The organism is Bacillus sp. B1-WWTP-T-0.5-Post-4 (assembly GCF_009183795.1).
Taxonomy (GTDB): domain Bacteria; phylum Bacillota; class Bacilli; order Bacillales; family Bacillaceae_G; genus Bacillus_A; species Bacillus_A cereus.
Genome location: NZ_WEIJ01000001.1, coordinates 748,553 through 806,223 on the forward strand (window position 1 = coordinate 748,553; position 57,671 = coordinate 806,223).

Below are 57,671 nucleotides of genomic sequence, written 5' to 3' on the forward strand. Positions count from 1 at the left end.
AACACTTGATTAAAGCGAGTATGAATTTTAGATGAATCTTCATGTACAACTTTCAGTAAACCTTCAATGTAAGTTGAATTTAGCTTCCCTAATTGACGATAATGTAAAATATTTGGAATAATTTCATGGTGATTCATAAGCTTATCTAGTACATCAGCTGACGTAGAATAACCTGTTTTCGTCTTTTTAATAACCGGTAAGTTTAAGTTCTCAAACAGAATAACACCAAGCTGCTTCGGTGAATTAATATTAAATTCTGTTCCCGCAAGCTTATAAATTTCCTGTTCCATTTCCTTTAATCTACCCGCAAGTTCTTCTCCCATATTACGAAGACGCTCTGTATCAACTTTTACACCCTTTACTTCCATATCAGCTAATACACGTGCAAGCGGCAATTCTAACTCTGTAAACAGTTCATATTGCTCATTCTTCTTTAACTCTTCAACGAATGTTTGCTTTACATCATATAATACATGCACTTTACGAGCCACATGCTCCGCGACTACCTTTAACTCTGGAACAGCACGCTTCGCACCTTTTCCGTAAACTTCTTCATCTGATTTCACAGCATGCGTTTCTTTCATTTTCGCTACAGTACGGAAATCTTTATCTGTATCAGCCGGGTCAAGTAAATAAGCAGCGATTAATAGATCAAAGTCAATCCCTTGCATATCTATCCCATTCCACTTCAGTGCAACAATTGCACGCTTCGCATCAAATGTATGCTTTCTCATCTCTCCATCTGCAAGCCACTCTTTAAAAGCATCTGACTTAAGAGCAATGTCTGTCTGAATAAAGTAACATCCATTTTCATTTTGAATACCGAAACCTTGAATGTCTGCTTTATGATAGTTATCTTCTTGTACTTCAACGATAAGCGCACTATCTTGCTGAAGCATTTCTTCTGTAACTTCTTCCACAATATCAAATGTAATATCATCTAATTCAGCTGGAGCTGTTTCTTCTGGCGTAACGCCTAATTTATTTAAAAGAGATGTAAATCCTAAACTCTCGAACATTGGAATGACATCACTTGCTTCATATCCTTTATACGCCATATCATCCACATGAACTGTAATCGGCGCATCTGTAATAATAGTTGCAAGATCCTTACTCATAAGAGCTTGTTCTTTATTTTCTTCCAGTTTTTCTTTTAATTTCTTCCCACTTACTTGATCTAGATTTTCATACACTTCTTCAACCGTTCCAAACTGTGTTAACAATTTAATCGCCGTTTTTTCACCAACTCCTGGTACACCCGGAATATTATCTGATTGGTCTCCCATTAAACCTTTCATATCGATAATTTGCTTTGGTGATAAGCTGTATTTTTCAAATAAAGCTTCTTTCGTATATTCATCCACTTCTGTAATCCCTTTTCGCGGAATACATACAAGCGTGTTATCAGAAACAAGTTGAAGTAAATCTTTATCTCCTGAAATAACTTTTACACTCGCCCCTTGCTCACTCGCTTCTTTCGCTAACGTTCCCATGATGTCATCCGCTTCATAATTTTCTAATTCATAACGCGGTACATTGAACGCATCCAGCATCTCACGAATAAACGGGAACTGCTCTGATAATTCAGGTGGAGTCTTTTGACGTCCTCCTTTATACTCACTATACGTTTTATGACGGAACGTTGTTTTGCCTGCATCAAACGCCACTAACATATGAGTTGGCTTTTCTTCCTCTAATATTCTCATTAACATCATTGTAAAACCGTAAATTGCGTTCGTATGTATACCTTTGTCGTTATTTAAAAGCGGTAGTGCAAAGAAAGCACGATACGCGATATTATTACCATCTACTAATACGACCTTTTTTTCCAAAATTGAAACCTCCCCATACAAATTTGAAATGATTTTTTTCACAGAAAAAAACCGTTCCTTTCCTCTCTCTATATTAACATGACTAATAGAGAGAAGAAAAATAACGGCTATTTTCTTTCATATATAAAACAGACTTATATTGGCATAAAGGGAAGTGACGAGAACAGCTTAACTATTCTCGTCCAAAATTACTCCTTGGATGAAGGGGTTTTCATGTATTATATTAACAGAGCTTTATTAATATTTAATTAAGCCATTGTTAATATATTGTAAACATCCTTCATCCTATTTTTCAGTTGCTGATTTCGGTAAAACAACTGTAAACGTTGTCCCTTCTCCAACTTCACTATCTACTGTAATCGTACCTTGATGCGCCTCAACTAAATGCTTTACGATCGACAATCCAAGGCCGGTACCACCAGTATTTCTACTTCTTGCTTTATCCACCCGGTAGAAACGTTCAAAAATACGCGGAATTTCCTCTTTACTAATACCAATTCCAGTATCCGATACTTTTATATAAGCATTATATTTATCTTCCGCTAACTCTACTGAAACAACGCCTCCAGCCGGTGTATATACGATTGCGTTATTAATTAAATTAATAAAGATTTGTTTCAAACGACTTGGATCTCCAATAACAGAGGCACGTTTTAATACATTAACTTGTAAAGAGATTTCTTTTTCTCCTGCTTTATTATCAAGTACCATATGAATATCTTCAAGCAGCCCCTTCATATCAACGGTTCCCATATTTAATTTAAATCCTTGTTGTTCGATCTTCGACAAATCTAATAAATCTTCAATTAATCCTTGCATGCGCTCACTTTCTTTTAAAATAATGTGCAAGAAATGTTCGCAGAATTTTTTATTATCCATCGCTCCGTCTAAGAGTGTTTCTGAAAAACCTTTAATAGAAGTAATCGGTGTCTTTAATTCATGAGAAACATTCGCTAAAAAGTCTTTTCTCATTTGTTCTAATTTCTTTAACTCTGTTATGTCATGGAATACGAGAACAATCCCTTTCCATTCATGGTTTGTCCCGATAATCGGCGCTCCATATACTTCGAAATGCTTCCGTTCAATTCCAAGTGGCAATAACATTTGTTTACGCACTTTCACTTCTGTCATAAAGATTTCTTCTACAAGCTCAATAATTTCTGTATGATGAAACGATTCATAATATAAGCGATCTAAATATTCTTCATCTGTTACGTGGAAAGTTTCCTTATAAGAGCGGTTTACAAGGTTTATATATCCTCGGCTATCAATTAAAATCATTCCGCTTCCCATATTTTCAATTAACGTATGCAGACGATCTTGCTGCATTTCTTGTTCAAGTGTCATCTCTTGTAAATTTCGAGCTAAAATATTAATCGCTTTACTCAGCATCCCTGTTTCATCCGAATGACTTTCGTATGCACGTGCTTTATAATTGCCCTTTGCCAATTCAATTGCAACTTTCGTAACCGATTCAATTGGCCTAATATATTGCCCTGTAATTTTCATACCTAAAAATACAACTACGAGACAAGCAATGACAAATCCGATAATTAATAATCCCCACGTTTTTTGATGTACGTCTCTTAAAGGATCAATTATACTTTTCACCAAAATGTATCCTTGTTTTCCTTCTACATCTTGAACGAACACCGCATGATAAAATTCATTCTTTCGATCCGTTTCTTTCGTAATCACTTTACTTCGTTGTTTTGCCACTTCCGAAGAAAGTTCTTTAATCGTCTCTGGACTAAATGCCAATTCTTGTCCTTTTCTATATTGAACTTTCTTTTTTTCATCCAAAAATACGATAGAAGCTGGTATTTTTTCTTCTAACTTTTCAAATACGTATGGGTTTTTTAAGACATTATCAAAACCTTGCTCTTCTGCTAACGTCGCAACATACTCTGTCTCTTTTACCATTCTCTCTTTAGCATGATCTATATAGTAGTTTTCAAACACAGTTTCTAGTAATAAACCTAGTCCAACTAAAATAAATACAATAAGAGAAACAAATGTAAAAAGAAGCCTGGAACGAAATTTATTCATTCCCTTTTGGCTCCTCTAATTTATATCCTAAACCACGTATCGTTTTAATGTACGTCGGTTTTTTCGTATTTTGTTCAATTTTATCGCGCAAATGGCTAATATGAACATCAACAATTCGTGTATCACCAGCAAAATCGTAATTCCATACAGCACTTAGTAATTGATCACGTGTCAACACGCGACTTTTATTTTTCGCAAGATACACAAGTAGTTCAAATTCTTTTGGTGTTAATTCAAGCTTTCTTCCTTGGAAATAAGCCTCATAAAACTCCGGTAAAATTTTAAGTTCTGCAATTGTGATGCTATCTTCATCTGGCGCTTCTGCAACTTGTTCTTCTTGTTGTAATTTCGTACGGCGCAAAATCGCCTTCACACGAGCAACAACTTCTCTTGGACTAAATGGCTTTGTCATATAATCATCTGCCCCAAGTTCAAGGCCTAGCACCTTATCAAACTCATCATCTTTTGCCGTTAACATTAAAATCGGCGTCATAACGCGCTGCAATCGTAATTCTTTACACACTTCCATACCATCCATTTTCGGAAGCATTAAATCTAATATAATTAAATCTGGGCGTTCTGTTGTCGCTTTTTGAAGCGCCATTTCTCCATCCATCGCTGTTATAACTTCAAACCCAGCTTGTTGTAAATTAAATTCGATTAAAGTTAAGATAAATTCCTCATCATCAACTACTAAAATACGATTGTTCATTCTTTTCCTCCAAGTTATAGACTTGAAACCTTCTTCATCCTAGTATTTTCCCCGTTATTCTCATCATACTAGAAAACAAGGTCCCTCTCAATATAATTGTCTATTCATGGAGATCGTTTGTGTAGAATTGAGAAAATAGAAGTAATTACGATTCATCTGCAACTACACAGGATTTTGCCAAACTTTATAGATTGCCCTCTCTTCTTTAAAGCTCACTTCCGTATGAACTATAAAATCTTGATTTTGTGCTAGGAAAAACGAAAGAGCATACGCTATTTTATAATCTGGTGTTTCATATCCATCAAATACTCTCCCGTACATTTCATTCGCAACCCCGTCTGCCCACACTTCAGCTTCTCTTACCGTTTCAAAGATCACGTCTTCTCTTTTCCACCTTACCTAAAAAACCACTCCTTTAATTGACTTCAATTACCGATAATTATATCATTAATCTTAATATATAAATTAATAATATACGGAGGTCTATTATGCGACTAATACTATCCATTCTATCTTTAGCAGTCACATGTATCCTTGCTTTTAACGCTCCGAGCTGGGATACGATTAAAACGGGGTGCTCAGAATTTGCTGAAGGGTTCAAAGAAGGGTTCTTCAACTAAAAATAGCGCTAGCATCCTTATGAAAGGTATGCTAGCGCTATTCATATTTTCATCTTTTTAAAAATTATCTAATGCTTTTTCCATAATAGAAACTGATTTAAAAGGTGGCGTTACTGTTAATGAACCTTTCACAACAGTTTCTCCTTTTTCATCATGAGCAGATACAAGCATATCAATTGTATGTTCCTCCTCAGAAACAGCCACAACTTCAAAGTGGATTTGTAACGTTTCATAATGGTGAACATGTTTCACGAATGTAAGGTCCTTTCTCGTAATATGACTTCCTGGACCCGGTAAATATTTCGTAACCGCCGTTGTAATCATTCCCGTTAGCATAATGCTTGGTACAATCGGCTTTTCATACGGAGTTTGGGATGCGTAATCATGCTGAATATATAATGGATTGGCATCATTCGTTAACCCTAAGTACAATAACAAATCTTTATCCTCAATTTTTTCAGTGATAGATAATTTCTCTCCTACTGTAATTTCATCCATTTTACGACCAATTTGAACTTTTTTCTTTAACATGTTACAACCCCCTCCGATTTTTTCACCTTATTATCCTACTAAAAGCGATACCTTATCCGAAATTTACTATGATGAGGGCAATGTATAGTATAAATCTACAGTTTCATTATAGGATATTACAAATGATAGCGTTTTCATATTATTTCAAAAAAACAATTCGGTAAATAGTAGAAAAAGATTCGGAATCCCGAATCTTTTTCACTACTATTCAATTATTAAACAAGAACTTTCATTACATTACGTACAGATTCTACAGAGCGATCTAACGCTTCTTTTTCATCTGCAAGAAGTTCTAATTCAATAATTTTTTCAATTCCGTTACCACCTAGAATTACTGGTACCCCTAAGTAAAGGTCACTATAACCATACTCACCTTCAAGGTACGCAATAGCTGGTAATATACGGCGTTGATCTTTTAAGATTGCTTCTGTCATTTCAACTAAAGAAGCTGCTGGTGCGTAATATGCACTACCGTTTCCTAATAAGCCTACAATCTCACCGCCACCTTTACGTGTACGTTCTACGATTGCTTCTAAACGCTCTTTCGGAATTAACGTTTCTAACGGAATACCGCCTGCATAAGAATAACGCACAAGAGGTACCATGTCGTCACCGTGTCCGCCAAGAACAAATCCTGTAATGTCTTTTACAGAAAGATTTAATTCTTGTGCGATGAATGTACGGAAACGAGCTGTATCTAATACACCCGATTGGCCGATTACACGCTCTTTCGGGAATCCTGCTTCTTTAAATACAGAATATGTCATTGCATCAACTGGATTTGTTAACACAACAATAATTGCATTTGGTGAATGTTTTGCAATGTCGCGCGTAATACTTTTCATAATTTTAGAGTTTGTTGCTACTAAGTCATCACGGCTCATACCAGGCTTACGTGCAATACCTGCTGTAATAACGACAACGTCAGAATCAGCAGTATCTGCGTAATCAGATGTTCCAATAATGTTAGCATCAAAACCTTGTACTGGGCTCGCTTCTAACATATCTAACGCTTTCCCTTTTGTTGGATTTTCCAGTTGTGGAATGTCCACTAATACAACATCTGCAAGTTCTTTTTGTGCTAATAAGAATGCCGTTGTTGCTCCTGTAAATCCTGCACCGATGACTGAAACCTTCTTGCGTTTGATTGTCATAATTTACCCCCCGCTTTAATTATGCGTTTTTGATTATCGCTACATCCATGTTTTTAATAAGTTCATTAGCGAACTCAGAACATTTCACTTCTGTTGCACCTTCCATTAAGCGTGCGAAATCATAAGTTACTACTTTTGAAGCAATTGTTTTCTCAACAGAAGCAGTTACTAATTTCGCAGCTTCGTTCCATCCTAAGTGTTCTAATAATAATACACCTGAAAGAAGAACAGAAGATGGATTTACTTTATCTAAACCTGCATATTTTGGAGCTGTACCGTGTGTAGCTTCAAAGATAGCATGTCCAGTCACATAGTTAATGTTTGCACCAGGTGCAATACCAATTCCACCTACTTGTGCAGCAAGTGCATCAGAGATATAGTCACCATTTAAGTTCATTGTTGCAACAACATCGAACTCACGTGGACGAGTTAAAATTTGTTGTAAGAAGATGTCTGCAATAGAATCTTTTACGATGATTTTTCCAGCCACTTCAGCGTCTGCCATCGCTTTATTCGCTGCATCTTTACCATCTTTTTCAACGATACGATCGTATTCAGCCCAAGTAAATACTTTGTCGCCAAATTCTTGTTCCGCTACTTCGTAACCCCAGTTTTTGAAAGCACCTTCTGTAAATTTCATAATGTTTCCTTTATGAACTAATGTAACAGAAGAGCGTTTTTCGTTAATTGCATATTGAATTGCAGCACGAACAAGACGCTTTGTCCCTTCTTCTGAAATTGGCTTAATACCAATACCAGATGTTTCTGGGAAGCGGATTTTATTAACACCCATTGCTTCTTTTAAGAAAGCAAGAACTTTTTCTGCTTCTGGAGATCCTTGCGCATATTCAATTCCAGCATAAATGTCTTCTGTATTTTCACGGAAAATAACCATATCAGTATCTTCCGGACGTTTTACAGGTGAAGGAACACCTTCAAAATAACGAACTGGACGTAGACATACATATAAATCTAATTCTTGACGAAGTGCTACGTTTAGAGAACGAATACCACCGCCAACTGGAGTTGTAAGTGGACCTTTAATCGCGATTAAATATTCACGAATTAAGTTTAAAGTTTCTTCTGGTAACCACTCGCCTGTTTGGTTGAATGCTTTTTCCCCTGCAAGCACTTCTTTCCAAACGATTTTCTTCTCACCATCATAAGCTTTTTCAACTGCTGCTTCTAGTACGCGAGATGCAGCTGCCCAAATATCAGGACCAATTCCATCTCCCTCGATAAATGGAATAATCGGATTGTTTGGTACATTCATAACACCATTAGTTACAGTAATTTTTTCACCTGTCGTCAATGTGATAACCCCCATGTTTGAAATTTCATATGTATGAAACTGAGGGAATAACCCCTCAGTTCAAACCGTTAGTCAAATTAAAATATTCTAATCATTACATCTTTCCGAAAAAATCAGACTTTTGAAAGCGTATTTTCACTATCAAAATAGTGTTATTCGCTTATCGTTGTGCAATTGGAACATACACTTGATGCGTTGGTCCATTATAATCAGCACGCGGACGAATTAAACGGTTGTTTTCATATTGTTCTAGAATATGAGCTAACCAGCCTGACATACGGCTAATTGCAAAAATAGGTGTAAATAAGTCATGGTCAATTCCTAAACAATGGTATACAGAAGCTGAATAGAAATCAACATTTGGTGGAAGACCTTTTTCTTTTGTTACAATGTCTTCAATTTTGATAGACATATTATACCATTTCTCTTCTCCTAAAAGCACGCATAATCTCTTAGACATTTCACGTAAGTGTTTTGCACGTGGATCACCCTGCTCATACACACGGTGGCCAAAGCCCATGATTTTCACTTTATTTTGAAGAGCATTATGAATATATGACTCTACATTTTCTTCTTCACCAATCTCAGTTAACATCTTCATTACATTTTCATTTGCCCCACCGTGAAGAGGACCTTTTAATGCACCGATTGCTGCTGTAATACCAGAATATACATCTGAAAGTGTAGCTACGCAAACACGTGCAGTAAATGTAGAAGCGTTTAACTCATGATCTGCATGAAGTACAAGCGCCTTATCAAAAGCTTCAATTTCAACTTCATTTGGCTCGCGATCATTTAACATGTACAAGAAGTTTGCAGCTAATGATAAATCCTTTCTTGGCTCAACAATATCTAAACCTTTACGGATTCTCGCGTAAGCAGCAACTAAAGTTCCTACTTGCGCCTGTAATTTAACCGCTTTCAAATAATTGGACTTTTCGTCCATAATTTCAGCGCTCTCATCGTATAATGATAGCATGGAAATTGCAGTTCGTAAAACAGACATCGGATGTGCAATTTTTAAATCTACTTGTTTCAAATATGTTAAAATCTCACCTGGAACTTTATAGTATTCTGATACAATTTCATTAAATTCTGCTAGTTCTTTTTCATTAGGAAGCTTGCGGTGCCATAATAAGTACACTACTTCTTCAAACGTAGCATTCTCAGCTAAATTATCAATATTATACCCAACATAAGTTAATGTATCATCAATAATAGAGCTCACAGATGATGTTGTTGCTACTACCCCTTCTAAACCTCGAATAACAGTCATGACATTCTCTCCTTTTCCTGAAAATTCTCCCAACCTTGCTCCTTATATCTATTTGCTCCCCTTATGAATTATGAACGCCCGTTCACTCTTTAGGCAAGCAAAATGCACGATCATGCAAATTTGTTGCGATGTTCCCCTCTTATTGTCCATTGTTTACATGGAAAGCATGAGCGTGAATGTCTCCCCGAATCCTCACGCTCAAAACAACAAGTTAGTGAGGAAAATACATTCCGAAGAGTTTTATGATAAAAACAACATAAAACAATATCATTATAAAATTGTTTTATGTTGTTTTTATTTTATCTGGTGTAAAGTCTCTGCTGTTATGTAACTTTTCAAAGTTTCTAATCCTATTATAAACAATTATCTGACTTTTGTGAACAGAAAGAATTCAAAAATTTTATATTACTATAAAATTCCTTATTTAAACATTTGCATAATACTCATAACCGCATAGGCAATTCCAGCCCCAATTAACGGACCAACAGCAACCCCATTAAATAGCGCAACCGCTATAATTGTCCCAAAAACAAGCGCAGTTGTAATGTGAGGATCCGTTGTCAACAATTGTACGCCGCCTTTCGCTAACAAAGCGACCGCTACACCTGAAGCTAAAGCAATCCACGCATAATAAGATTTTGCCGCTTCTCCAAGTTGTTTAAAACCTATTTCCCCCGTCGCAATCGGTACGAGCACCGCTATTGTAATGACCGTTACACCTAGGTTAATTCCTTTCGTTTGTAAATAAGGAAAGACCTTATCTCCTAAAAACGTAAACTTCAATAAAAATAACACACCAATAGCCACAGTAAGCGATTGGTTTTTAGCAATAAGTCCTATAATAAGTAGTATGAATAAAAATAACGTTGACTGACTAATCATGTTTGCACTTCCTTTCTGAAAATAATGAACTCATTTCCAAACAAAAATACCTTTAAACCTATCGTTATACATGCTATATCGATGCCTATTCAACATGAATCACTTCATTTTTTATGTATTTTAAAATGACAAACTGAGACTTTCACCATCAAAATTTAAGCGTGTATACATTTTAAAAAACGGGCGTCTCTTCTTTCTTTTCTAATTAGAAACAGGTAAAATAAAAAGAAGAGAAAATGAAGTTTTTACCATATAGTAGAAGCATCAACACCAAGCTTTCACAGTCACTCACATACTGAAAAAGCAGGAAAAATCCATCATTCCACTATAACATAAAGTGAAACTTTAATCAGTGGGGCATTTTCCACTGATTATTAGTTGAACCAATCGGGCTTTTACGGGCAGTTTATCTCCATCTAACTCCTTTGATCCAGCCGCACTTCGGGTAGGAGATTTACTGCCCGTTAATGCGGGGTAAAGTGAAACTTTAATCAGTGGGGTACACTCGTTATAAGTTGAACGAATTAGGATAATCCAAATTGGAATGGGAGGTATACATCTTTGAACCGAAACTTACTATATATGATATTGCGACTCATATTTGTCATTGTAGCAACGGTAGCTGGGTTCTATGTATTACTATACATGTCAGGGCTTATCTATCCTTTTATTATCGCTTTTGCATTTGCTTATTTGATTAATCCTGTCGTCAATTTCCTTAATCAAAAACTACAATTTCCTCGCGCACTAGCAGTACTCGTTAGCTTAATTCTCGTATTTGGAGCTATCGTTGGACTTGTTACATATCTTGTGACTGAAGCAATATCTGCCACAACATACTTACTACAACTTGTTACAGTAAAGTTTCCAGATATCGTTACATTCGCTCAGCAATTTGCACTTAATCATATTATGCCTCTCTACGATGATTTAATCTCTAAATTTAATCATCTTGGAGAACCACAGCGCTATACAATTACACAAAACATTCAAAACTTAGGAACAGAGGCAACAACACAAATGAAAGAACTTTTAACCGCTATTATAAGCGGGTTAACGAATTTCATTAGTGCACTGCCAACAACTTTAACTGTCCTTGTATTCATTTTATTAGCCACTTTCTTCATTAGTTACGATTGGCACCGTCTTGCTCAGAAAGCAAGAAAATTGCTACCGAATCGTGTACATGGCTATGGAAAAACTATTTTTGTCGACTTAAGAAAAGCTTTGTTTGGTTTTGTGAAAGCACAACTTACACTCGTATCTATGACAACTGTCATTGTACTAATTGGGCTTTTAATATTACGCGTACCATACGCCATTACTATCGCGATTATTACAGGAGTTGTAGATTTACTACCATATTTAGGAACAGGCGCAGTCTTTGTTCCATGGGTTATATACGTATTTTTCACTGGCGATACCGCATTCGCCATTGGTCTTCTCATTTTATACATCGTCGTGATTGTCCAAAGACAAATTATGGAGCCGAAAGTACTTTCATCTAACATCGGTCTCGATCCATTAGCAACACTCGTCGCTCTATTTGTCGGCTTTAAACTTTTTGGGTTTTTAGGATTAATCATCGGTCCAGTCACCTTAGTACTACTCAATACATTACACAAAGCTAATGTCTTCCATGACTTGTGGAAATATATTAAAGGTTCACCTTCAAAATAACAGTTTCTAATTCATACACAACAAAAAACTTACATGTAATCAGTGGGAAATTCCTACTGATTATTCCTTGTACTTATTTTTCATGCTCATTACATAAAACAAGAGAATTGCACTCAAAAAAGATAATTCTCTTGTTTTTTTGCATGAAAAACGCATATTCCGTGGTGTTTTTACATATTTATTCTATTTATTTTATAATTATCATTTACATTTATTACTTTTTATGTAAATGAATAAATATACAAAATAGCATGAAATAAGACTTCAACTAACAATCTCCGCCTTTTTATATGAATTTTTTACACCAATCGTTCCTCTATATAAGAAAGCAAAACTTTAATTTAGCAGTGTTTCCCTCCATCTTATTCATCTAAATTAATAGCACTAAAAAATCACAAGTTTAATCGAAGTACACACAAGAGTTCAAACGAAAATTATATAGCAAATATAATAAGCGAACGTTTTGTTCATCCCCACTCATCATTCGCCCCACATCAGACACTTACGAGCAGCCCAGCTTCGAGATAGAAATTCCACCCCACAAATAGCGCGGTAAAGCAAAGCTTCAATCAGAAAATCCCTCTCCTCTTACAAGACAAAAAATAGCACTTAGATTTCTACAATCTAAGTGCTATTTCTGAATAATAATAGTAGAATTCTTTCTAAATTTCCATTCCATCCACTTCATAACAAGCGGCTTCAATAAAGCTCTCGTAATAGGGATCACGCAGATAAACCCTAGCATATCTGTCACATACCCAGGAAGCACTAAGAGAATACCTCCTACAAATACAAAAATACCATCTAGTACCGCCTCACCTGGCATTTCCCCTCTATTCAACTTAGATTGAATCTCTCCAAGCACTTTAAACCCTTGTCTTTTCGCCAAATACACACCTACAACACCTGTAAATACAATCATAGCGAACGTAGACCATAAACCTATTACATGACTTGATCCAATTAAGACCGTAATCTCAATCGCCGGTATTAAAATAAACAAGAATAGTAACCACTTCATAGTTCTACACCTCTCTCACATCTCACTTTTAACGCCCTCACAATGCCTATATACATCATATGAAATATAGATACCCTTTCATATTAAAACCCATAACAAACAGCTTTTAAAAGCAATTCTAGGCGCTTTAAGCTAATTCTATCTCGTTTTTGTGTAAAAAAAAGAGAAGGACTCCGATCCTTCTCTCCGTATTACTTATAGCACTTCCGCATGTCCATTATAAACAATTCCGCGTGCTGCATCAACTGTTACTTCTTGGCCATTTTTTAAAGTTGCTGTTACGCCGTTTACACCAACGATAACAGGAATACCGATTGATACACCTACAACAGCTGCATGGCTTGTTAAGCCACCTTCTTCTACAACTAAAGCTGCAGCTTTTTCGATTGCAGGAATCATATCTTTATCAGTGCTTGTTGTAACAAGGATATCACCTTCGTTTACGTTCGCTACAGCTTCAGCAGCTGTTTTCGCTACAACTACTTTACCTTTTGCAGCTTTACGACCGATTCCTTGTCCTTTAGCAATTTCTTCACCAACAACGTGGATTTTCATTAAGTTTGTTGTACCAGTTTCAGCAACTGGAACACCAGCAGTAATCACTACAGTATCTCCAAGTCCGATTAGACCTGCATCCATACCTGTTTGAATTGCTGTATCTAACATTTCATCAGTTGAAGCTGCGCGCTTCTCAGCCATAAATGCTTGTACACCCCAAACAAGTGCAAGACGACGTCCTACTTGCTCGTCAGATGTTACAGCTACGATTGGAGATTTTGGACGGTATTTAGAGATCATTTTCGCAGTATATCCACTTTCTGTTGGAGCTACGATTGCAGCTACATCAAGAGCAAGTGCTGTATGTGCAACAGATTGGCTAATTGCATCTGTAATTGTTGGAGTGAACTCTTTAATACGTTTTTTGAACATATCTTCATATTGCAATGATTTTTCAACGCGTACCGCAATGTTAGCCATCATTGTTACTGCTTCTACTGGGTATTGCCCAGCAGCTGTTTCACCTGAAAGCATGATTGCATCTGTACCATCGAAGATTGCGTTAGCTACGTCACTTGCTTCCGCACGAGTTGGACGTGGGTTACGTTGCATAGAATCTAACATTTGTGTTGCAGTAATAACTGGTTTACCTAACACGTTACATTTTTTAATTAGACGTTTTTGTACTAACGGTACTTCTTCCGGTGGAATTTCTACACCCATGTCACCACGAGCTACCATTAAACCGTCAGAAACTTCTAAGATTGAATCGATATTGTCGATACCTTCTTGGTTTTCGATTTTTGGTACGATTTGGATGTATTGAGCGTTATGCTCTTCTAATAATTCACGGATTTCTAATACGTCAGACGCTTTACGTACGAATGAAGCTGCAATGAAATCAACTTTTTGCTCGATACCGAAGATGATATCTTTTACGTCTTTTTCAGTGATACCAGGAAGCTTAATGCTTACGTTTGGTACGTTAACACCTTTTTTATTTTTTACAGTTCCGCTGTTAAGAACTTTTGTACGGATGTTTCCATCAGCTTTTTCGATTACTTCTAGTTCGATAAGACCGTCATCGATTAGAATACGAGAACCTGGGTCTACATCGTCATAAAGACCAGCATAAGATACAGAGAACTTCTCTGCAGTACCTAATACTTGCTCAGTAGAAAGAACTACTTCTGCACCTGTTACAAGCTCAGCTTGTCCGTCTACAAAGTCGTGAGTACGGATTTCTGGACCTTTTGTATCAAGTAAGATACCAACTGTTTTACCAGTCTTCTTTGAAGCTTCACGAATGTTTTTAATACGAGCTCCGTGCTCTTCATGGCTACCATGAGAGAAGTTTAAACGAGCAACGTTCATACCTGCTTCGATTAATTGCTCTAATTTTTCAATACTTTCACTAGCAGGACCTATAGTACATACAATTTTAGTTTTACGCATATTGCACCTCCGAAAATTATGAAACCGTTCCCAAATATCTGACATTACGCCGATTAGATGGATAATTCTTTAGATAATTGATACATATCTTTATCGATTGTATGCTTTTGAGCTAACGCTTCGATAATGTCATGATCAACAAGTTTGTTATCTTGAATACCTACACAACGTCCGCCTTTACCAGCAATTAACAATTCAACTGCTCTTGCGCCAAGACGACTTGCTAATACACGGTCTTGTGCACTTGGTGATCCGCCACGTTGTACGTGACCTAATACAGTTACACGAGTATCAAAGTTTGTTGCTTCTTCAATGTGCTTACCGATGTCAATTGCACTTCCAACACCTTCAGCTACAACGATAATACTGTGTTTTTTACCACGTTCACTACCGCGCTTCAGACGAGCGATAACATCATCCATGTCATACTCTTCTTCTGGAATTAAGATTGTTTCTGCACCATCAGCTAAACCAGCCCATAATGCGATATCACCAGCGTGACGTCCCATTACTTCGATAACATATGTACGTTCATGAGATGTAGCTGTGTCACGGATTTTATCAATTGCATCAATAACAGTGTTTAAAGCTGTATCGAAACCAATTGTGAAGTCTGTTCCAGGGATATCATTGTCGATTGTACCTGGTACACCAACACATGGGAATCCTTGTTCAGTTAATTTTTTAGCGCCTTGGTAAGAACCATCTCCACCAATAACAACAAGTCCTTCGATACCATGTTTCTTTAATTGCTCGATACCTTTTAGTCGTACTTCTGGGTCTTTAAACTCAGGACATCTTGCTGTATATAATTTCGTACCACCGCGGTGGATAATATCGCCAACAGAACCAAGTTCTAATTTTTCAATGTGACCAGAAATTAATCCAGCGTATCCATGGTAAATACCATATACTTCAATATCATGGAAAATCGCTTTACGAACAACTGCACGAATGGCAGCATTCATACCAGGTGAATCTCCACCACTTGTTAATACACCAATACGTTTCATTTGTACTCACCTCATAAAGATTATTTGCCTTATAATAAAATAACACGAAAAAATATAAAAACACAATGGAGAAGATGTGTCTTTTCATAATAAAAACGTGCATTCGCGAAGAGGAACGCACGCTTTTATTATTTTATCCCAATGGAAGCGTTTGAAAACGAAACTTGCCCAATTTTCATATATTTTTCATAACGTTTTTCGATTAATTCATCTTTCGAAATTCCGTTTAATTGTTCAAAAGTTTTTCTAATCATTAAGTCTATATTTTCTGACTGTTTTAAAAGATTACGGTGAGCTCCACCTTTTGCCTCTGGAATAATTTCATCAATTACACCTAATTCTTTCAAATCTGCTGCTGTAATTTTCATTGCCTCTGCAGCTTCCTTTGCTTTTCCTGCATCTTTCCAAAGAATTGCCGCTGCACCCTCTGGTGTAATAACAGAATAAGTGGAATTTTCTAGCATATGAATGTAATCTCCAACTCCAAGGCCTAGCGCACCACCACTACCACCTTCGCCGATAACGATACAAATAACAGGTACCGTTAAACCTGCCATTTCAAATAAATTGCGGGCGATAGCTTCACTTTGACCACGTTCTTCAGCAGCTTTACCAGGATAAGCTCCTTTCGTATCAATAAAACAAATAATAGGACGATTGAACTTTTCCGCCTGCTTCATTAAACGTAATGCTTTTCGATATCCTTCTGGATGAGGCATTCCAAAGTTACGGCGAATATTTTCTTTCGTATCTTTTCCGCGCTGATGCCCAATTACAGTTACAGGCATCCCTTTATATTTCGCAATGCCGCCGACAATCGCTGCATCATCGCCAAATAGACGATCTCCATGACATTCGAAAAAATCAGTAAATAAGTGCTCAATATAATCGAGCGTTGTCGGTCGTTCAGCATGACGAGCAATTTGAACACGGTCCCATACTTTCAGATTGCCGTATATATCTTCCTCTAAATTTTCTAGCTTTTCTTCCAAAATACGAATCTCCTCACTGAAGTCCATCTGGCTGTTTTTCGTATAGTCTTTCAGTTCACGAATCTTATTTCTTAGCTCAACAACTGGTTTTTCAAATTCTAGCTCTGCCATACAGCCATTTCCCCTCCTTGATGAACTTCTAAAATCTTGCGAAGTGATTCTCTCATATCATCACGATGCACCACCGCATCTAATTGACCATGATCTAGTAAGAATTCTGCCGTTTGGAAATCTTCTGGTAGTTTCTCACGCACCGTTTGTTCAATTACACGTCTACCAGCAAATCCGATAAGTGCACCTGGTTCTGCAAGATTATAATCACCAAGTGAAGCGAAACTCGCTGAAACCCCGCCCGTCGTTGGGTGAGTCATAACAGAAATAAATAATCCTCCTGCATTACTATGCTTTTTCAAAGCTACGCTTGTTTTTGCCATTTGCATTAAACTTAATATACCTTCTTGCATACGGGCACCACCCGAAGCAGTAAAGATAATAAATGGAACTTGTAAGTCGTACGCCTTTTCAACCGCACGGGCGATTTTTTCTCCTACTACAGAGCCCATGCTCCCCATTCGAAAACGAGAATCCATTACTGCAACAACAACAAGCATGTCATCAATTGTTCCTTCACCAGTTACAACCGCTTCGTTCAATTCAGTCTTCTTACGATCGCTCTCTAGTTTCTCTTCATAACCTGGAAACTCGAGTGGATTTAACGAAACCATTTCTTTGTCATACTCACGGAATGACCCTTCGTCCAATATACTATCAAGACGTTCCCATGCATTCATAGGATGATGATATCCACAATTCACACATACTTTTAAATTTTTTAGAAGTTCTTTCGTATACATGATTTTTTTACATTCCGGACATTTTGTCATAACGCCATCTGGTACATCTTTTCGTACTTGTTCTGAAGGTATTGCAGCGTACTTTTTCTTTTTCACGAATAAATCTCTTAGCACAATTTGACCCCCTTCGTTGAGAGCTAAGGTTAGCGTAAGAAGAAAATGGGGCTAACACCAAAGTTTGATGTTAGCCTTATCTTCTCAATCTGTCTAATAACCTCACTCTTTACGTTTAACTTTAACCGCTACGCGGTAGAATGTTTGTCATAACGTGTCATGGTCATTTCGACAAATTTTATACATTACGAGTGAAACTGTATATTCTCTACTAATTCATCGTAAATTTTTAGTGCATCATTTTCTTGTTTTTCTTCCAAAGTAGCATAAAGCTTTCTATACATATCGATAGAATCTCTTGAAACTTTACAAGAAAGAGTTGCTACGTAATCATTTACGATCATCCAAATGCGATATAGTAAATAATTATCGACTTGTTCAATAAGTGTTTTAAAGAACGTTTGATGAAGCGTTGGGATTGAGCTTTCATTTTCTTCAAGTACTTGGTGTAATCTACTTAGTACTTTAGAAAACGTTTCTTTCGGTAAATTACATACAATTCGAATCATATCTTTCTCAAGCAATCGTTTTGTTTGTAATAAATCACGAATTGTTTTCTCATCTTGCAGTAAAAACGGAGCAATTAATTGTACAAGACCGTTATCATAAAAGTTTCGAATAAACGTCCCTTCACCACGTCTCGTTTCAATCAATCCTACCAGTTCTAAAGCACGCAATGCTTCTCTTACAGAGGAACGTCCTACGTTTAAGCGTGAACTTAACTCGCGCTCAGACGGCAAACGATCCCCCGCTACCAATCCATCCTCTTCCATAATGGAACGGATTTTTTTTACAATTTCGAGATATACTTTTGTATTTGATGATGTCAATGGAAATTCCTCGCTTATTCTTTACCAATCAGCGCTAATTGTTTTGTTTTTTCAGCGATCTCATTTGGATCTACTTGACGGCGAGCTACTCCTGTCTCCATTGCTGCTTTTGCAACGTAAGCCGCTACTTGAGGCGCTACACGCGCGTCAAATGGTGCTGGAATGATATAGTCTGCATTTAACTCATCTTCTGCTACAAGCTCAGCAATAGCCTGTACAGCTGCCATCTTCATTTCTTCGTTAATTTGTGTCGCATGTACGTCAAGTGCACCGCGGAAAATACCAGGGAACGCCAGTACATTATTTACTTGGTTCGGGAAGTCAGAACGACCTGTTCCAACCACAGCTGCGCCCGCTGCTTTTGCCAATTCTGGCATAATTTCTGGAACTGGATTTGCCATTGCAAAAATAATCGCATTGTCATTCATTGTACGAACCATCTCTTCTGTTAATGCACCTTCTGCAGATACACCAATAAATACGTCCGCACCTTGTACAACATCAGCTAAAGAACCTTCTATACGATTCTTATTTGTATATTTTGCAACTTCATCCTTCACCGGATTCATACCTGTAGGACGACCATCATAGATTGCCCCTTTACGGTCACACATAATAATGTCGCGTACACCATAGCGATATAAAAGTTTAATAATTGCAATACCTGCTGCACCTGCGCCATTTGCGACAACTTTAATGTCAGACATTTTCTTTCCAACTAATTTCAGTGCATTTACAAGACCTGCTACGGTTACGATAGCTGTTCCGTGTTGATCATCATGGAAGATAGGAATATTTGTTTCTTTTTTCAAACGCTCTTCAATAATGAAGCAGTTTGGTGCTGCGATATCTTCTAAGTTAACGCCGCCAAAAGTTGGCTCCATTAATTTTACAGTTTCAACAATTTTATCTACATCGTTTGTATTTAAGGCAATCGGGAATGCATCTACACCAGCAAAGCTCTTGAATAATACAGCTTTACCTTCCATTACTGGAAGAGATGCTTCAGGTCCAATGTTACCAAGACCAAGTACAGCCGTTCCGTCTGTCACAACTGCTACCATATTTCCCTTCATCGTATATTCATATACCTTACTTTTATCGTCATAAATTTCTTTACAAGGTTCTGCAACCCCTGGAGAATATGCAAGACTTAAATCTTTTGCATTTTCTACTTTTACTTTTGATACAGTTTCTAATTTTCCTTGATGCACTTTATGCATGTGAAGTGCTTCTTCACGAAGTGTTGACAAACTATCCACTCTCCTCAAATTATTCTTGCTGATATCAATTTCTCCAAGTGGTCTGACCACGAACACTACTACTATAATAATCGAAGTGTAGGGAAATTGTCCATTATATTTTCACAACTACATTTTCTTCCCCGACAATTTCACGAAGTGCTCCTAAACATTCTTCACTTGGATGAATCGATAAACTCCGAGATAATTGTACCATTTTATGTTCCTTTTCATAATAAATTAGTACTTTCGCAAAACCTGAATAGTCGAACAATATTTTCGTAACCTGATTTAAAAGCTTTTTCTCATACTGAGACGGCAATTTCACGTAAACAGATGCGTCTTTCTTTTCTTCATAAACATCCATTTCCTCTAGCGGATATAGCCCATTTACAATCCATTGCAGCTTATGATTTCTTAGCTCAATCATGCCGTCAACTAAAACAATTGCTCCTTCTTGTAACTTGTCCGAGAAATGTATATACGTTTCCGGGAAGAGGACTGCTTCCATTTCATCATTTTGATCACAGAATGTAATAAATGCCATCTTTTGAAACTTTTTCGTACGAATCACTCTCACACTTGTTATATACACAATAGCTCTTTGTACTTTTTTCTTGTGTCGCATCGCCTGAGCGAGAGATGGAATTTCTAATTCTTTTGCTAACTTTACATACTGCGCTGTCGGATAACTTGATAAATAAAAGCCAAGTGCTTCTTTCTCTTTATTTAGTTGTTCAATAAAAGATAGCTCTTCTCCTTGTACGTATTTTGATTTTGGAACAGCATCTCCTAAATCACGTGCGAGATTCGCGTACTCTAATGCCCCTTTAATACTTTTCCATAAATTCGTTCTCGAAACACCAAAATCATCAAAACATCCCGACCAGACGAAAGCTTCTAAATTGCGCTCCGTTACAAACTTTGACGGCAAACGGAGACAAAATTCAAACAAATCTTCGAACATTTTTTTCTCTCGTTCTTCTAATAATGCCGTCACTGTAGCCATTCCAATATTTCGAATCGAAAGTAAACTGTAACGTATCGCATTCCCCTCTATTTGGAAGTTGTAACCACTTTTTTGAAGAGACGGCGGCAAAACATGAAAACCTTTTCGCTTCGTTTCTCGTATATACTGTACAATTTTATCTTCATTTCCAATTGCACTTGATAATAGTGCCGTCATAAATTCCAGCGTATAGTTCGCTTTTAAGTAGGCAAGTTGATATCCGATCATACTGTAAGCTACAGCGTGACTTCGGTTAAAACCGTAATTCGCAAATCTTACAATTAAATCATAAATTTTCTCTGCGGATGTCTCATCATAACCATTTCGCAAACATCCTTGGACGAAATGCTTACGTTCCTGATCTAAAATATCACGATTTTTTTTACTCACCGCACGGCGCAGTAAATCTGCTTCTCCGAGCGAAAAACCAGCTAACTTCGATGCAATTTGCATAATTTGTTCTTGGTATACAATGACGCCGTATGTTCTTTCTAAAATTGGCTTTAAATCCGGATGTAAATATTCAATTTTTCTTTTTCCATGTTTCGATTCAATAAAAGTCGGTATCTGTTCCATCGGTCCTGGTCTGTATAACGAGTTAACAGCTACGATATCTTCAAACTCATTCGGTTTTAACCCGCGAAGTACATTTCGCATACCACCCGACTCAAGCTGGAATACACCTGTTGTATCCCCTCTCCCTAATAATTGGAACGTCTTTTCATCTTGAAGAGGTAAGTTTCTTATATCGATTTCTTTCCCTGTTTTGTTCGCGATAAATTTTATAATATTTTCAAGTAACGTTAAATTACGTAATCCTAAAAAGTCCATCTTAAGCAAACCAAGTTCTTCTAGCGCATCGGCTGGATATTGCGTAACATAAACATCGTTATGTCCTTCTTGAATTGCTACACTTCCTGTTAGCGGTTCTTGACTCATAATAACACCAGCCGCATGAATAGACGTATGACGTGGTAAACCTTCTACACGTTTTGCGATTTCAAATACACGCTCATGCAGAAGATTCCCTTGTATAAACTCACGAAGTGATTGTGATTCTTCATATGCATCTTTTAACGTTATACCAAGCTTTGATGGGATAAGTTTTGAAAATATATCAATATCTCGCGGCGGAAGCCCCATTACGCGGGCAATGTCTCTAATTGCCGCTTTTGCTGCAAGCGTACCAAACGTTACAATTTGCGCAACACGGAGCTGACCGTATTTATCTTTCACATAGCGAATCATCTCATCACGTCTTACGTCTGGAAAATCAATATCAATATCGGGAAGCGTCACACGTTCAGGATTTAAAAACCTTTCAAATAATAGATCGTATTCAATTGGATCAATATCTGTAATTTCTAATACGTATGAAACGAGTGAACCAGCTGCCGATCCACGACCTGGTCCTGTTAGAATATGATTTTCATGTGCATACTTCATAAAATCCCATACGATGAGGAAATAATCACTAAATCCCATACGAGAAATAACATTTAATTCATGATCCAAACGCTTTATATGCACTTCTTTCGGTTCACCATATCGTTTCCGCAAACCTTCTTCACAAACACGACGCAAATATATATCACTCGTTTCATTAGACGGAACAGGAAATTTCGGAAGTTGATTTACATGGAACGGTATTTCTACTTGGCAACGCTCTGCAATTTTTATTGTATTTTGGATTGCTTCCGGCGCGTGGGAAAATAGTGCTTCCATTTCATCCGATGACTTTAAATAATACTGATCTGTTTTCAGCCTCGGCCTATCTGGATCAGTCATTTTCGTTCCACTTTCAACAGATAGTAAACATTCGTGAACAAGCGCGTCACTTTGATTGATATAGCGCACATCGTTTGTTGCAACGACCGGAATATTAACCCTACTAATAAATTCAGGTAGTTTCTCTTGTAAAAGCAACTCATCTTGAATCGCATGATGCTGCAAACTCATATAAAAATGGCCAAACATATTTTGATACGTGCGAGCTACTTCTTCAGCCTGACTCTCATTGTCTTCTAGTAATAATTGCTCAATTTCGCCATCTTTACCTGGTGAAATTGCAATTAATCCTTTCGCATAATGCGCAAGCCACTTCTTAGGAATACCTTCTTTGGACTTTGTCATAATACTGCTAGAAATCTTTAATAAATTTTGGTAGCCTATTTCATTCTCAGCAAGTAATACAAGCGGATAAGACCTTTCTTCTTCTTCACTAAAAATAGAAGCGGTTAATCCAATAACAGGCTGTATACCATGTTTCTTACATGCTTTATAAAACGGAATAACGCCATACATAACATTTTCATCCGTAATAGCCAGCGATGAAAAACCGAGTTCTTTCGCCCTGACTACAAGCTCATCAATTTTACAAGCACTTTTTAATAAACTAAAAACGGTTTGACATTGTAAATGCACAAACTTCACTGTTGTACCCTCTCTTTACCTATTTGACTACTTTTATTATAGGTGATGAGGAAAGCGGAAATCAAAACATACTTCTTATACTTTGTCCATATATATGAAGAAGAAAGGGGAATGACGATGGATGTAAGAGAACATACTTTTTTCTCTCTGCTTATTATTAGTTATTTTATTGCCTTTGGGGTTATACTTGGCGGTTCATTAATTGGTGGATTTGGTGCGTTTCTTATCGGAAAACCAGCTCTAACTTACATTAATCAATTCGCCCAAAATTTAAGAATTTGGGCACTCGTTGCAGCAATCGGCGGAACATTCGATACCTTTTATAGCTTTGAAAGAAGTTTCTTTGGCGGAGATATGAAAGATATCGTAAAGCAAATTCTCCTTATTTTTTTCGCAACTGGTGGTATGCAAACAGGTCTCATTATTATTAAATGGCTAACGCAGGAACATGTATGAGAGTACCAAGTGCCAATACAGCAAAAAGATGGTACTTAGTATTAGCTGGGGCTGCTGTTGGAGGCGTGTTGAGCTGGTTTATTTTTTTGTACATATACGGTGTTTTTCAAGAAGAACAAGCTAGTAAAATAGCAGAACAAAGAGAAATTATAGAAAAACAAGAAGCAAAGCTCCACGTCCTTCTCGAAGATCAAGAAAAATTGAACACTGAAAATAAACGGCTCTTAACCATTCAAGAGATTAAAATAAAACTTATCAATCGAGAAAAATACGATTTAGACAATCTCACACTCGAAAATATGACTACATCTATCCATAATGACCTCCAACATCTTTTAACGAAAAACATTCAAAGTATCGCAAAAAATAAAGACCTACTTAAAAAGGTAATCGAAAATAAAACGTACAAACATTACGATCGGCTATACCGTTTTAAAGTCGATACAATATCTTTTGATACAGTGCTTGAAATTAGCATTACTATAGAGAAAGAAAAATAAAGAAGGAGGGCTTTAGCGCCGCTCCTTCTTTTCGTTCTAACATATAGTCTCTTATTTACAAATCTCACGTAAATCAGCAAAAAGACGATCCGCTTCTTCCCAAGAAGATGCCTTCGCACCAGAAGCCATCGGATGCCCCCCGCCGTTATATTGCATTGCTAATTTGTTTATAACTGGTCCTTTTGAACGAAGACGAACACGAATTACGTCGTCTTCCTCTAAAAATAGAACCCACGCCTTTAATCCATCAATATTGCCAAGCGCTCCAACAACACCAGATGCTTCAGAAGGAAGTACATCAAACTCTTCTAATACTTCTTTCGTTAATTTAATGTAAGCTGCTCCTTCTTCTACCATCGTAAAGTTTTGTAAAATATAACCGTTTAAACGAGCAATTTTTTCTTTTGTCTTATACATCTCATTGTATAAATCTGTGAATTTCACACCCATGTCAACAAGCTCACTTACGTAACGAAGTGTTTTTGCTGTCGTATTCGGGAATAAGAAACGACCTGTATCTCCAACAATTCCTGCTAAAATAAGGCGGGCTGCTTCTTTTGTTATTTTTAATCCTTTATCTTTTCCATAGTTATAAAACTCATAAATCATTTCACTTGTAGAACTCGCTGTCGTATCTACCCACGTAATATCTCCATATGGATCTTCATTTGGATGATGATCAATTTTAATTAACATCTTCCCTTTTGTATAGCGTTGATCGTCAACACGTTCTTGATTCGCAGTATCACAAACAATAACAAGCGCATTTTCGTATACACTATCTTCAATATCATCCATTACTCGTAAGTATGCTAGTGACGGTTCATTGTACCCAACCGTATAAATATTTTTCTCTGGAAACGATTCTTGTAGAATTGTACCAAGACCACCCTGTGAACCTAACGCATCTGGATCCGGACGCACGTGGCGATGAATAATAATTGTATCAAACTCTTTAATTGCTCCTAAAATTTGCTCATGCATATGTATAATCTCCTTTTTAATCAACTTCTTCACTTTATCCTCCATTATAACGGAAAGTATTTCATACATGCGAACAATTGCTTTATAATAAAAGTTAGAAAGTTTAGATATTTCTTTTTCTTTTCTATTATTTTTCACAAAGCGATGGGAGTGTTCATTATGCCAGTATTAGTCTTCTGTATTATCGTCTCATTTATGTTGTACCTCTTTTACAAAACAAAATACTTTCGTACAAACCGCCCAATGGAGAAAGGTTGGCTCTCAGGAAAATCCGCAATGGCACTCGGTTCATTCGTTTTATTTTTCGGGATAAACCAATTCTTTTTAGAACTTTCAACCGCTCGTATTATCGTTGGTGTTTTATTCGTTCTATTTGGTAGTGCAAGTGTATTTAACGGGTTTCGCCAATACAAACATTTCTTGCCATTAGCAGTTAAAGAAGCTGAAGTCTATGAAGCAACGTAAAAAAGCATCAATATTGTGATGCTTTTTTACGTCCCTTAACTTTCAAAATCATATACGCAACAAACGCAGATGGTATATTAAATGGGTTCCCTTGTACGTGAAAATGTAATTGTTCTTCTCCAAAAGACATTTTTTCATATAGCTCTCGCTGAGATAATCCTGTCTTTTCCTTTTTTTCATGTAAACCTTGTAAATATAAATATTGAATCGGTATCATTACAAGAAAGTAAAATAGTGCGATACTACCAAAAAAGAGTACGGCTGACGACATAATGCATACCACCTCTCACGATTCCATTTTCTTACAATATAATCATAACACAATATACAACTGAATTGAATTATTATTCCGTCTTTTCTCACATTACTTTTCCACTCCATCCCATACATATTTCACTAAAACTCCCATCTAAAATCATGCCTTTCAAATTTAAAACAACAAAAAAAGATGGAACAAATCAAAACGATTTGTTCCATCTTTTTATTTATCGATTAACTGAACCATAAGTAATGCTTTTCCAACAACATTACCTTCATGATGCACCTCTACATCGACCTTACCAAATTTACGTCCAATTTCTAATACTTTCGGATGAACAGATACAACATTATCAATTTGAACCGGCTTTACGAAATAAATCGTTAAGTTTTCAACAATTAAATCGCTTTTCTTTTGCGCACGAATGACGCGATTTGTCGCTTCTGTCACAATTGTTGCAAATACACCGTACGATAACGTCCCGATTGAGTTCGTCATTTGCGGCGTCACCGAAAATTGATATAGATGCTCATTCTTCGCTTCTTTTGGTGTCATAAATTGATTCGTTACAATATCATCAATGGTTTCTCCAACTTGTGGCTGACGTTGAATCATTTGCAGTGCCTGAAGTACATCTTGACGGCTAATAATACCTTGCAGTTTGTTTCCTTCCTCAACGACAGGAAGTAATTCAATTCCTTCCCACACCATCATACGTGCCGCAGCTGCGACAGACATTTTACCGTTCACTGTAATTGGGTGTTTTGTCATTACTTTATCAATTGGTGTTTCTTTCGCTACTCCGATCATATCTTTTGAAGTTACGATTCCTAGTACTTTGTTACTTTCATCGACAATTGGATATCTTCCGTGCATTGTCTCTTCGTTATATGCATGCCATTGCTGTACTGTATCACTCGGCTTTAAATATAACGTTTCTTCAATTGGCGTTAAAATATCTTCAACGAGTACAATTTCTTTCTTAATAAGTTGGTCATAAATTGCACGATTAATTAACGTTGCGACCGTAAATGTATCGTAGCTACTTGAAATGATCGGCAGCTTTAATTCGTCTGCTAATTTCTTCACATGATCTTCCGTATCAAAGCCGCCCGTAATTAATACAGCGGCTCCAGTTTCTAGCGCTAATTCATGTGCATTGGTACGGTTACCAATAATGAGTAAATTCCCAGCTTCTGTATAGCGCATCATCGCTTCTAACTTCATAGCTCCGATTACGAATTTATTTAATGTTTTATGTAGTCCTTCTCTGCCCCCAAGTACTTGACCGTCGACAATGTTAACGACTTCTGCATATGTCAGTTTTTCGATATTCTCTTTCTTCTTTTGTTCAATTCGAATTGTTCCGACACGTTCAATTGTACTAACATATCCTTTATTTTCTGCATCTTTAATTGCACGGTAAGCGGTCCCTTCACTTACACTCAAATCTTTCGCAATTTGTCTTACAGAAATTTTATGGCCTACTGGCAGGCTATTAATATGTTCTAAAATTTGGTTATGCTTGGTAGCCAAATGGTTTCACCATACTTTCTTTTCCCTAAATTCTTCATGTGTTGTACTTTCAGTATACTATATTTTCAAAACTGTTACACTCTCTCTTTGCATACCTGTACTATTTTTTTTATAACAAAATGACTCTTACATTCCACCAGTCATTCTATTACAACAATGTAATGCTATTGTCATCTCATTCGATAGTTCGTCCACTTAATTGCCTATACAATTAAGACAAGAAATAAAACAAAGGAGCGAACACATGATGAAAAAATTTTTAGAGGTTGTAGGTGCTGTATTTTTAGCTTTCGTAGATGGGAAAAAAGTTGCAATGGAATTGAATGAAACACCTGAACAACCACGTACCAAAAGAAAAGAATCACCAAAACAAATACAAGCATTAAAAGCTGTCCTACACACGTAAAAAACCCTTCACTTTTCTTTTCAAATGAAGGGTTTCTTTTCTATAGTGTAATACTTTCTCCAGCTTCTAATACTTTCCCTGTACAATTTTGTAGCTTTTCTACAAATTGATATGGATCTTGTTCAATAACTGGGAACGTATTGTAATGCATCGGTACAACAGTTTTCGCATTAATCCATTTTGCCGCTAGTACAGCATCTTCTGGTCCCATTGTGAAATTATCACCAATTGGTAAAAATGCTAGATCAACTTTATTTAATTCCCCAATTAACTTCATATCAGAGAATAGTGCAGTATCTCCTGCGTGGTATACAGTTTTCTCTTCTGCTGTAAATAAAATACCTGCTGGCATACCTGTATATGTAATCGTCTTATTTTCTTCATCAATATAACTAGAGCCGTGGAATGCTTGTGTAAGCTTCACTTTTCCGAAGTCAAATTCATGTGAACCACCAATATGCATCGGGTGTGTATTTACACCTTGCCAACTTAAAAATGTTGCTAGTTCAAATGGCGCTACAACAACTGCATTATTTTTCTTCGCAAGTTCTACTGTATCTCCAACATGATCACCGTGTCCATGCGATAAAAGAATTGCATCCACTTTTACATCTTCAGCTTTTAAATCTGTTTTCGGATTACCTGTTAAAAACGGGTCAATTAAAATAACTTTTCCATTCGCCTCAATTTTCACAACTGAATGTCCATGATAAGATACTTTCATTATTACATTCCTCCCCTATTCACATTCTCACTTTTTATTCTACATGATTTTTCAATTCCCTGTCTTTTCTAACATCTATTTACTTGTCATAACGCTTTCTTCCGAGTTAAAGTTATATTTGTAATTAAATATCTCGGGGGTGCCAATCGATGAATGCTAGATTAGAAAATTTAATGCAATGGCTAAAAGAAAAAAACGTAGAAGCTGCGTTCTTAACTTCTACACCGAACGTCTTCTACATGACAAACTTCCACTGTGAACCACACGAAAGATTACTTGGTATGTTTGTATTCCAAGAAAAAGAACCTATTTTAATTTGCCCTAAAATGGAAGAAGGTCAAGCACGTAACGCTGGCTGGGCACATGAAATTATCGGATTTACTGATACTGACAGACCATGGGATATGATTGCAAAAGCAATTAAAGACCGCGGCATCAATGCAAATGCAGTTGCAATTGAAAAAGAACATTTAAACGTAGAGCGCTACGAAGAATTAACGAAATTATTCCCAAATGCAGCTTTCAAATCAGCTGAGGAGAAAGTTCGCGAACTTCGTTTAATTAAAGATGAAAAAGAACTTTCTATTTTACGCGAAGCAGCTAAAATGGCGGACTATGCTGTTGAAGTTGGTGTAAATGCAATTAAAGAAAACCGCAGCGAGCTAGAAGTATTAGCAATTATTGAACACGAATTAAAAACAAAAGGCATACATAAAATGTCATTTGATACGATGGTATTAGCAGGTGCGAACTCAGCTCTTCCACACGGTATTCCTGGCGCAAACAAAATGAAACGCGGCGATTTCGTACTATTTGATTTAGGCGTAATCATTGATGGTTATTGCTCTGATATTACACGTACAGTAGCATTCGGTGAGATTTCTGAAGAGCAAACTCGTATTTACAACACTGTACTTGCTGGACAACTACAAGCAGTTGAAGCATGTAAACCAGGTGTTACACTTGGCGCAATCGATAATGCTGCTCGTTCTGTTATCACAGATGCAGGTTACGGAGACTTCTTCCCGCACCGACTTGGTCATGGACTTGGAATTAGCGTACACGAATATCCAGATGTAAAAGCTGGTAACGAGTCTCCATTAAAAGAAGGTATGGTCTTCACAATCGAACCTGGTATTTACGTACCAAACGTAGGTGGCGTTCGTATTGAAGATGATATTTACATCACAAAAGACGGATCAGAAATTTTAACGAAATTCCCGAAAGAGTTACAATTTGTAAAATAATAAAAAAGGCAGCGGGAGTGCTGCCTTTTTCTATTTCCCTACTATTTCAAATTTCTCTACAATCATTTTTGCTGGATAACTTTCAAGTATTTGAGAAAACCATACTTTTATTTTATCCCCTGTTTTTAACTGTTTATATGTGTCTTTGTCCTTAAAGCTCAAGACTATATGTGCTGGATGCTCTTTATTCATTTGTTGTTCTATATAATGTTGCAACTCTACTTTTGTTTCAAACGTTTTATCATCGGCAAAAAACACCGTGTCATTTCTTAATATGATATACCCTTCTTTAGGTACTTCTTTTACCGTTACTTGCTCTACTTGTTTTGTATCACACGCTGATAATACGACTAGAAATACACTTAAAAACATAACAATTTTCATATGCCTATTCATTTTTAACTCCTTACTCTAGGCTATTTCAAATTTAGCACCATCTTCTCCTCATACTTATCATCCCATTTAATCACAATCTCTATTGGTTCATCTTTAGAGATAGGCGCGCAACTTACACAAGAAGACTTCATTTCAACCTTTGCTCCTCTATGAACTTCTGACGTTTGTGTCATTGTACTAAAGGCTCCATTAATAGCAATCTCTAAGTTTTTAAATTCTGTCTTTCCATCCCCGCCCTTATATTGAAACGTAAACATCCCATCTTCACTGTCATCCTTAATATGCCCTTTATATTGTCCAGTCCAACTTTTGCTCTCGCTAGAAAAAGTAACATACGAAATGGAACAGCTTCCTAAAAAGAAAATACTAATGAAAAAGAATAATGCTCTCTTCATAATGCCCCCTCCATTCAAATGCACTTATTTATTGTCTATTTCTTCCTCTTATTATATTATAAAAATACAGAATTTTCTAAAATAGGAGGTTTATATGTTACAACAACAGTTAGAAGAAATTCGTAATAATAATTACATACTGGACAACACAATTAACATTGATTCTTTAAGTTCCAATATGCTTGAGCACATCGGTGTTACCGATAGCTATTTAAGAGACAAACTTATTTACTCTACTTTTTATCATCTCATCAAAAAAGACTACATTTCACATACACACTTACAGAAATTATTATTAGAAAGCATTAGTGAAAAATATTTATTGTATAAGATTCATTCGGATGACGAAGATGCCGTATTTACCCGAGCATTTACAACATTATTAATTGCCCTCATTATAGATGCAGATACAAATCATAATTTCTTATCACAGAATGATATTTTAACTGTAAAAGATCAATTAATTCTATATATGAACAACGAGCATGATTTCCGTGGATATGTCCAAGACCACGGCTGGGCACATAGTATCGCTCATGCTTCCGATACATTTGAGGCGCTTGTGAATAGTCCTAAACTGGAAACTTTATATTACGAAGAAATATTACAAACTTTATTAAACAAAGTTTGTGTTCATTCTATTTACTACAAATATGAAGAAGATGAACGTATCGTTTATCCGATTGTCGCAATGCTGCAAAATCACCTAAAGGAAGAAGTACTCATATTAGCCCTTCATGATTTAGTAGCTCAATTACAAGTAAAAAAATCCACGCTACATATTGAATCATACGAATTTTTATACGGAAATATAAAATCTTTCTTACGTAGCTTATTTTTCAGACTACGTACACTTTCCATATGTAAAGAAACCGAATGTGAAATTGAAAAATTGCTACCAGGGCTTCGCCAATATTACTAAAAAAGAAGGCCACTCAAAAAGTGCCTTCTTCTATTTCACTAATATTTAATTGAAATTTCACGATCCAAACCGAGAAAAGGTGGACAAGAAGCGCAAACGCCATACATGCTCCGCTTAAAAAAGTTAGTATAGGATGCGAATACACGTGCCCCAATCCATAGGATACCGCCACGAAAAACATTGTTATGTAAATATAAATTGCTCCATGTATTTGCCTCATATAAACCTCCTTTTCCCATATTATAACATAAATTTTCTGATTATTCACATTAATTACTTGTAATCAATATTTCTCAACTGTTACACCTCTTACAGTAGCCTTAATATACGGTGACCCTTGTAAACTTTGTAAATCCTCTGTTTTTCCTGTTACGAATACACCTTATATTGGTAAGTTTTTTGGTTTTGTGTTTTTTATTTCTTTATCCCGCATTAACGGGCAGTAAGACCCCACATCAAAACTCAGCGGAAGCAAAGAAGTTAGGTTGGGGTCGAACTGCCCGTAAAAGCCCGATTGGTGAGGGCTGATAATCAGTGGGGGATGCCCCCCACTGATTAAAGTTTCACTTTATAGTTTATCCTAAAATATTCTCGATATCCCTCCTTATTTTCACTTAAAGATATCCAAATATAGCTTTTATCAATTTTTTCATAATAAAAAGCACATCCATTTTGATGCGCTTTTCTCTGAAATACTATTCTATTATTTCATCGCTTCCTTCACAACATCTTGAATCATAACAACTTCTGTTTTCATATCAATAGACGGTGCTTCTTCATCGATACATTCATACCAAAACGCTAAGTGCTTTTTATCGATTTCATAATGAGAATTTTCGACAAGAGCCCCGCCTTCTCCTTGCACAGAATACCAATATAAGTACTCTTCTCCATCTCTTATTTCCCGGAAAATTGTCTCAACATACATCTTTTCGTCGTTTAATGTCAAAAGTACTTCTTTCATATTGTCATTAAGAAGTTGCATCCATTCATCTACTCGATGACTCTTACCAGGCTTAACTTTAAATCTCGTTAATTCTACATTCATTTTTCTTCCCCCGTTTTCTTACGTACAAACAAACTATATTCTATTGGATGATAAAAACTTAATTTACTAGCTAATTTTCGCGAAGGAATATTGTCTACATAACAATCCCAGCTCGGTATAATATCATTTTGCATGCAATGTTCAATGAACCGTGTTGCAACAGCTTGAGCTAATCCTTTCCCTTGATACGCTTCATGTGTTGCAATATCTATTTCAGCATAACCATTCCCGCTAAATATTGAGACACATTCAGCTACAATTATCCCATCTTGTTCTATACAAAATCCAAAACCACTATTCAAAAACGTTTCTTTTGATCCCCAATATTCTTTATAGTACTCCTCTTTAAATTCACTGCTTCGCTCTATATCTCTTCTATCAATACGCTTCACTTCATATGTATTTTTGTTAAAATCTCGTTTTCTCTCCTCAAAGGTTACCCTTTGAAATTTCATTCGCGGGATGTTCCGAAGTGTATTACTAAAACGCTCTTCTAACATCATTTCCCACTCTTCACTTGAAGTAAAGAGTGTAAATCTCTTCTCTGTTTTTTCAATAGCCGTTTTTAAATATGAAAATAACTCTTCGTTATAATTTTGATCATCAGTATCACCAAATAAATAATAGATACCGTTAGCTGTAATAATTAATCCTGCTGTTAATTGCCCGTTTACAAAAACCTCACCATCTACCACTTGATCACATACCGCATAAGCAAATGTCATCGTTCTTGTATTACCTTCTAAAACCGGAAGAACTTTTCTATACTCGGCTACAGATAATTTTTTCATAATTGCTCCACTATAATCGTATCAGCCTCTATATGTTCAAAACAAAGATTTACCGTTCTCTTTAATGCTCTCGTTCTATGAATCGTACATGCTGGAATTAAAATAGAATCATTTGGCTTTAAAACCGCCGTTTCTCCATCTTCAAAATCAATAAGTAACTCTCCCTCTAGCACAATAAATAATTCATCCGAATTAGAATGATAGTGCCAATCATATTCACCAGTAAATACAGCGATTCGTAAGCAATGACTGTTTATATTTGAAACGACGAAGTTTTTATGTTGATCTTTAATATCCTTTGTTAATTCTATTAAGTTCACAGTCTCCATCTTTCGTCCCATCCTTTCATTAGTCGTTCTTCTAAAAAACTAACTTAATCTCCACCACCTCCGCAATCTCCTCCACCATCACTTGAGCTACTACAGTCATTGCTACTGTAGTCACCGAATCCACCTGATGAGCTTGAAGCGTATGAAGATTTTTTGCTTCTTTTTCTATCTTTTTTACTTTCATGACTAGGCCATACTTTATCAAATAATATAAAGAATAAGATTCCTTCTACCATAACAAGTAGAACGCCTAAGGTACTTTCAATAACATTGGGGGTTATCCCCAAACTTTTAAATATCCCACATAAATACAAGCAAAAAATCACATACAAGAACATACAAATATACCGAAATGTTTTCTCTATCGTAATGACTACTTTTTGTGAAAAAGGTATGTTCTGTTCCTGTTTTTTCTTTATATACCTTTGTCTCTTTGCCTGTTTTTTCTTCCTCTTTTTGTTCCCCATCGAATCCCCTCTTTTTATTATATAATTCTAAATTATCATAATAAAAATTTTTTTACACCAATAAATAACAATTATTCACATGTTATTTCTCCATATAAAAAAGACCCTCCTCACGAAAAGGAAGGTCTCAAATGTATTTCTATTATGATAAAGCAGGAGCTTTTTCAAGAAGCTCTTTTGCATCAGCGTATTGTAAGCCGTGAGCTTCCGCAACTGCTTCGAATGTTACATAACCATCTAATGTGTTAATACCTTTTAATAATGCAGTGTTGCCTAAGCAAGCTTCTTTGTAGCCCTTGTTAGCAATTTGTACTGCATATGGTACTGTTACGTTTGTTAATGCAAGAGTTGACGTACGTGGAACTGCACCTGGCATATTAGCAACTGCATAATGAACAACGCCATGTTTTTCGTAAGTTGGGTTGTCATGAGTTGTAATACGATCAGTTGTTTCGAAAATACCACCTTGGTCAATCGCGATATCTACAACGACAGAACCTGGTTCCATTGATTGAATCATTTCTTCAGTTACAAGTTTTGGCGCTTTTGCACCCGGAATTAATACCGCTCCAATAACAAGGTCAGATTCTTTAACAGCTTCTGCAATGTTGTATGGATTAGACATTAATGTTTTTACTTGGTTACCGAAAATATCATCTAATTGACGAAGACGTTCTGCACTTAAGTCAATGATTGTTACATCTGCACCTAAACCTACTGCAATCTTAGCTGCGTTTGTACCAGCTTGACCACCGCCGATGATTGTTACTTTGCCGCGTTTTACCCCTGGAACGCCTGCAAGTAAAATACCTTTACCGCCTTTGTTTTTCTCAAGGAATTGTGCACCGATTTGTGCAGACATACGACCAGCCACTTCACTCATAGGTGCAAGTAATGGTAAAGAACGATTGTCTAATTGTACTGTTTCGTATGCGATTGATGCAACTTTGTTATCGATTAATGCTTTCGTTAATTCTGGTTCTGGAGCTAAGTGTAAGTATGTGAATAAGATTAAGCCTTCACGGAAATAGCCGTATTCACTTGCTACTGGCTCTTTTACCTTCATAACCATATCTTGATTCCATGCTTCTTCAGCAGTTTCTACAAGTTTCGCACCCGCTTGTACGTATTCTTCATCTGTAAAGCCAGATCCTAAACCTGCTCCTTTTTGAACAAAAACTTCGTGACCATTTTGTACTAAATGTACTGCTCCCGCTGGCGTCATTGCCACACGGTTTTCATTGTTCTTAATTTCTGTTGGAATACCGATACGCATGATTAGTTCCCCCTTGAGTTATGAAATGACCCCTGAATCATTTTTTAAAGCGCTTTCTACGCTCTTATATTTTAACATAATATCTCAATATTTGACAAAAAAATAACACGAGTTTTCCGATAGATTTAATTTTATATTAAAGGACAGTATTATCCGCACCTCTCAGCACAATGGATAAACTGTCCAATTATTCGAAACTTCATCTTATTTTATTCTATCGATGTCTATGAATAACATCCACTGCACCAGTCACTTCAATAATTGTACCGGTAATCATATCGGAATCGTCCTCACATAAAAACGAAATGGTTCTTGCAATATCTTCACCTGTTCCAGATCTACCAATCGGTGTGTTATGCTCTTTCAGCTGACGTGCTTCTTGAATAGTTGCCTCTTTCATATCGCCTATAATATCACCAGGACATACCATGTTCGCAGTAATACCATACTCCGCTTCTTCATAAGCAACTGTTTTCGTTAATGAAACAAGTCCTACTTTCGCTGCGGCAAAAGCTGAACGATAAATCCATCCCGGTGCACTATCCGCCCCTTGAAATCCGTAATTAATAATACGGCCAAAGTTCTGTTTTCTCATGACCGGAACGACAAGTTTTAATAAATGAAATACCGCTGTTAAATTTCCCTGAATCATTTCATTCCATTCATCTTCTTCATAATCAACTAACTTTTTTCGTTCAAATACATATGGACCAGCATTATTAATTAAAAAGTCAATTTTGCCAAAACGGCTCATCGCTTCTTCTACTATTTTATGTAAATCTTCCTTTTTCGTGACATCAGCTTGCACGAATTGTAGACGCTCTTCCACATCTTTATATGTTTCTTTCATCGTTTCCATAGCCGTGATATCGCTATGGTACGTTACTGTTACTGAATAGCCTTTAGCCAATAACTTTTCTGTTACTTGCTTTCCTAAACCTTTCGTACCGGCTGTAATGAGCGCATGTCTCACAAAACTGCCCCCTTTTAAATTGCTATACTTCATATGTAACAAGTTCTCGCTCCAATTACAACTAAAATGAATTGAAACAGAGTTTTCAAAATTCTGTAACGTTTCTGGCAAGCACGTTACCAAAATTTGTTTTATAATTAAGTTGTAAACAGTTATAAAACAGATTGGGAGGAATTTACTATGAATAATACATATACAAATATTTTAATCGCGGTGGATGGTTCTAAAGAAGCAGAAAAAGCCTTTAAAAAAGCAATTCAAGTCGCAAAACGCAACAATGCAACATTAACAATCGCTCATATCGTTGATGTAAAAGCATACTCAGCCGTAGAAGCCTATAGCCGTGCAATTGCGGAACGTGCAAATCTATTTGCAGAAGACTTATTAGAAGACTACAAAAAAACTGCGCTTGAAGCTGGTCTTGAAAAAATTGAAACTGTATTAGAATTCGGTAATCCTAAATCAAAAATTTCAAAAGAAATCGCTCCAAACCATAAAGTAGATTTAATTATGTGTGGTGCGACTGGTTTAAATGCTGTTGAGCGTTTCCTAATTGGTAGCGTCTCTGAACATATTATTCGCTATGCGAAATGCGATGTCCTTGTTGTTCGTGGTGATGAAGAGCAAGGTGAGCTTTAATTTATAGATAAAACACCAAGTCCACATAGGCTTGGTGTTTTTCATTTTATAAACTTCACTATAAACACAAGACACGCTACGACAACAACGGTAATTGCCAACACATAAGGCGGAAGAAACTTCAAAGACCATAATGCCATCATAATCGTCGCGATCGTTAAGTACGTTTGCTTTGCACCTTCTATCATTTTTTTACGAAATAAGAAAACATACAAATAACCAATTGGCGGCGTAATAAAGCAAAGAACGTATATGATTTTTGATTTTAAATACCACTTTTGTTCTCCAAGTTTCTTTATATCCCCTTCTATTCTCTTATGCTCTTGTTCTTTCGCTTCTTCTACAAGCGGATTTTCCTCTTCTCCTCGCTTTTCTTTCATATAAGGAAGAAAGTGCATAAAAAAATAGTATGCGAATACGAATGCTCCAAATCCAATATTTACTCTTTCTAATGGAATATGTTCACTAAAAAAAGCAGCAGTAAGCACTAAAGACAAACAGTATGTCATCATCCAAAAGGAACGTTTTCTCTTTTTCCGTTCCATTTCTTTTTTGCCTTGTATATCTTTTCTTTTCGAAAGCCATATAGAAATAAAACAATCTACTACAAATAGAGCAAAAGTAAATATCGCAACGTGTACTGTTTCTAAATCCTCAAATGAAAAGATATTTGGGAATGCAACATGTAATACAATGAATGTGTACAAAATTAGTCCTATAAAATAAATACGTCTCATTTTCCATCCCTTTCTTATTTCCTAACATTACGTTAACATACATTTTTTAGAAATAGACGGACAAAATATATATATGTGTAAAAAAGGAGGATGCTATATGGATGATTCTGAACGCATTATTTTAGATGTGAACGGCAAAGAAATTGAAATGCTAGATACGATTCGCACTCATTTTAAAGAGAAGCACGGCGTTGAACTAAGTAATGGTGCATTACTTCGTGATTTGATGGATATAGAGTATATTCGAATTACGGAAGATCGACATAAGTATAATTAAAAGAAAACGACTGCAGGCGAATGCCATCAGTCGTTTTCTTTCTTTCTTTATTTAAGCTCTTGATGTTTCCCGCCCATACCACCAGACTCATTGCTATCTTGGTGTACAGTTAGTTTATTTGTTTTCGCATCTTTTAAAACTCTATATGTATATGATTCATTTGGTTCATCTTTAAACTGTACATTCATACCATACGAATCCATTTTGCTATAAAAGGCCGGTTTTATATATAAAATATCACTTTCTTTATATCCTTTATCTTGCAAATGCCACATCGTTGCGATAACCGCTTCTTCTCGCTTTTCTTTTTCACCAACATACATATATTTGTCCAAAAGAAACACTTTAGCATTTGCAATTAAGCTAATTAACAGTACAATGATCAACACTATTTTTTTCATAGACTTCCCCTAAATTGTTATTTTTTACTACATTGTAACTTAAATGCTAGTAAAAAATAAAGTACGCCAGACTTTAATAGACTGGCGCACTTCCAAACTCAATTCTTAATAACTTCTTTCGTTAAGCCCTTCGCCTTCTCCAAAGCGTTTTTGATTTGTTCAAATCCTGTTCCACCCGAACTATTACGACGCTTTACAGCCGCATATGGTGAAAGAACTTCATACAAATCTTCTTCAAATAAAGAGCTCATTTCTTTATATGTTTCAAGCGAGACATCTAATAAATAAATTCCTTTTTGTGTGCAATGTAGCACTAACTTTCCAACAATTTCATGAGCTTGACGGAATGGTAGTCCTTTGTTCGCTAAATAGTCAGCAATTTCTGTTGCGTTGGAGAAATCTTGCGTCACAGCTTGCCCCATTTTTTCTTTGTTTACAGTCATCGTCTCTAGCATGCCTGCCATAATATGAAGGCATCCTTCTACTGTTTTTACTGTATCAAACATTCCTTCTTTATCTTCTTGCAAGTCTTTATTGTAAGCGAGCGGTAATCCTTTCATTACTGTAAGTAAACTGAATAAATTACCGTATACTCTGCCTGTTTTACCACGGATTAGTTCCGCCATATCCGGATTTTTCTTTTGCGGCATAATGCTGCTTCCAGTTGCGTATTGATCGCTCATTTCAATAAATTGAAACTCTTGGCTACTCCATAAAATAAGTTCTTCACAAAAGCGCGATAAGTGCATCATAAGCATAGATGAGTTACTTAAAAACTCCAGGATAAAATCACGATCACTTACTGCATCTAAACTATTTTCATAGATTCCATTAAATCCAAGAAGCTCCGCACTATACTCTCGGTCGATCGGGAATGTCGTTCCAGCTAACGCTCCTGCTCCTAATGGGGAGATATTAATACGCTTTAACGAATCTTCATAACGATTTACATCACGCTCTAACATCCAAAAGTAAGCGAGAATATGATGAGCAAATGAAATCGGCTGAGCACGTTGCAAATGCGTATAGCCAGGCATAATTGTCTCAATGTTATTTTCTGCTTGATGAACAAGAACAGTTTGCAATTGTTTTATAGCTTTTATAATATGTTCTACCTTTTCTTTTAAATACAAATGCATATCTGTCGCTACTTGATCATTACGACTTCGGCCAGTGTGAAGTTTTCCTCCTACTTCGCCAATTTGTTCAATTAGCATCTTTTCGATGTTTAAATGAATATCTTCTGCTTCTACTGAAAATTGTAGCTTATTCTCTTTTGTTTCTTTCAATAAATATTGAAGACCTATCTTTATTTTCTCTGCTTCTTCTTTCGTAACGATGCCTTGCTTTGCTAGCATCGTTACGTGTGCAATACTCCCATTTATATCTTGATTTACTAATTGTTGATCGAAGGAGATGGATGCTCCGAACTCTTCAACCCATGCTTCCGCTTCTTCTGTAAAACGTCCGCCCCAAAGTTTGCTCACGCTTCCACCTTCTTTTGATTCACTTGGCTGTATACTTTCGTCGGTAAACCAAATAATGAAATGAATCCAACTGCTGCATCATGATTAAATTCATCTTGAGCAGTATATGTTGCTAATTTTTCATCGTATAAAGAGTATTCAGATTTACGTCCTTCTACAATCGCATGACCTTTAAATAATTTCACACGCACTGTACCTGTTACATTCTTTTGCGTTTCTTGTAAAAATGCATGAAGCGCTTGTTTTAAAGGTGAGAACCATAAACCGTTATAAATAAGTTCTGTTATTTTCTGTTCAATCACTGGTTTAAAATGCGCTACTTCTTTTACGTGTGTTAAATCTTCCAACTCTTTATGCGCAGTGATTAACGTCATTGCTGCTGGGCATTCGTATACTTCACGAGATTTAATACCGACAAGACGATTTTCTACGTGATCAATACGTCCAACGCCGTGTTTTCCAGCAAGCGCATTTAACGTTTTAATTAATTCTGCAAGTGAATATGCAGTGCCATTTAAAGTAGTCGGTACGCCTGCTTCAAATCCGATTTCTACAAACTCTGGTTTATTCGGTGTATCTTCTAATGCCAATGTCATCTCATATGCATCTTCTGGCGGCGCTGCCCATGGATCTTCTAAAATTCCACATTCGTTGCTGCGTCCCCATAAGTTTTGATCGATTGAAAACGGGCTATCTAAATTAATCGGAATTGGTACATCGTTTTCTTTTGCATATGCAATTTCTTCTTCACGTGACCATTTCCATTCACGTACAGGCGCAATCACTTCTAAGTAAGGATTTAATGCTTGGATAGAAACTTCAAAACGAACTTGGTCATTTCCTTTCCCTGTACATCCGTGTGCAACTGCAGTTGCGCCTTCTTGTTCTGCGATTTCTACTAATTTCTTCGCAATAAGCGGACGAGATAATGCAGAGACAAGAGGGTATTTCCCTTCGTATAATGTGTGTGCTTGCATCGCCATCAATGCATATTCATTCGCGAATTCTTCTTGAACATCAATCATATATGATTTAATTGCACCTACTGAAAGTGCCTTTTCTTTTACAAATGCTAAGTCTTTACCTTCCCCTAAGTCTAAACAAAGCGCGATAATATCATAATTCTTCTCTTGTAACCATTTAATTGCAACGGAAGTATCAAGACCTCCGGAATATGCTAATACAACTTTTTTCTTCTCCATTTTGCATCCCCCTAAAGAATAAATATTCATTTTCTTTTATAATAATTCACACTTTACCACCTTTCACAAAATGTATCAAGAGTCATTTTTAAATTTTTTCAAACAATTTCGTCGAACTTCTTTCTGTTTTTCTGTACAATATAAGCAGGACAACGGGGGTGAACTTATGGAAAAGTATTTCTTATACGATGATCATCTAGGAATTGAAATTCCTCATTTACAAGAAGATTGGGAAGATATCCCCGAAAAAATGCAGCATGCTATTTTACTAAGATGGGAACAAGTTCGCGGAAAGATTCCTGATCGAATAAAAGAACTCGAGCACTCTATTAATGCAAAACAGCATCATTTAAATAACGAAGAAGACTTCGAAATTTCTTGCAAATTGAATTCAGAAATTGCCGATCTCGCTTCCATCATTAATGACCTTTGGCTTTGGTATCGACTCACTCAAAATGTATCTGAGGGGAAAGCACACCAATGAAAAAAGCATGCCCCTCAATTACTTTGGGTCATGCTTTTTTGTCGTAACATGGTTTACAATATATTTCTTGTGCTGTTTTTGCCAAACACACATCAAAAGGGCCAACTAATATACTTCTTTCTTGCGGCAACTTTACAAAAGCAACAAGCTCTTCTTCATATTGAATTTTTTTCTGACATGAAATACATATTAATTCTTTTCTTTTGAACATTTCTTTTAGCATACCTTCACTCTCCCCTTCATCTATCTATATTAATATACTCTCATAATAGTTAAGACTTGTAAAAAAATGACACATTCCGAATCGAATGATTCATATACTATGTACAAAAGGAGGTCTACAGCTTATGCGTGCTTTCGTTATTATCGCTTTAACTTTTTTAAGTGTGATTAGTTGGGATGCGTTTTTCAAAGATAAAAGTGATGAAAAGAATACAACGGAATAAAACCTTTTTTTCTTACTTATTGGACAAACCGTTATAAACTGTCCAATCCTCCGAAATAACTTAGGCTTTTCTACAAAAATATTTAAACATAACATTTTTTGTAGATTCCCTCCGTTTATTGTCGGTTTCCATCCGCATACATTTTTTAAAAGTATGATATAATAGTATAAATCTTGAAGGAAGGGATTTTGATATCATGATCGCTCGAAGGAGCATGTGGCATCGTATTGACGAATCATACACGTAGCGTATTTTTCAGCTCAGATACTTTAGTCTAGCGAAAAAAATACGAGAGTGGGGAAATTATGATTGCCCGAAGGATAATTTGGCAAAAAAAAGACTCTTCTTACACATAGCGTTTTGTTTAGGACTTAATTGTTACTAACTAAACAAAACAAAGAAGAGCAGGATTGCTAAATGAAGAATCCTACTCCACGTTTTGTTTAGTCGTTTTAAGACTTAAACTAAAACGAAGGTAGGGAGAATTGATGGACGAGAGGATTATTCGTTATTTCTTCAGCGACATATAGCGTAGTTAGTTTTTTCGTAAACTAACTGAAAGCTACATGTGAGCTCGTAGTTAGTTTACAACACAAAAAGGACTACTAACTACGGAAAGAAGGAATAACGATGAGGAACATCCAAAGTCGGCAAATTATTAAAGAAATTTTTATGGTTTTAATCGGTTCATTTATTTTAGCAGCAGCGCTATATCACATTCACTTCCAAAACCACTTAACAGAAGGTGGCTTTGTAGGAATTGCACTATTCATTCAAAACTTTTATGATATTTCACCATCTATTTCAACTGTATTAATGGATATCCCAATTATTTTACTGTGTGCTTCATTTTTAGGTAGAAAAATGGTTGGCTATTCATTCCTAGGTTCAATTTCATTCGGAGTATTTTATTCCTTTATGGAAAATTATTCTCCATTTACGGTAGATTTATCAAATAACTTATTTATAGCTGCAGTAGTTGGCGGTGCGTTAGCTGGTATTGGACTCGGTTTTATATTGCGATTTGGCGGTGCAACCGGTGGAGACGATATTTTAACAATTGTATTAAGTAAACGAACTCGTTTTACAATTGGGCAAATTTTCTTCGTCTTTGACGCGATTGTTCTTGCGCTTTCATTATATTATTTAAATTGGACAGAAATTGCTTTTACTATTCTTTCGATTGCCGTACAGGCAAAAACATTGGATTTAATTTATTATCCAAAAACAGAAAAAACAGCAGAAAAGCAGCCAGTATCTGTTCCAATGTCTAAAAAACATGCAACAAATTAAAAAAGCGAAAGGCTTCGGCCTCTCGCTTTTTTTATGCTCTTTTTTCTTTCTCGACTATATGGCGCACTTGATAAAATCTATTTGCAAATTCAGTAACGTTTCTTGTTAAACGATAATTCACTGTAGATCCAATTGCCATTCCAATTACCGGTATACCTTGGAATAATTTACGACGAAGAGCATAAATCGAAAATGTCTTCAAAATTTGTTTTAACACAACCTCAGTAGAAGCTGTTTGTAGCACTGCTTCGTCTCCTTCGTAAAAGAACGAATCTTCTTGCTCCAGCTCTTGCAATAAATTGTACCATGCATATTGCTGAAGTCTTCCTGGTAGTAATGACGCATGAAACACCTTTAAGGCAAGCATCATTTCATACGGCTTGTTCACATCATGTCCAAATGATGTTGCAATAAGTTGGACTGCCTTCACATTTAACGCGATCATAACCGGAAAATCCGCCGTTAATAATAATAAACCTCCAGCACCTGTTGCCCCACCTTGTACAAATGAATATAGACGATGACGTGCTGTTTGCTGCTCTGCTATGTATGTTAATTGATCAATAGATAATGCTTTCAAATCTTCAAGCTGTTCAATCGATTCATCAAATAACCTTGATGTTCCTAAAATCCGATTACGTGCATCTAACTGTGCTTGTGAACTTTGAATAAATGCATGCAAATGAAAGAGCCATCCATCTGCTTTCGTGAAGAATTCTTTTCGCTTTTTCTCAGGTAATTTCGCAACTGTAGCATGTAACCATTTATCAAACACTTTTTGAAAATCGGTCGCTTCTTGCTCAACTAATTGCGCTTCCCATTCTTTTATATTGTCTAAAATGGCTTGTTCTCGCTTCGATCGCATCGTAACAACCACCTCGTTCGATTTTTTTCTATTGTAACATATTTCTGCTTATTCTTTACAAATATGCTTGTCTATCTTTATTCACATACCATTTTTGAATGGCATAAAATATTAACAAAAAGGATGAGATAAATCACATGAATCTATCCGATATAAAAAAAGAATATAATGCGGTATTCAGCTTAGGACAAAACTGCTGGCCCGCTTGGGCATTATATCAATTAGAATTATCACCATTTTTTGGCGTTATTGATTTTATGCTAAGTCCCTCATTAGAAAAAGTGAATGTATTATTACAAAATCGATTTGACCGCTTTTTAAATTTCGAAAATTTATCCTTCATCTCATTTTGGGATGATGATGCAAAATTAAGATTAAGGGACAACCTTTATGAAATTGACTCCTGTCATGACTTTAAAACAGATGTAAATACACCAACTTCTTGGCCTTCTTATACAGAAATTAAGTTAAACTATGAACATCGTATTAATCGTTTTCTAGCTACAATTGAAACGGCAGAATCCATATTATTTATTCGAACTGGAGGAACATATGAAGAAGCATGTTCCCTAGAACAAAGTTTATCTCAAATCGTTACACATACATTCTCTGTCCTGTTACTAATTCCTGCCGATATACCAACTATCACCCAAGAAGATTGGGGATTACAACGTATTTGCGTTATGAAATGTCCTATTATGGATGTATACCAATACAATGAAGCATTTTGGAAAGACTTATTTGATGGAATTACAATTAGACCGCACACTTAAATACACGATACTTTTATCACACCATACATTATAATCGTCCTTATACAAAACAAATAAGGAGTGATTCTATATGTATCCACGTGCAAAAGCTTTCGGTCTTGCTGTACATCAAGATCGCCTTCTCGTACAAGAATATTATACAGAAGGCGAAATATATTATCGTCCTCTTGGCGGTTCAATTGAACTTGGTGAAAAATCAGCACATACTGTTATTCGGGAGTTTAAAGAAGAGCTTCATACGGAGATAGAAATCACCAATTATTTAGGGTGTTTAGAAAATGTCTTTCATCTCGATGGAGACATTGGTCATGAAATCATTCAACTATATTCTTTGCGTTTATTAGACACGTCACTATATGAAATGAAAATATTAAATATACAAGATGAAGAAACAGTAGCGTATGCGAAATGGATTCCTATTACGGCATTCATTCAGAAAGAAAAAATATTATATCCAGATGGAGTTTTAAAATACATCCAAAAGAAAAAAGACGAAATCCTATAGGATCTCGTCTTTCTTTTCATATATTAACCAATATCTCCAAGACGTAGTACGTCACGAGCAATCATAACTTCTTCGTCAGTTGGAATTACGATAATTTTTACTGGAGAGTGTGGGAAGCTGATGAATGCTTCTTCACCGAATACGTTATTACGTTTTGCATCGAAGTATACGCCCATGTACTCAAGGCCTTCTAATACACGCTCACGAATAATCGCACTGTTTTCACCTACACCAGCTGTGAAGATGATTGCGTCTACACCTTTCATACGAGCAGTGTAAGAACCGATGTATTTGTGGATACGGCTTACGAATACATCAAGTGCTACTTTCGCACGGTGGTCGCCTTCTTCTTCTTTCGCAATGATGTCACGTAGGTCACTAGAGTAACCAGTAAGACCTAACATACCACTCTTCTTGTTTAATACGTTAACTACTTCTTCTACTGTTTGGCCTGTTTTTTCCATGATGTATGGAATTAACGCAGGGTCAAGGTTACCAGAACGTGTACCCATTGTTACACCAGCAAGTGGTGTGAAGCCCATAGAAGTATCGATAGATTTACCGCCTTCTACTGCTGCGATACTTGCACCGTTACCTAAGTGACAAGAAAGTAAGCTTAAGCTTTCAATTGGACGACCTAATAATTCAGCCGCACGCTCAGTTACATATTTATGAGAAGTTCCGTGGAAACCGTATTTACGGATGCCGAATTTTTCATAGTACTCATATGGTAAGCTGTATAGGAATGCAGATTCCGGCATTGTTTGGTGGAATGCTGTATCGAATACTGCTACTGCTGGTACGTTTGGTAATACTTCTTGGAATGCTTTAATACCAACAACGTTTGCTGGGTTATGAAGTGGTGCTAAATCGCTTAATTCTTCGATATCAGCTAATACTTCATCAGTAATTAAAACAGAGTCAGCAAATTTTTCGCCGCCGTGAACAACACGGTGACCGATACCGCCAATCTCATCTAGAGATTTAACGATTCCGTTTTCAGTTAACTTTTTAAGAAGCATATTAACTGCTACTGCGTGATCTGGAATGTTTGTAATTTCTTTTTGTTTTTCGCCATCTACAGTAATAGTGAAGATACTATCTTCTAAACCGATACGTTCTACTAAACCTTTTGTTAATACTGTTTCACTTGGCATTTCAAATAATTGGAATTTTAAGGAAGAGCTTCCTGCGTTAATCGCGATGATTTTTGACATCTAGTCTTTCGCCCCTTTTTCTCTTGGTAGTTGTGTGGATGTTTCCACAAACCGCTCGATTTTATCTGATCAAATTCACTAAATATGAAAACGTTTCATCATTAGCAAATTTTATACTCACGATTTTAATTTAAACATCGTCCGACATATATTTCAAGTGAAAAAATTGTAACACCAAGAAAAAATATATATTACAGATTTCAAAAAAATTCAGTTAAATCTTGTATATATTTAAAAATATGACATATTATATAAAACTGTACTACATAAATCACTAATGCTGTTACATATACCTAGCTTTATTTATGTGTTGCAAACCAAGTATTTAATTGATCCATAATGTCTTCCATCGCCTTCATGTTAGAGAATTTAGGCAACTCCACTAATAACGCCTGTTTTGGCATTGTTACATTAGCGCCTTTCTTTTGGAGAACAAATATACTTTTTGCATTTTTCTCGTTTTTAAACATGGAAACAGGAAGCTGTAATAACCCTTGAATAAAGCATGTTTCTTTAATAAATGCATGTAATTTCGGTGCTTGGTCACTTTCAAAAATGAAGTTTGGTACTAAGAAGAATAAGTAACCGCCCTCTTTCGTATGTTTCACACTTTGTTCAATAAATAAGTGATGGGCATACGACATTCCTTCATCTGCTTTTAATTTATATTCACTTGCACCGATTTCGTTTGGATAATAACCAACTGGCAAGTCTGAAACGACTGCATCAACTGGATCGATATAAAGTGGTGCTAGTCCATCTTGATGGAAGAATTCGATTGCATGCTTTTGTAAATTTGCATTTACTAAAGCAAGTTTAATTAGCACTTCATCCACTTCTACACCAAATCCACTCATTGTTAGTCCTTCTTTAGCGCTATTAAACACTGTAGTCATTAAGTTACCTGTTCCAATTGCAGGATCTAAAACTGTAATTTCATTTTGACCTTGCATAAATTTATGGAATAAGTAACTCATGAACATCCCAACTGCATCAGGTGTCATTTCGTGATTCGCTTGTACGCCTTCTTTCATTCCTTTTAAGATGGCTAACTGAAATGCTTTACGAATTTCTTCACCTTTATATGTTTCTTCATTAAACGTACTATATTCACGATTCAGCCTTTCAATTGCTGATTCGGATAATTCCTCTTGTAAAATCGCTCCCTCAAACAAGTTATCACCTGTTTCTACAAGCGCCTCTAAATATGTTACATCTAATTCTTTACGTAAAACTACCGCAGAAGAATCAAAAATAGAAAATAATGTTTCTACTGTCTGACTCACGTACATTCCTCCTTCTCTCTTTTACACATAACTTATATCATACCACAAAGTGATTTTTTCCAAAAAGAAAAAGCGACCTCCTGTAAAGAGCTCCCCTTTAGTTATATATGATATAACGTTTTTTCTCATATATCGATGCTGTTACAGAGCAATATATGAGAAAAAACGACCTCTTTATAAGAGGTCATTCTCTTCACATTACTTCGCAGATTTAGCTGCTTCTAATGCTGCTTCATAGTTTGGATGGCTTGTACCTTCGCTTACGTATTCTGCGTAAACTACTTTGTCATTGCTATCTACTACGAATACTGCACGAGCAAGTAAACGAAGCTCTTTCATTACTAAGCCGTAAGCTTCACCGAATGAAAGGTCGCGGTGGTCAGAAAGTGTTACAACATTTTCTAAACCGTTTGCTGCACACCAGCGTTTTTGAGCGAATGGTAAATCAGCGCTAATTGTTAATACTTTCGCGTTTTCAATACCTGCTGCATCTTGGTTAAAACGACGAGTTTGTGCATCACACACACCCGTGTCGATTGAAGGTACAACACTAATTAATTTCACTTCACCTTTGTATGTTTCTAAACTTACTGGAGATAAGTCGTTTGCTAATACTTGGAAGTTTGGCGCTTGATCGCCAACTTTAACTTCTGTTCCAACTAAAGTCATTGGATTACCTTTAAAAGTTACGTTTGCCACTTGAAAATCCTCCTTTATTTAAACAAAATATGTACAATGTAAATGATAGTTTGTCCCTATCGATAATGCAAATAAAATCGCTTTATTTACAAAAAAATTAAAGAAGCTAACCTATTGATTAGCTTCTTTATTCGTTAAATTTGAAATTCAGGATCATCTTCTTTTCGTTTATCCATCATTTCTTTCACTTTATCAACAGCTTGTGGCGCTAATTCAATTATCTTATCGATGACGTGTGTTTGTTTATCTAAGTGCAATACTTTCACACCATCTCCATTTATAACAAGAAAGGCAACAGGATTAATAGAAACTCCTCCACCACTTCCCCCGCCAAATGGATGACGGCCTGAATGTTCTACTTTACCAAATTCACTTCCACCAGCAGCAAATCCGAAACTTACTTTCGAAACTGTAAGAATTACGCTTCCATCTGCCGCTTTAATTGGGTCACCAACAATTGTATTTACATCAGTCATTTGTTTTAAATGCTGCATTGCTGTTGTCATTAAACCTTGAATTGGATGGTCCATTCTATATCCCCCCTATGCTTGAACAGATTTTTCTGTCATACCAGATCTTTGTCTTCTCATAAATACGAGTAATTTGACGCCAGTTTTTATAGCGCGGAATATACGAAAAGATGCTGTTAACTCGCATCTTGATGCAAATCCTTTCCCTTGAAAAACTGGGGTAATTTCAAATTCTGGTACGTCAACAATATGCATATATTGTCCGACAACTCCAGCAGCCATACCTTTTGTCCCCCATGCATATCCAGTGACAATTCCAGTACTAGCTGCATCGCCTGCTCCAATTTGTGTATGCCATTTCCAACCATTGATTTTCACTCGTTTGAGAAAATCTTTAACAATAGTATGAACTTCTTGAAGCTTTTTTATCAGTTCACCAATGCTGTCAAGTTGCGCCATAATTTTATTATCGAGTCCGCCGTCCTCTTCAGCTTTTTCGATTTTCTGTCCTGTCTTTTTCTGCTGTTTTTCAATTCTTTCCAACACATCAAATGTATATCGAATCATCCATATTTTCACTTGAAGCAAACATTGCTTTTCCATTTCTGAATATAAAAATGTCACCTTAAGCTTTATTTTCGACAATAGTATAAACAAAATAAAAAGAAGAAGAATTATTATTCCAATTACGAGCCACTTCATACGTATCATCCTTTCACTCCGTACCCATTATCGACAAGTTTATTCATCGTTAAACAGAGTTTTATAAGATTGAATATAAAAATTTTTCTAAAAATAAAAAGGTATTTTGACAATTTATATCGAAATATATTATTTGAACATATCATCAGGGAACGGACTCTAATGATATGTAGCACGAAAAACAGAAAATTTAACTGCAGTGGAGGGATACATAATGGCAGATCGTCGCAATTTATTTTTCTTTTATGGTGATGACAAAGCAACGCTCGTTGAAAAAATGAAACCAATCTATCGTATTTTAGAAGAGAATGGATTTACCATATTAGATCATCCAAAAAATGCAAACGCTATCGTCAGTGTTGGAGATGATGCAACCTTCTTACAAGCCGTTCGTAAAACTGGTTTTAGAGAAGATTGCTTATACGCAGGGATTTCTACGAAAGATGAAATTTCTTTCTACTGCGATTTCCATATTGATCACGTTGATACAGCCCTTCAAGAAATTACAAAAAATGAAATTGAAGTGCGAAAATATCCAACAATTCAGGTAGATGTAGATGGCAGTACATCTTTCCATTGTTTAAATGAGTTCTCATTACGTTCTAGCATTATTAAAACATTCGTTGTAGATGTTCATGTTGATGATTTATATTTCGAAACATTTAGAGGGGACGGTTTAGTAGTTTCTACCCCAACAGGAAGTACTGCTTACAATAAATCATTGCATGGTGCAGTTGTTGACCCGCTTATCCCATGTTTCCAAGTAAGCGAACTAGCATCTTTAAACAACAACACTTACCGTACGCTCGGTTCACCTTTCATTTTAAATCACGAACGTACATTAACTTTAAAACTAAGACCAGACGGTAACGATTATCCTGTTATCGGCATGGATAACGAAGCGCTTAGCATTAAACAAGTGGAAAAAGCTGTTGTACGCTTAAGCGATAAACAAATTAAAACAGTTAAATTAAAAAACAACTCTTTCTGGGAAAAAGTACAGAGAACGTTTTTATAAGATTAAAATAACCGCAGAATTATGGAATTCCATAATTCTGCGGTTATTTATTTCCCCCGATTGGCGCGAACAATAATCTCTTACTATCCGGCCGTTATTCTTGTCAGTTTTTGTTGGTAAGTCGATATATTCCGAAAACCGCTCATATATTTTTACGCATCTTTTCTATAGACAACTTGGCCATCTATTACGGTCATTTCTGCTTGTACTTCTTTTATTTCTTCTGCCTCAATTTCAAAAATATTGCGGTCTAATATTGTAAAATCTGCTTCATATCCTTTTGCAATTTGCCCTCGCTTCGCTTCTTTTCCGATTGCATAGGCACTTCCTGTTGTAAATAAAGAAACAGCCTCATAAACCGTTAATCTTTCCTCAGGCATATAGCATATACCCTCAATAAAACTTCTACGTGTAACAGCGCTATATATGCCTAAAAACGGATTCACTTGTTCAATGGGAGCATCTGAGCCACCGTTGCAGTGTAATCCTGCTTCCAGTAACGTCTTCCAAGCGTACGCATAACGAAGACGGTGCTCGCCTAGTTTTTCAATGACTGACGGAAAATCTGATGAAAGAAAGACTGGCTGTATATCGATAATGGCTTGCAAGTTTTTCATTCTTTCTATCAACTCTTCACGAGCAAGCTGACAATGAATAATACGGTCACGTAACCCTTCTGCTGGTGGATATAATTCGAGTGCATCAATGACATATTCAAGCGATAAGTCACCGATAGTATGAATCGCAACTGGCATATGTAAATCTCGTGCTTTCTTTACTAATTCCGCAAGTTCTTCACGTGAGAAAATCGCAACTCCATTTGTTTCCTTCGCATCTTCATACGGTTCACTTAATAATGCTGTTCTTCCGCCAAAAGAACCGTCAGAGAAAATTTTCATTGCTCCAAATTCAATACAATGTTCATTTTCATATTCTTTTCGTTCATGTGCTACTTCATGGTGAACGAGCAAATGGGCTTTAAATGGCATTTCTTTTATAACGTGAGAAAACGCATTATATGTTTTTCTAAAACCACCATAATAATTTAAATCTTCCGTATGCCCGCCAACAAGTCCGTATTTCCAGCAATCTTTAATCGCTGTTTGCAGAGCTCTTTGTAAATAAGCTTCATCAATTTCTGGCTGAACATGTTTAATTAATTCTTGCCCTTGTTCATATAAAAGCCCTGTTAACTTATTTGATGAATCTCTACCAATTTTCCCGCCTTTTGGATCTTCTGCCTTTTCTGTTATATTCGCTTCTTGCAGTATGTATGAATTTACCCATGTAACGTGACGACAAACTCGCTTTAATAAAATGGGATGTTCTTTCGAAATTTCATCTAAATCACGCGCATGAACATCTTTCGTATCTGTAAAGTTATTTTCATTCCATCCTTCTCCAATAATCCAAGAGCCCTTTGGAGCTTCTTCCACTCGCTTCTGAACAAGAGTAAGCACTTCGCCATAAGATGTACAATTTGATAAATCTAGACGGAGTAATCTCTCTCCATGCCCAATAAGATGCATATGACTATCAACGAGACCTGGGATCATTGTTTTGCCTTTTAAATCGTACAATGTAACCGCGGCATATTGGTTTTCTAACTCTTCTTTACTTCCAACATCAACGATCGTACCGTTTTCAACGTAAACAGCGTCCACTTTTTCATTTTCTTCTCTCACTGTGTAAATGGTGCCGCCATACCAAATTTCTCCCATATATCCCATCTCCTTTATTTTTTATTGTATAAAAAAAAGCACCATTTCAAAACATGGTGCTTTTCTAAAAATTACTTTTGTTCGGTAGTAGATGTTGTAACTTGCCATTCAATATTAAATTTATCTTTTACTTGTCCGTATGCTGGGCTCCAGAATGTTTCTTGAAGTGGCATGATAACTTCTCCACCTTCTTGTAACTTATCGAATACTTCTTTTGCTTTTTCTGCATTACTAATTTGAATTGCGATTGTTACTTGAGATCCGATTGCATGCCCTTGACCTGGGAATGTATCAGAAATCATAAGATCCGTATTACCAACTTTTAAAGTAGCGTGTAAAACGCGCTCTTTCGCTTCAGCTGGAATCGGGTATTCTGGATTTTCAGGCATGTCACCAAAAGTTTGCATGACTTCTACTTTTGCATCTAAAGCCTCTTTATAAAACTGTACAGCTTCTTGCCCACTACCATCTAAAACTAAGTACGGATTAATACCTAAAATCATACGGACACCTCTTTTTTAAATTTATAAAATCGAACTTGTGTTCGTTTTTATTTTATCATTGATTTACATTTCATTCAACTATTTACTTCACTGTTTTCAAAATTATTTTGACGGAATCTCCATCTCTTGTTTTCTAAGTTCAATACGGCGAATTTTTCCAGAAATCGTTTTTGGTAGTTCATCTACAAATTCAATTTTGCGAGGGTATTTATATGGTGCAGTGAGTTCTTTGACGTGTTGTTGGAGTGTTGGAATTAATATTTCTTCGTTCTTTTCTATATTCTCTCTTAATACGATAAATGCCTTCACGACACTTCCACGAATTTCATCAGGACTTGCGACAACTGCACATTCTCTTACGTAAGGATGTTTTACAAGTGCATCCTCTACTTCAAACGGCCCGATTGTATAACCAGAGCTAATAATGATATCATCGCCGCGCCCTTCAAACCAGAAGTAGCCGTCTTCATCTTTCTTCGCTTTATCACCTGTAATATAATAATCACCGCGAAATTGCATCGCTGTACGCTCATCGTCTTTGTAATATTGTTTAAAGAGGGCCGGCGTTTCAATGTGAACTGCAATATCACCAACTTCGCCTACTTTAACTGGAGTACCTTCCTCATTTACGATATCGACATGGTTACCTGGCGTTGGTTTCCCCATTGATCCTGGTCTAATATCCATCCCTTTCATTACACCAACAAGTAATGTGTTTTCCGTTTGCCCATAGCCGTCTCTCACTGTAATATGAAAGTGCTTTTTGAACGTTTCAATGACTTCTCTATTTAACGGCTCACCTGCCGATACAGCGCTATGTAGTGCCTCTAAATTGTACTGGCTTAAATCTTCTACCTTTGCCATTAATCTATACTCAGTCGGTGTACAACAAAGTACATTCACCTTATTATCGTCTAATAAGTTTAGGTACGTTTTCGGTTCAAACTTACCGTGATATACAAACCCTGTTGCCCCTGATCCTAAAGTTGCTAAAAACGGGCTCCAAATCCACTTTTGCCAGCCTGGACTAGCTGTTGCCCATACAATATCATTCTCTTCAATTCCGAGCCAATTTGGAGCGCTCGTACGTAAATGAGCGTATGCCCACGCATGTGTATGAACGACACCTTTTGGATTTCCTGTCGTTCCTGACGTGTAAGATAAAAAGACCATATCTTCTTTATCTGTCTTCGCCATTTCTAACATGTCACTCTCTGTTTCTAACGCTGTTTTTAAATTAATCCATCCATCTACTGACTGCTCGCTCAGGACAAATTTTCGAAGAGATTCCATCGCTTCTATATCATCAAACTGCCTAATATACGGCTCATAGCTTACTATCGCTTTTACTTCTCCATGTCCAATTCGATATTCTATATCTTTTTTACGTAACATTTCCGAGCTTGGAATTACGACAAATCCTGCTTTAATAGCAGCAATATACGTCATGTACGCTTCAATTAAACGCGGCATCATAATGAGAAGCTTGTCCCCTTTTTGCAAACCACTTTTTATAAAAGCGTTTCCAATTTTATTCGCACCTTGCATTAATTCAGCGTATGTAACTTCCCTTCGATTCCCTTTATCATCTTGCCAAATTAAAGCTAACTTCCCTTTATCACCTGTATATTTCTCTATTTCAGAAACTAAATTATAAGACGGTGGCGCCAACAATTCTTCTCGCTTCATAAAATATCCTCCCTTTTCTTTATGCCTCCTTTATATAATAAAGAATTTTCAGTTAATTTTGAACCCTCTTCTTTTGACAAATTTTTCAGTTCTGTCGAATTAGTAAACGAAATTACATCGACTTACCGACAAATAGCGACACAACACAAAAAAAGAAAGAGCGGGAGAACCCGCTCTTTCTAAGCCATCATATGGGATTATTTTTGGTAACCGCCTAATTGTTGCTCAGCTAGTGAAACTAGACGTTTAGTGATTTCACCACCAACAGAACCGTTAGCGCGAGCTGTTGCATCAGCTCCAAGTTGAACACCAAACTCTTGAGCGATTTCGTATTTCATTTGGTCTAATGCTGATTCAGCACCAGGAACCGCTAATTTATTTGTGCTACGTGACATGTTATATCACCTCCTTGTGAGTATAGAGTGTGATAAATAACATGACTTCATACACGTTTTAGATATGGTAATTTATGGTTTTAGAAAAGTTCTTCAAATTTTTCTTCTTCCGCCACTACTTCTACCGTTTGTAATACCATTGTTTCTTTGTTCGCTACAGCTTCATCGATTAATGGTGTGAAATCGTATTTCGCTTCAAAACGATTTGCTTTTTCACGTTTCGGCTTCGTCGCTGGGCTTGCTGGTGTGAATACAGTACAGCAATCTTCATATGGACGAATTGAAATATCATACGTGCCGATTTCTTCAGCGATTTTAATAATCTCTAATTTATCCATCGTAATAAGCGGACGAATAACTGGGTAGTTTGTTACTTCGTTAATCGTATGCATACTATCTAACGTTTGGCTTGCTACTTGTCCAAGACTTTCACCAGTCGTAATTGCAAGTGCGTTACGCTCCTCAGCAATGCGTTCTGTAATACGCATCATCATACGGCGCATAACCGTCATTGAATAGCTAGATGGGATTTCTTTATTAATCGTTTTTTGCACTTCTGTAAACGGAACAAGGTGAAGCGTTACTCGTTTACAATACTTCGTTAACTCTTGTGCTAAATCGATTACTTTTTGTTTTGCACGCTCACTTGTGAAAGGTGGACTATGGAAGTGAACTGCTTCCACAGATACGCCGCGTTTCATCGTTAAGTAAGCTGCTACTGGGCTATCAATACCACCAGAAAGAAGTACCATTACTTTTCCGCCAACGCCAACTGGTAAACCGCCAGCTCCCATACGCTCATCGCACATGATATAGCTATAGCCACTGCGGATCTCTACGCGTACATTTACATCTGGATTATGAACATCTACTGTAATATCTTCTGTATTTTCTAGAATGTGTCCGCCAATCTCAGGTAATAATTCCATCGTTCTCATTGGGAAATGCTTATAAGAACGGTGTACAGTAATTTTAAATGTTTTCACATCACCTTTTACTTGTAAGAAAGCTGCTAATGCACCTTCTTTAATGTCTTCTAATTCTGATGGTACTTTCATCGCTAAGTTAAACTTATGAATACCAAATACATCCTTCAATCTTTCAGAGACTGCTTCATGATCTTCACCATTTAACTGGATGTACATACGATCATGTGTTGCATCGATTTTAATATTTGGGAATTTTTTCAGTTTGAACTTCACGTTATCTTTTAATGTGCTTACAAACTTAGAACGGTTCTTACCTTTTGTCGTCATTTCTCCGTAACGCACTAAAATATATTCATATTTCAACATAATTTCTTTACCTCATCACTTCATATAATTTTGGCATCGTCTCTTTTACAATACCTTCAAATTGTTTTACTTCTTCCATTGTGTTTTCTGGTGCCAAACTAATACGAATAGCGCTTGCAGCTGCTGCATGCGGCACTCCCATTGACACTAACACTCTGCTCACTTCATTTGCTTTTGAAGAACAAGCAGATTTCGTTGACACATATACACCGTGTTCTTCTAAAGCATGAACGACTACTTCTGGTTTTAAACCAACAAATGATACATTTAAAATGTGCGGTGCTGCATATGCAAGCGACGTGTTAATCGTTACATCTTCCATCTCTTTAAAGAAACGAACAAGCTCTGCTTGTAAACTTTGCAAATGAGCTACCTTTTCTTTCACTTGTTCCATTGTCATACGAAGTGCTTTCACCATCGCTACAATGCCAGGTAAATTTTCTGTACCAGAACGATACTTAAGCTCTTGTTGACCACCTGATAAAATCGGATCTAATCTTACGCCATCGCGTACATAAAGAAGACCCGTTCCTTTTACACTGTGGAATTTATGTCCAGATATTGAGCAAAGATCAATATGAGACGCATATAAATCAAGCGGTACTTTCCCTATCCCTTGTACATGATCTACATGGAATCTTATTTTCGGATGATTCGATAATAACGTTCCAATTTCAGCAACGGGCTGAATTGCTCCAGTTTCGTTGTTCACATGAATAATTGACACAAGAATCGTATCTTCACGAAGTGCTCGTTTCACATCTTCTACCGACACAACACCATGCTCGTTAACCGGTAAATATGTTACATCAAACCCGAGTTCTTCTAATTGCTTATATGCCTCAAACACAGACGCGTGTTCAATATTTGTTGTAATGATATGTT

62 protein-coding genes (2 of these 62 running past the window's edge) are annotated in these 57,671 nt (G+C 36.4%); 15 read left to right on the plus strand and 47 right to left on the minus strand.

Annotation, left to right across the window (positions count from 1 at the left end):
* The 4 genes from polA to GBN91_RS04035 form a co-directional block, all read right to left on the minus strand.
* Positions 1-1,832, minus strand: the 5' portion of a protein-coding gene (polA, locus tag GBN91_RS04020; RefSeq protein ID WP_006926494.1) for a DNA polymerase I. The gene continues 802 nt to the left of window position 1, outside the view; 1,832 of the gene's 2,634 nt are visible here — the first part of the coding sequence; the start codon lies at positions 1,830-1,832; its stop codon lies off the left edge, out of view.
* 285 nt (positions 1,833-2,117) lie between these two features.
* Positions 2,118-3,881 carry a sensory box histidine kinase PhoR gene (phoR, locus tag GBN91_RS04025; protein ID WP_001032106.1) on the minus strand — a complete coding sequence of 588 codons (1,764 nt, stop codon included), beginning with the start codon at positions 3,879-3,881 and terminating at the stop codon, positions 2,118-2,120.
* The gene (gene phoP / locus GBN91_RS04030; RefSeq protein WP_001065220.1) at positions 3,874-4,593 is read right to left on the minus strand and encodes a two-component system response regulator PhoP; all 720 of its coding nucleotides are present in this window, start codon (positions 4,591-4,593) and stop codon (positions 3,874-3,876) included. Before phoP ends, phoR begins: the two co-directional genes overlap by 8 nt.
* 162 nt (positions 4,594-4,755) lie before the next feature.
* Complete coding sequence (locus GBN91_RS04035; RefSeq protein ID WP_002041874.1) at positions 4,756-4,971, minus strand: hypothetical protein; 216 nt, start codon at positions 4,969-4,971, stop codon at positions 4,756-4,758.
* A 110-nt stretch (positions 4,972-5,081) separates the two neighbouring features.
* On the opposite strand from GBN91_RS04035, the gene GBN91_RS29410 reads away from it, so the two are divergent.
* Positions 5,082-5,213 (plus strand): hypothetical protein, encoded by a 132-nt coding sequence (locus GBN91_RS29410; protein ID WP_001237022.1) that lies wholly within the window; start codon positions 5,082-5,084, stop codon positions 5,211-5,213.
* Between the two features lie 57 nt (positions 5,214-5,270).
* On the opposite strand, the gene GBN91_RS04040 is transcribed toward GBN91_RS29410, so the two are convergent.
* The 5 genes from GBN91_RS04040 to GBN91_RS04065 all read right to left on the minus strand — a co-directional run bounded on the left by GBN91_RS04040 (position 5,271) and on the right by GBN91_RS04065 (position 10,368).
* Complete coding sequence (locus GBN91_RS04040; RefSeq protein WP_000914180.1) at positions 5,271-5,744, minus strand: MaoC family dehydratase; 474 nt, start codon at positions 5,742-5,744, stop codon at positions 5,271-5,273.
* Positions 5,745-5,959: 215 nt separating this feature from the next.
* Positions 5,960-6,898 carry a malate dehydrogenase gene (mdh, locus tag GBN91_RS04045; RefSeq protein ID WP_000153230.1) on the minus strand — a complete coding sequence of 313 codons (939 nt, stop codon included), beginning with the start codon at positions 6,896-6,898 and terminating at the stop codon, positions 5,960-5,962.
* Between the two features lie 19 nt (positions 6,899-6,917).
* Complete coding sequence (icd, locus tag GBN91_RS04050) at positions 6,918-8,210, minus strand: NADP-dependent isocitrate dehydrogenase (protein ID WP_000206898.1); 1,293 nt, start codon at positions 8,208-8,210, stop codon at positions 6,918-6,920.
* A 160-nt stretch (positions 8,211-8,370) separates the two neighbouring features.
* Positions 8,371-9,519 (minus strand): citrate synthase, encoded by a 1,149-nt coding sequence (gene citZ / locus GBN91_RS04055; protein ID WP_152121266.1) that lies wholly within the window; start codon positions 9,517-9,519, stop codon positions 8,371-8,373.
* Positions 9,520-9,906: 387 nt separating this feature from the next.
* A complete protein-coding gene (locus tag GBN91_RS04065) occupies positions 9,907-10,368 on the minus strand; it encodes a DUF441 domain-containing protein (protein WP_086389537.1) in 462 nt (153 codons plus the stop codon).
* A 561-nt stretch (positions 10,369-10,929) separates the two neighbouring features.
* On the opposite strand from GBN91_RS04065, the gene ytvI reads away from it, so the two are divergent.
* Positions 10,930-12,048, plus strand: a complete 1,119-nt coding sequence (ytvI, locus tag GBN91_RS04070; protein ID WP_001081388.1) for a sporulation integral membrane protein YtvI — start codon at positions 10,930-10,932, stop codon at positions 12,046-12,048.
* A gap of 631 nt (positions 12,049-12,679) precedes the next feature.
* Here the strand turns inward: ytvI and GBN91_RS04075 are convergent.
* The 8 genes from GBN91_RS04075 to dnaE form a co-directional block, all read right to left on the minus strand.
* Complete coding sequence (locus GBN91_RS04075; protein ID WP_000871628.1) at positions 12,680-13,069, minus strand: FxsA family protein; 390 nt, start codon at positions 13,067-13,069, stop codon at positions 12,680-12,682.
* A 195-nt stretch (positions 13,070-13,264) separates the two neighbouring features.
* Positions 13,265-15,022: a pyruvate kinase gene (gene pyk, locus GBN91_RS04080; RefSeq protein ID WP_001232673.1), complete on the minus strand. Its 1,758-nt coding sequence runs from the start codon at positions 15,020-15,022 to the stop codon at positions 13,265-13,267.
* Between the two features lie 53 nt (positions 15,023-15,075).
* The gene (gene pfkA / locus GBN91_RS04085; protein ID WP_000821157.1) at positions 15,076-16,035 is read right to left on the minus strand and encodes a 6-phosphofructokinase; all 960 of its coding nucleotides are present in this window, start codon (positions 16,033-16,035) and stop codon (positions 15,076-15,078) included.
* Positions 16,036-16,163: 128 nt separating this feature from the next.
* A complete protein-coding gene (gene accA, locus GBN91_RS04090) occupies positions 16,164-17,138 on the minus strand; it encodes an acetyl-CoA carboxylase carboxyl transferase subunit alpha (protein WP_000818801.1) in 975 nt (324 codons plus the stop codon).
* Positions 17,126-17,995 (minus strand): acetyl-CoA carboxylase, carboxyltransferase subunit beta, encoded by an 870-nt coding sequence (accD, locus tag GBN91_RS04095; RefSeq protein ID WP_000942856.1) that lies wholly within the window; start codon positions 17,993-17,995, stop codon positions 17,126-17,128. Before accD ends, accA begins: the two co-directional genes overlap by 13 nt.
* A 185-nt stretch (positions 17,996-18,180) precedes the next feature.
* The gene (locus GBN91_RS04100; protein ID WP_000204444.1) at positions 18,181-18,825 is read right to left on the minus strand and encodes a FadR/GntR family transcriptional regulator; all 645 of its coding nucleotides are present in this window, start codon (positions 18,823-18,825) and stop codon (positions 18,181-18,183) included.
* Between the two features lie 14 nt (positions 18,826-18,839).
* Positions 18,840-20,048 (minus strand): NADP-dependent malic enzyme, encoded by a 1,209-nt coding sequence (ystJ, locus tag GBN91_RS04105; RefSeq protein WP_161114790.1) that lies wholly within the window; start codon positions 20,046-20,048, stop codon positions 18,840-18,842.
* Positions 20,049-20,181: 133 nt separating this feature from the next.
* Entirely contained in the window at positions 20,182-23,508 is a 3,327-nt protein-coding gene (dnaE, locus tag GBN91_RS04110) for a DNA polymerase III subunit alpha (protein ID WP_152121267.1), read from the minus strand.
* A 42-nt stretch (positions 23,509-23,550) separates the two neighbouring features.
* Here dnaE and GBN91_RS04115 point away from each other — a divergent pair, with 42 nt between their 5' ends.
* Together GBN91_RS04115 and ytrI are read left to right on the plus strand one after the other, a co-directional pair.
* Positions 23,551-23,964 carry a YtrH family sporulation protein gene (locus GBN91_RS04115; protein WP_002005839.1) on the plus strand — a complete coding sequence of 138 codons (414 nt, stop codon included), beginning with the start codon at positions 23,551-23,553 and terminating at the stop codon, positions 23,962-23,964.
* Positions 23,961-24,464 (plus strand): sporulation membrane protein YtrI, encoded by a 504-nt coding sequence (ytrI, locus tag GBN91_RS04120; RefSeq protein WP_001265736.1) that lies wholly within the window; start codon positions 23,961-23,963, stop codon positions 24,462-24,464. The genes GBN91_RS04115 and ytrI overlap by 4 nt, the downstream gene beginning before the upstream one ends.
* Positions 24,465-24,515: 51 nt before the next feature.
* Here ytrI and GBN91_RS04125 read toward each other — a convergent pair whose 3' ends face one another.
* Positions 24,516-25,448 (minus strand): DHH family phosphoesterase, encoded by a 933-nt coding sequence (locus GBN91_RS04125; protein ID WP_000545136.1) that lies wholly within the window; start codon positions 25,446-25,448, stop codon positions 24,516-24,518.
* A gap of 159 nt (positions 25,449-25,607) precedes the next feature.
* On the opposite strand from GBN91_RS04125, the gene GBN91_RS04130 reads away from it, so the two are divergent.
* The gene (locus GBN91_RS04130; protein WP_001144776.1) at positions 25,608-25,913 is read left to right on the plus strand and encodes a YtpI family protein; all 306 of its coding nucleotides are present in this window, start codon (positions 25,608-25,610) and stop codon (positions 25,911-25,913) included.
* Between the two features lie 7 nt (positions 25,914-25,920).
* On the opposite strand, the gene GBN91_RS04135 is transcribed toward GBN91_RS04130, so the two are convergent.
* Together GBN91_RS04135 and GBN91_RS04140 are read right to left on the minus strand one after the other, a co-directional pair.
* On the minus strand, positions 25,921-26,184 hold the full coding sequence (locus tag GBN91_RS04135; RefSeq protein WP_000093045.1) for a DUF3949 domain-containing protein: 264 nt from the start codon (positions 26,182-26,184) through the stop codon (positions 25,921-25,923).
* Between the two features lie 210 nt (positions 26,185-26,394).
* A complete protein-coding gene (locus GBN91_RS04140) occupies positions 26,395-27,708 on the minus strand; it encodes a CBS domain-containing protein (protein WP_000201572.1) in 1,314 nt (437 codons plus the stop codon).
* Positions 27,709-27,952: 244 nt separating this feature from the next.
* On the opposite strand from GBN91_RS04140, the gene GBN91_RS28735 reads away from it, so the two are divergent.
* Complete coding sequence (locus GBN91_RS28735; protein WP_000976017.1) at positions 27,953-28,114, plus strand: hypothetical protein; 162 nt, start codon at positions 27,953-27,955, stop codon at positions 28,112-28,114.
* 40 nt (positions 28,115-28,154) lie between these two features.
* Here GBN91_RS28735 and GBN91_RS04145 read toward each other — a convergent pair whose 3' ends face one another.
* Positions 28,155-28,838: a metal-dependent hydrolase gene (locus GBN91_RS04145; protein WP_000868926.1), complete on the minus strand. Its 684-nt coding sequence runs from the start codon at positions 28,836-28,838 to the stop codon at positions 28,155-28,157.
* Between the two features lie 149 nt (positions 28,839-28,987).
* Between GBN91_RS04145 and pepQ the strand changes: the two genes are divergently transcribed.
* The gene (gene pepQ / locus GBN91_RS04150) at positions 28,988-30,085 is read left to right on the plus strand and encodes a Xaa-Pro dipeptidase (RefSeq protein ID WP_000994033.1); all 1,098 of its coding nucleotides are present in this window, start codon (positions 28,988-28,990) and stop codon (positions 30,083-30,085) included.
* Positions 30,086-30,115: 30 nt separating this feature from the next.
* Here pepQ and GBN91_RS04155 read toward each other — a convergent pair whose 3' ends face one another.
* Together GBN91_RS04155 and GBN91_RS04160 are read right to left on the minus strand one after the other, a co-directional pair.
* Positions 30,116-30,481 (minus strand): DUF3221 domain-containing protein, encoded by a 366-nt coding sequence (locus GBN91_RS04155; RefSeq protein WP_001079378.1) that lies wholly within the window; start codon positions 30,479-30,481, stop codon positions 30,116-30,118.
* A 20-nt stretch (positions 30,482-30,501) separates the two neighbouring features.
* Entirely contained in the window at positions 30,502-30,876 is a 375-nt protein-coding gene (locus GBN91_RS04160) for a hypothetical protein (protein WP_000816709.1), read from the minus strand.
* Between the two features lie 94 nt (positions 30,877-30,970).
* Here GBN91_RS04160 and GBN91_RS04165 point away from each other — a divergent pair, with 94 nt between their 5' ends.
* Positions 30,971-31,798, plus strand: a complete 828-nt coding sequence (locus tag GBN91_RS04165) for a DUF2785 domain-containing protein (RefSeq protein ID WP_152121268.1) — start codon at positions 30,971-30,973, stop codon at positions 31,796-31,798.
* Between the two features lie 13 nt (positions 31,799-31,811).
* Here the strand turns inward: GBN91_RS04165 and GBN91_RS04170 are convergent, their stop codons facing one another.
* The 7 genes from GBN91_RS04170 to GBN91_RS04205 all read right to left on the minus strand — a co-directional run bounded on the left by GBN91_RS04170 (position 31,812) and on the right by GBN91_RS04205 (position 36,715).
* Positions 31,812-32,018: a hypothetical protein gene (locus GBN91_RS04170; protein WP_001248908.1), complete on the minus strand. Its 207-nt coding sequence runs from the start codon at positions 32,016-32,018 to the stop codon at positions 31,812-31,814.
* 483 nt (positions 32,019-32,501) lie between these two features.
* Positions 32,502-32,846, minus strand: coding sequence for a DUF6176 family protein (locus GBN91_RS04180; RefSeq protein WP_001100209.1), 345 nt, complete (start codon positions 32,844-32,846; stop codon positions 32,502-32,504).
* Positions 32,843-33,637: a GNAT family N-acetyltransferase gene (locus GBN91_RS04185; RefSeq protein ID WP_000736763.1), complete on the minus strand. Its 795-nt coding sequence runs from the start codon at positions 33,635-33,637 to the stop codon at positions 32,843-32,845. Before GBN91_RS04185 ends, GBN91_RS04180 begins: the two co-directional genes overlap by 4 nt.
* Positions 33,634-33,966 (minus strand): cupin domain-containing protein, encoded by a 333-nt coding sequence (locus GBN91_RS04190; RefSeq protein WP_000450926.1) that lies wholly within the window; start codon positions 33,964-33,966, stop codon positions 33,634-33,636. Before GBN91_RS04190 ends, GBN91_RS04185 begins: the two co-directional genes overlap by 4 nt.
* A 44-nt stretch (positions 33,967-34,010) precedes the next feature.
* Positions 34,011-34,433 (minus strand): hypothetical protein, encoded by a 423-nt coding sequence (locus GBN91_RS04195; protein ID WP_152121269.1) that lies wholly within the window; start codon positions 34,431-34,433, stop codon positions 34,011-34,013.
* Between the two features lie 142 nt (positions 34,434-34,575).
* Complete coding sequence (gene ald / locus GBN91_RS04200; protein ID WP_001219403.1) at positions 34,576-35,709, minus strand: alanine dehydrogenase; 1,134 nt, start codon at positions 35,707-35,709, stop codon at positions 34,576-34,578.
* A 214-nt stretch (positions 35,710-35,923) separates the two neighbouring features.
* Positions 35,924-36,715, minus strand: coding sequence for an SDR family oxidoreductase (locus GBN91_RS04205; protein ID WP_002024902.1), 792 nt, complete (start codon positions 36,713-36,715; stop codon positions 35,924-35,926).
* A 147-nt stretch (positions 36,716-36,862) separates the two neighbouring features.
* Between GBN91_RS04205 and GBN91_RS04210 the strand changes: the two genes are divergently transcribed.
* The gene (locus GBN91_RS04210; protein ID WP_001066673.1) at positions 36,863-37,321 is read left to right on the plus strand and encodes a universal stress protein; all 459 of its coding nucleotides are present in this window, start codon (positions 36,863-36,865) and stop codon (positions 37,319-37,321) included.
* 41 nt (positions 37,322-37,362) lie between these two features.
* On the opposite strand, the gene GBN91_RS04215 is transcribed toward GBN91_RS04210, so the two are convergent.
* Positions 37,363-38,058, minus strand: a complete 696-nt coding sequence (locus GBN91_RS04215; RefSeq protein ID WP_006926471.1) for a hypothetical protein — start codon at positions 38,056-38,058, stop codon at positions 37,363-37,365.
* Positions 38,059-38,155: 97 nt separating this feature from the next.
* Here GBN91_RS04215 and GBN91_RS04220 point away from each other — a divergent pair, with 97 nt between their 5' ends.
* Complete coding sequence (locus GBN91_RS04220) at positions 38,156-38,335, plus strand: hypothetical protein (RefSeq protein ID WP_000342761.1); 180 nt, start codon at positions 38,156-38,158, stop codon at positions 38,333-38,335.
* Positions 38,336-38,382: 47 nt separating this feature from the next.
* Here GBN91_RS04220 and GBN91_RS04225 read toward each other — a convergent pair whose 3' ends face one another.
* The 3 genes from GBN91_RS04225 to GBN91_RS04235 form a co-directional block, all read right to left on the minus strand.
* Positions 38,383-38,736, minus strand: a complete 354-nt coding sequence (locus GBN91_RS04225; RefSeq protein WP_000725032.1) for a DUF3139 domain-containing protein — start codon at positions 38,734-38,736, stop codon at positions 38,383-38,385.
* Between the two features lie 98 nt (positions 38,737-38,834).
* Entirely contained in the window at positions 38,835-40,223 is a 1,389-nt protein-coding gene (argH, locus tag GBN91_RS04230) for an argininosuccinate lyase (RefSeq protein ID WP_152121270.1), read from the minus strand.
* A complete protein-coding gene (locus GBN91_RS04235; protein ID WP_000412315.1) occupies positions 40,220-41,425 on the minus strand; it encodes an argininosuccinate synthase in 1,206 nt (401 codons plus the stop codon). The genes argH and GBN91_RS04235 overlap by 4 nt, the downstream gene beginning before the upstream one ends.
* Before the next feature lie 166 nt (positions 41,426-41,591).
* On the opposite strand from GBN91_RS04235, the gene GBN91_RS04240 reads away from it, so the two are divergent.
* Positions 41,592-41,909 carry a hypothetical protein gene (locus GBN91_RS04240; RefSeq protein ID WP_000417207.1) on the plus strand — a complete coding sequence of 106 codons (318 nt, stop codon included), beginning with the start codon at positions 41,592-41,594 and terminating at the stop codon, positions 41,907-41,909.
* 28 nt (positions 41,910-41,937) lie between these two features.
* Here GBN91_RS04240 and GBN91_RS04245 read toward each other — a convergent pair whose 3' ends face one another.
* Positions 41,938-42,132 (minus strand): hypothetical protein, encoded by a 195-nt coding sequence (locus GBN91_RS04245; protein WP_016123444.1) that lies wholly within the window; start codon positions 42,130-42,132, stop codon positions 41,938-41,940.
* A gap of 853 nt (positions 42,133-42,985) precedes the next feature.
* Here GBN91_RS04245 and GBN91_RS04250 point away from each other — a divergent pair.
* Entirely contained in the window at positions 42,986-43,648 is a 663-nt protein-coding gene (locus GBN91_RS04250; RefSeq protein ID WP_001244515.1) for a YitT family protein, read from the plus strand.
* A gap of 31 nt (positions 43,649-43,679) precedes the next feature.
* Here the strand turns inward: GBN91_RS04250 and GBN91_RS04255 are convergent, their stop codons facing one another.
* Complete coding sequence (locus GBN91_RS04255) at positions 43,680-44,513, minus strand: EcsC family protein (RefSeq protein WP_001256850.1); 834 nt, start codon at positions 44,511-44,513, stop codon at positions 43,680-43,682.
* A gap of 137 nt (positions 44,514-44,650) precedes the next feature.
* Between GBN91_RS04255 and GBN91_RS04260 the strand changes: the two genes are divergently transcribed.
* A complete protein-coding gene (locus tag GBN91_RS04260; RefSeq protein ID WP_001053734.1) occupies positions 44,651-45,286 on the plus strand; it encodes a DUF1796 family putative cysteine peptidase in 636 nt (211 codons plus the stop codon).
* Positions 45,287-45,356: 70 nt separating this feature from the next.
* Positions 45,357-45,791: an NUDIX hydrolase gene (locus GBN91_RS04265; protein ID WP_000283500.1), complete on the plus strand. Its 435-nt coding sequence runs from the start codon at positions 45,357-45,359 to the stop codon at positions 45,789-45,791.
* A 23-nt stretch (positions 45,792-45,814) separates the two neighbouring features.
* Here the strand turns inward: GBN91_RS04265 and ackA are convergent, their stop codons facing one another.
* From ackA to GBN91_RS04290, 5 genes are all read right to left on the minus strand, one after another.
* Positions 45,815-47,008 (minus strand): acetate kinase, encoded by a 1,194-nt coding sequence (gene ackA / locus GBN91_RS04270; RefSeq protein ID WP_000034575.1) that lies wholly within the window; start codon positions 47,006-47,008, stop codon positions 45,815-45,817.
* Positions 47,009-47,307: 299 nt separating this feature from the next.
* Complete coding sequence (locus GBN91_RS04275) at positions 47,308-48,294, minus strand: class I SAM-dependent methyltransferase (protein ID WP_000084367.1); 987 nt, start codon at positions 48,292-48,294, stop codon at positions 47,308-47,310.
* Positions 48,295-48,492: 198 nt separating this feature from the next.
* Positions 48,493-48,993 carry a thiol peroxidase gene (tpx, locus tag GBN91_RS04280; RefSeq protein ID WP_000024525.1) on the minus strand — a complete coding sequence of 167 codons (501 nt, stop codon included), beginning with the start codon at positions 48,991-48,993 and terminating at the stop codon, positions 48,493-48,495.
* Positions 48,994-49,127: 134 nt separating this feature from the next.
* Complete coding sequence (gene ytfJ / locus GBN91_RS04285; RefSeq protein WP_000350003.1) at positions 49,128-49,523, minus strand: GerW family sporulation protein; 396 nt, start codon at positions 49,521-49,523, stop codon at positions 49,128-49,130.
* A 12-nt stretch (positions 49,524-49,535) separates the two neighbouring features.
* Positions 49,536-50,174 carry a DUF2953 domain-containing protein gene (locus tag GBN91_RS04290; protein ID WP_002164419.1) on the minus strand — a complete coding sequence of 213 codons (639 nt, stop codon included), beginning with the start codon at positions 50,172-50,174 and terminating at the stop codon, positions 49,536-49,538.
* Positions 50,175-50,379: 205 nt separating this feature from the next.
* Between GBN91_RS04290 and GBN91_RS04295 the strand changes: the two genes are divergently transcribed.
* The gene (locus tag GBN91_RS04295; RefSeq protein WP_000785177.1) at positions 50,380-51,183 is read left to right on the plus strand and encodes an NAD kinase; all 804 of its coding nucleotides are present in this window, start codon (positions 50,380-50,382) and stop codon (positions 51,181-51,183) included.
* A gap of 152 nt (positions 51,184-51,335) precedes the next feature.
* On the opposite strand, the gene GBN91_RS04300 is transcribed toward GBN91_RS04295, so the two are convergent.
* The 6 genes from GBN91_RS04300 to GBN91_RS04325 all read right to left on the minus strand — a co-directional run.
* Entirely contained in the window at positions 51,336-52,904 is a 1,569-nt protein-coding gene (locus GBN91_RS04300; protein WP_152121271.1) for an amidohydrolase, read from the minus strand.
* Positions 52,905-52,975: 71 nt separating this feature from the next.
* Positions 52,976-53,407 (minus strand): VOC family protein, encoded by a 432-nt coding sequence (locus tag GBN91_RS04305; protein WP_000600350.1) that lies wholly within the window; start codon positions 53,405-53,407, stop codon positions 52,976-52,978.
* Positions 53,408-53,509: 102 nt separating this feature from the next.
* The gene (mbcS, locus tag GBN91_RS04310; RefSeq protein ID WP_000817766.1) at positions 53,510-55,096 is read right to left on the minus strand and encodes an acyl-CoA synthetase MbcS; all 1,587 of its coding nucleotides are present in this window, start codon (positions 55,094-55,096) and stop codon (positions 53,510-53,512) included.
* A gap of 197 nt (positions 55,097-55,293) precedes the next feature.
* Positions 55,294-55,491 carry an alpha/beta-type small acid-soluble spore protein gene (locus tag GBN91_RS04315; protein ID WP_000091640.1) on the minus strand — a complete coding sequence of 66 codons (198 nt, stop codon included), beginning with the start codon at positions 55,489-55,491 and terminating at the stop codon, positions 55,294-55,296.
* An 80-nt stretch (positions 55,492-55,571) separates the two neighbouring features.
* Positions 55,572-56,786 carry a tRNA uracil 4-sulfurtransferase ThiI gene (thiI, locus tag GBN91_RS04320; protein ID WP_000922337.1) on the minus strand — a complete coding sequence of 405 codons (1,215 nt, stop codon included), beginning with the start codon at positions 56,784-56,786 and terminating at the stop codon, positions 55,572-55,574.
* Between the two features lie 7 nt (positions 56,787-56,793).
* Positions 56,794-57,671: the 3' portion of a cysteine desulfurase family protein gene (locus tag GBN91_RS04325; RefSeq protein ID WP_000638992.1), read on the minus strand. 265 nt of this gene lie beyond the right edge of the window; only the last 878 of its 1,143 coding nucleotides appear in the window; its start codon lies off the right edge, out of view; its stop codon occupies positions 56,794-56,796.

What these genes read in the sequence shown, in the direction of transcription:
- phoR (WP_001032106.1), bottom strand. Translation starts at nt 3,881, where the DNA reads ATGAATAAATTTCGTTCCAGGCTTCTTTTTACATTTGTTTCTCTTATT.
- phoP (WP_001065220.1), bottom strand. Translation starts at nt 4,593, where the DNA reads ATGAACAATCGTATTTTAGTAGTTGATGATGAGGAATTTATCTTAACT.
- GBN91_RS29410 (WP_001237022.1), top strand. Translation starts at nt 5,082, where the DNA reads ATGCGACTAATACTATCCATTCTATCTTTAGCAGTCACATGTATCCTT.
- GBN91_RS04040 (WP_000914180.1), bottom strand. Translation starts at nt 5,744, where the DNA reads ATGTTAAAGAAAAAAGTTCAAATTGGTCGTAAAATGGATGAAATTACA.
- mdh (WP_000153230.1), bottom strand. Translation starts at nt 6,898, where the DNA reads ATGACAATCAAACGCAAGAAGGTTTCAGTCATCGGTGCAGGATTTACA.
- GBN91_RS04065 (WP_086389537.1), bottom strand. Translation starts at nt 10,368, where the DNA reads ATGATTAGTCAGTCAACGTTATTTTTATTCATACTACTTATTATAGGA.
- GBN91_RS04075 (WP_000871628.1), bottom strand. Translation starts at nt 13,069, where the DNA reads ATGAAGTGGTTACTATTCTTGTTTATTTTAATACCGGCGATTGAGATT.
- pyk (WP_001232673.1), bottom strand. Translation starts at nt 15,022, where the DNA reads ATGCGTAAAACTAAAATTGTATGTACTATAGGTCCTGCTAGTGAAAGT.
- pfkA (WP_000821157.1), bottom strand. Translation starts at nt 16,035, where the DNA reads ATGAAACGTATTGGTGTATTAACAAGTGGTGGAGATTCACCTGGTATG.
- accA (WP_000818801.1), bottom strand. Translation starts at nt 17,138, where the DNA reads ATGGCAGAGCTAGAATTTGAAAAACCAGTTGTTGAGCTAAGAAATAAG.
- ystJ (WP_161114790.1), bottom strand. Translation starts at nt 20,048, where the DNA reads ATGCATAAAGTGCATCAAGGAAAATTAGAAACTGTATCAAAAGTAAAA.
- ytrI (WP_001265736.1), top strand. Translation starts at nt 23,961, where the DNA reads ATGAGAGTACCAAGTGCCAATACAGCAAAAAGATGGTACTTAGTATTA.
- GBN91_RS04125 (WP_000545136.1), bottom strand. Translation starts at nt 25,448, where the DNA reads ATGCATGAGCAAATTTTAGGAGCAATTAAAGAGTTTGATACAATTATT.
- GBN91_RS04130 (WP_001144776.1), top strand. Translation starts at nt 25,608, where the DNA reads ATGCCAGTATTAGTCTTCTGTATTATCGTCTCATTTATGTTGTACCTC.
- GBN91_RS04135 (WP_000093045.1), bottom strand. Translation starts at nt 26,184, where the DNA reads ATGTCGTCAGCCGTACTCTTTTTTGGTAGTATCGCACTATTTTACTTT.
- GBN91_RS28735 (WP_000976017.1), top strand. Translation starts at nt 27,953, where the DNA reads ATGATGAAAAAATTTTTAGAGGTTGTAGGTGCTGTATTTTTAGCTTTC.
- GBN91_RS04145 (WP_000868926.1), bottom strand. Translation starts at nt 28,838, where the DNA reads ATGAAAGTATCTTATCATGGACATTCAGTTGTGAAAATTGAGGCGAAT.
- pepQ (WP_000994033.1), top strand. Translation starts at nt 28,988, where the DNA reads ATGAATGCTAGATTAGAAAATTTAATGCAATGGCTAAAAGAAAAAAAC.
- GBN91_RS04155 (WP_001079378.1), bottom strand. Translation starts at nt 30,481, where the DNA reads ATGAATAGGCATATGAAAATTGTTATGTTTTTAAGTGTATTTCTAGTC.
- GBN91_RS04160 (WP_000816709.1), bottom strand. Translation starts at nt 30,876, where the DNA reads ATGAAGAGAGCATTATTCTTTTTCATTAGTATTTTCTTTTTAGGAAGC.
- GBN91_RS04165 (WP_152121268.1), top strand. Translation starts at nt 30,971, where the DNA reads ATGTTACAACAACAGTTAGAAGAAATTCGTAATAATAATTACATACTG.
- GBN91_RS04170 (WP_001248908.1), bottom strand. Translation starts at nt 32,018, where the DNA reads ATGAGGCAAATACATGGAGCAATTTATATTTACATAACAATGTTTTTC.
- GBN91_RS04180 (WP_001100209.1), bottom strand. Translation starts at nt 32,846, where the DNA reads ATGAATGTAGAATTAACGAGATTTAAAGTTAAGCCTGGTAAGAGTCAT.
- GBN91_RS04185 (WP_000736763.1), bottom strand. Translation starts at nt 33,637, where the DNA reads ATGAAAAAATTATCTGTAGCCGAGTATAGAAAAGTTCTTCCGGTTTTA.
- GBN91_RS04190 (WP_000450926.1), bottom strand. Translation starts at nt 33,966, where the DNA reads ATGGAGACTGTGAACTTAATAGAATTAACAAAGGATATTAAAGATCAA.
- GBN91_RS04195 (WP_152121269.1), bottom strand. Translation starts at nt 34,433, where the DNA reads ATGGGGAACAAAAAGAGGAAGAAAAAACAGGCAAAGAGACAAAGGTAT.
- ald (WP_001219403.1), bottom strand. Translation starts at nt 35,709, where the DNA reads ATGCGTATCGGTATTCCAACAGAAATTAAGAACAATGAAAACCGTGTG.
- GBN91_RS04205 (WP_002024902.1), bottom strand. Translation starts at nt 36,715, where the DNA reads ATGAAGTATAGCAATTTAAAAGGGGGCAGTTTTGTGAGACATGCGCTC.
- GBN91_RS04210 (WP_001066673.1), top strand. Translation starts at nt 36,863, where the DNA reads ATGAATAATACATATACAAATATTTTAATCGCGGTGGATGGTTCTAAA.
- GBN91_RS04215 (WP_006926471.1), bottom strand. Translation starts at nt 38,058, where the DNA reads ATGAGACGTATTTATTTTATAGGACTAATTTTGTACACATTCATTGTA.
- GBN91_RS04220 (WP_000342761.1), top strand. Translation starts at nt 38,156, where the DNA reads ATGGATGATTCTGAACGCATTATTTTAGATGTGAACGGCAAAGAAATT.
- GBN91_RS04225 (WP_000725032.1), bottom strand. Translation starts at nt 38,736, where the DNA reads ATGAAAAAAATAGTGTTGATCATTGTACTGTTAATTAGCTTAATTGCA.
- GBN91_RS04235 (WP_000412315.1), bottom strand. Translation starts at nt 41,425, where the DNA reads ATGGAGAAGAAAAAAGTTGTATTAGCATATTCCGGAGGTCTTGATACT.
- GBN91_RS04240 (WP_000417207.1), top strand. Translation starts at nt 41,592, where the DNA reads ATGGAAAAGTATTTCTTATACGATGATCATCTAGGAATTGAAATTCCT.
- GBN91_RS04245 (WP_016123444.1), bottom strand. Translation starts at nt 42,132, where the DNA reads ATGCTAAAAGAAATGTTCAAAAGAAAAGAATTAATATGTATTTCATGT.
- GBN91_RS04250 (WP_001244515.1), top strand. Translation starts at nt 42,986, where the DNA reads ATGAGGAACATCCAAAGTCGGCAAATTATTAAAGAAATTTTTATGGTT.
- GBN91_RS04255 (WP_001256850.1), bottom strand. Translation starts at nt 44,513, where the DNA reads ATGCGATCGAAGCGAGAACAAGCCATTTTAGACAATATAAAAGAATGG.
- GBN91_RS04260 (WP_001053734.1), top strand. Translation starts at nt 44,651, where the DNA reads ATGAATCTATCCGATATAAAAAAAGAATATAATGCGGTATTCAGCTTA.
- GBN91_RS04265 (WP_000283500.1), top strand. Translation starts at nt 45,357, where the DNA reads ATGTATCCACGTGCAAAAGCTTTCGGTCTTGCTGTACATCAAGATCGC.
- ackA (WP_000034575.1), bottom strand. Translation starts at nt 47,008, where the DNA reads ATGTCAAAAATCATCGCGATTAACGCAGGAAGCTCTTCCTTAAAATTC.
- ytfJ (WP_000350003.1), bottom strand. Translation starts at nt 49,523, where the DNA reads ATGGACCATCCAATTCAAGGTTTAATGACAACAGCAATGCAGCATTTA.
- GBN91_RS04290 (WP_002164419.1), bottom strand. Translation starts at nt 50,174, where the DNA reads ATGATACGTATGAAGTGGCTCGTAATTGGAATAATAATTCTTCTTCTT.
- GBN91_RS04295 (WP_000785177.1), top strand. Translation starts at nt 50,380, where the DNA reads ATGGCAGATCGTCGCAATTTATTTTTCTTTTATGGTGATGACAAAGCA.
- GBN91_RS04300 (WP_152121271.1), bottom strand. Translation starts at nt 52,904, where the DNA reads ATGGGAGAAATTTGGTATGGCGGCACCATTTACACAGTGAGAGAAGAA.
- GBN91_RS04305 (WP_000600350.1), bottom strand. Translation starts at nt 53,407, where the DNA reads ATGATTTTAGGTATTAATCCGTACTTAGTTTTAGATGGTAGTGGGCAA.
- mbcS (WP_000817766.1), bottom strand. Translation starts at nt 55,096, where the DNA reads ATGAAGCGAGAAGAATTGTTGGCGCCACCGTCTTATAATTTAGTTTCT.
- GBN91_RS04315 (WP_000091640.1), bottom strand. Translation starts at nt 55,491, where the DNA reads ATGTCACGTAGCACAAATAAATTAGCGGTTCCTGGTGCTGAATCAGCA.
- thiI (WP_000922337.1), bottom strand. Translation starts at nt 56,786, where the DNA reads ATGTTGAAATATGAATATATTTTAGTGCGTTACGGAGAAATGACGACA.